The 55,899-nt window shown below is 68.7% G+C and carries 54 protein-coding genes, 3 tRNA genes and 1 pseudogene (1 of these 58 only partly in view); 29 read left to right on the top strand and 29 right to left on the bottom strand.

Annotation, left to right across the window (positions count from 1 at the left end):
- A protein-coding gene (locus tag HC028_RS21640) for a S9 family peptidase (protein ID WP_168079219.1) crosses the window boundary here: on the bottom strand, positions 1-1,597 show its 5' portion. 485 nt of this gene lie to the left of the window's left edge; the window shows 1,597 of its 2,082 coding nt (coding positions 1-1,597); its start codon is at positions 1,595-1,597; the stop codon falls past the left edge of the window.
- Between the two features lie 92 nt (positions 1,598-1,689).
- On the opposite strand from HC028_RS21640, the gene HC028_RS21635 reads away from it, so the two are divergent.
- A complete protein-coding gene (locus HC028_RS21635; RefSeq protein ID WP_168079218.1) occupies positions 1,690-2,133 on the top strand; it encodes a protease inhibitor I42 family protein in 444 nt (147 codons plus the stop codon).
- Positions 2,134-2,139: 6 nt separating this feature from the next.
- Here the strand turns inward: HC028_RS21635 and HC028_RS21630 are convergent, their stop codons facing one another.
- A complete protein-coding gene (locus HC028_RS21630; protein ID WP_168079217.1) occupies positions 2,140-2,376 on the bottom strand; it encodes a GntR family transcriptional regulator in 237 nt (78 codons plus the stop codon).
- Between the two features lie 168 nt (positions 2,377-2,544).
- Here HC028_RS21630 and HC028_RS21625 point away from each other — a divergent pair, with 168 nt between their 5' ends.
- A complete protein-coding gene (locus tag HC028_RS21625) occupies positions 2,545-2,826 on the top strand; it encodes a hypothetical protein (RefSeq protein WP_168079216.1) in 282 nt (93 codons plus the stop codon).
- Positions 2,823-3,068 carry a hypothetical protein gene (locus tag HC028_RS21620; protein ID WP_168079215.1) on the top strand — a complete coding sequence of 82 codons (246 nt, stop codon included), beginning with the start codon at positions 2,823-2,825 and terminating at the stop codon, positions 3,066-3,068. Before HC028_RS21625 ends, HC028_RS21620 begins: the two co-directional genes overlap by 4 nt.
- 345 nt (positions 3,069-3,413) lie before the next feature.
- Here the strand turns inward: HC028_RS21620 and HC028_RS21610 are convergent, their stop codons facing one another.
- The 7 genes from HC028_RS21610 to HC028_RS21580 all read right to left on the bottom strand — a co-directional run bounded on the left by HC028_RS21610 (position 3,414) and on the right by HC028_RS21580 (position 8,802).
- On the bottom strand, positions 3,414-3,860 hold the full coding sequence (locus HC028_RS21610) for a PIN domain-containing protein (RefSeq protein ID WP_275408272.1): 447 nt from the start codon (positions 3,858-3,860) through the stop codon (positions 3,414-3,416).
- 21 nt (positions 3,861-3,881) lie between these two features.
- Positions 3,882-4,208 carry an AbrB/MazE/SpoVT family DNA-binding domain-containing protein gene (locus HC028_RS21605; RefSeq protein WP_168079213.1) on the bottom strand — a complete coding sequence of 109 codons (327 nt, stop codon included), beginning with the start codon at positions 4,206-4,208 and terminating at the stop codon, positions 3,882-3,884.
- A gap of 59 nt (positions 4,209-4,267) precedes the next feature.
- On the bottom strand, positions 4,268-4,675 hold the full coding sequence (locus tag HC028_RS21600) for a hypothetical protein (protein WP_168079212.1): 408 nt from the start codon (positions 4,673-4,675) through the stop codon (positions 4,268-4,270).
- 9 nt (positions 4,676-4,684) lie between these two features.
- Entirely contained in the window at positions 4,685-6,229 is a 1,545-nt protein-coding gene (locus HC028_RS21595; protein WP_168079211.1) for a cysteine peptidase family C39 domain-containing protein, read from the bottom strand.
- Positions 6,230-6,535 carry a hypothetical protein gene (locus HC028_RS21590; protein WP_168079210.1) on the bottom strand — a complete coding sequence of 102 codons (306 nt, stop codon included), beginning with the start codon at positions 6,533-6,535 and terminating at the stop codon, positions 6,230-6,232.
- Between the two features lie 69 nt (positions 6,536-6,604).
- Positions 6,605-7,477, bottom strand: a complete 873-nt coding sequence (locus HC028_RS21585; protein WP_168079209.1) for a MaoC/PaaZ C-terminal domain-containing protein — start codon at positions 7,475-7,477, stop codon at positions 6,605-6,607.
- A gap of 2 nt (positions 7,478-7,479) precedes the next feature.
- Positions 7,480-8,802, bottom strand: coding sequence for a 3-oxoacyl-ACP reductase (locus HC028_RS21580; RefSeq protein ID WP_168079208.1), 1,323 nt, complete (start codon positions 8,800-8,802; stop codon positions 7,480-7,482).
- Between the two features lie 76 nt (positions 8,803-8,878).
- Between HC028_RS21580 and HC028_RS21575 the strand changes: the two genes are divergently transcribed.
- Together HC028_RS21575 and purB are read left to right on the top strand one after the other, a co-directional pair.
- Positions 8,879-10,162, top strand: coding sequence for an acetyl-CoA C-acetyltransferase (locus tag HC028_RS21575; protein ID WP_168079207.1), 1,284 nt, complete (start codon positions 8,879-8,881; stop codon positions 10,160-10,162).
- Between the two features lie 89 nt (positions 10,163-10,251).
- Positions 10,252-11,685, top strand: a complete 1,434-nt coding sequence (gene purB / locus HC028_RS21570) for an adenylosuccinate lyase (protein ID WP_203981477.1) — start codon at positions 10,252-10,254, stop codon at positions 11,683-11,685.
- A gap of 72 nt (positions 11,686-11,757) precedes the next feature.
- Here the strand turns inward: purB and HC028_RS21565 are convergent, their stop codons facing one another.
- On the bottom strand, positions 11,758-12,435 hold the full coding sequence (locus HC028_RS21565; protein ID WP_168079206.1) for a S1 family peptidase: 678 nt from the start codon (positions 12,433-12,435) through the stop codon (positions 11,758-11,760).
- Between the two features lie 371 nt (positions 12,436-12,806).
- Here HC028_RS21565 and purS point away from each other — a divergent pair, with 371 nt between their 5' ends.
- From purS to purL, 3 genes are read left to right on the top strand one after another with little or no spacing between them, the layout of a single operon-like run.
- Entirely contained in the window at positions 12,807-13,061 is a 255-nt protein-coding gene (gene purS, locus HC028_RS21560; protein ID WP_168079205.1) for a phosphoribosylformylglycinamidine synthase subunit PurS, read from the top strand.
- Complete coding sequence (gene purQ, locus HC028_RS21555; protein WP_168079204.1) at positions 13,058-13,738, top strand: phosphoribosylformylglycinamidine synthase subunit PurQ; 681 nt, start codon at positions 13,058-13,060, stop codon at positions 13,736-13,738. Before purS ends, purQ begins: the two co-directional genes overlap by 4 nt.
- Entirely contained in the window at positions 13,735-16,335 is a 2,601-nt protein-coding gene (gene purL / locus HC028_RS21550) for a phosphoribosylformylglycinamidine synthase subunit PurL (RefSeq protein WP_168079203.1), read from the top strand. The genes purQ and purL overlap by 4 nt, the downstream gene beginning before the upstream one ends.
- 348 nt (positions 16,336-16,683) lie before the next feature.
- Here purL and HC028_RS21540 read toward each other — a convergent pair whose 3' ends face one another.
- Positions 16,684-18,708: a carboxypeptidase-like regulatory domain-containing protein gene (locus HC028_RS21540; RefSeq protein WP_240940402.1), complete on the bottom strand. Its 2,025-nt coding sequence runs from the start codon at positions 18,706-18,708 to the stop codon at positions 16,684-16,686.
- Between the two features lie 271 nt (positions 18,709-18,979).
- On the opposite strand from HC028_RS21540, the gene HC028_RS27845 reads away from it, so the two are divergent.
- The 5 genes from HC028_RS27845 (at position 18,980) to amcA (ending at position 23,693) form a co-directional block, all read left to right on the top strand.
- Positions 18,980-19,249, top strand: coding sequence for a sterol carrier family protein (locus HC028_RS27845; protein WP_239075696.1), 270 nt, complete (start codon positions 18,980-18,982; stop codon positions 19,247-19,249).
- Positions 19,250-19,404: 155 nt separating this feature from the next.
- Positions 19,405-21,045, top strand: coding sequence for an amidophosphoribosyltransferase (gene purF / locus HC028_RS21530; protein ID WP_168079201.1), 1,641 nt, complete (start codon positions 19,405-19,407; stop codon positions 21,043-21,045).
- Positions 21,046-21,124: 79 nt separating this feature from the next.
- The gene (purM, locus tag HC028_RS21525) at positions 21,125-22,324 is read left to right on the top strand and encodes a phosphoribosylformylglycinamidine cyclo-ligase (protein ID WP_168079200.1); all 1,200 of its coding nucleotides are present in this window, start codon (positions 21,125-21,127) and stop codon (positions 22,322-22,324) included.
- Between the two features lie 96 nt (positions 22,325-22,420).
- The gene (gene amcB / locus HC028_RS21520) at positions 22,421-23,512 is read left to right on the top strand and encodes a cyclophane-forming radical SAM peptide maturase AmcB (RefSeq protein ID WP_168079261.1); all 1,092 of its coding nucleotides are present in this window, start codon (positions 22,421-22,423) and stop codon (positions 23,510-23,512) included.
- Complete coding sequence (gene amcA / locus HC028_RS21515) at positions 23,496-23,693, top strand: multiple cyclophane-containing RiPP AmcA (RefSeq protein WP_168079199.1); 198 nt, start codon at positions 23,496-23,498, stop codon at positions 23,691-23,693. The genes amcB and amcA overlap by 17 nt, the downstream gene beginning before the upstream one ends.
- A gap of 176 nt (positions 23,694-23,869) precedes the next feature.
- Here amcA and HC028_RS21510 read toward each other — a convergent pair whose 3' ends face one another.
- The gene (locus HC028_RS21510) at positions 23,870-24,091 is read right to left on the bottom strand and encodes a DUF3073 domain-containing protein (protein ID WP_168079198.1); all 222 of its coding nucleotides are present in this window, start codon (positions 24,089-24,091) and stop codon (positions 23,870-23,872) included.
- A 283-nt stretch (positions 24,092-24,374) separates the two neighbouring features.
- The gene (locus HC028_RS21505) at positions 24,375-25,466 is read right to left on the bottom strand and encodes a Glu/Leu/Phe/Val family dehydrogenase (RefSeq protein WP_168079197.1); all 1,092 of its coding nucleotides are present in this window, start codon (positions 25,464-25,466) and stop codon (positions 24,375-24,377) included.
- A gap of 190 nt (positions 25,467-25,656) precedes the next feature.
- Between HC028_RS21505 and HC028_RS21500 the strand changes: the two genes are divergently transcribed.
- The 3 genes from HC028_RS21500 to HC028_RS21490 all read left to right on the top strand — a co-directional run bounded on the left by HC028_RS21500 (position 25,657) and on the right by HC028_RS21490 (position 28,291).
- Positions 25,657-26,496: a DUF8083 family protein gene (locus tag HC028_RS21500; RefSeq protein WP_168079196.1), complete on the top strand. Its 840-nt coding sequence runs from the start codon at positions 25,657-25,659 to the stop codon at positions 26,494-26,496.
- A 317-nt stretch (positions 26,497-26,813) separates the two neighbouring features.
- On the top strand, positions 26,814-27,023 hold the full coding sequence (locus tag HC028_RS21495) for a BldC family transcriptional regulator (protein ID WP_167923941.1): 210 nt from the start codon (positions 26,814-26,816) through the stop codon (positions 27,021-27,023).
- A 296-nt stretch (positions 27,024-27,319) separates the two neighbouring features.
- Positions 27,320-28,291 (top strand): serine hydrolase, encoded by a 972-nt coding sequence (locus HC028_RS21490; RefSeq protein ID WP_168079195.1) that lies wholly within the window; start codon positions 27,320-27,322, stop codon positions 28,289-28,291.
- On the opposite strand, the gene HC028_RS21485 is transcribed toward HC028_RS21490, so the two are convergent.
- The gene (locus HC028_RS21485) at positions 28,260-28,433 is read right to left on the bottom strand and encodes a hypothetical protein (protein WP_168079194.1); all 174 of its coding nucleotides are present in this window, start codon (positions 28,431-28,433) and stop codon (positions 28,260-28,262) included. The genes HC028_RS21490 and HC028_RS21485 overlap by 32 nt on opposite strands.
- A gap of 53 nt (positions 28,434-28,486) precedes the next feature.
- On the opposite strand from HC028_RS21485, the gene soxR reads away from it, so the two are divergent.
- Positions 28,487-28,927: a redox-sensitive transcriptional activator SoxR gene (gene soxR / locus HC028_RS21480; protein ID WP_203981555.1), complete on the top strand. Its 441-nt coding sequence runs from the start codon at positions 28,487-28,489 to the stop codon at positions 28,925-28,927.
- On the opposite strand, the gene HC028_RS21475 is transcribed toward soxR, so the two are convergent.
- On the bottom strand, positions 28,905-29,879 hold the full coding sequence (locus tag HC028_RS21475) for an NAD(P)H-quinone oxidoreductase (protein ID WP_168079192.1): 975 nt from the start codon (positions 29,877-29,879) through the stop codon (positions 28,905-28,907). The two genes, soxR and HC028_RS21475, sit on opposite strands and share 23 nt — an antisense overlap.
- Positions 29,880-30,055: 176 nt before the next feature.
- Between HC028_RS21475 and HC028_RS21470 the strand changes: the two genes are divergently transcribed.
- From HC028_RS21470 to HC028_RS21455, 4 genes are all read left to right on the top strand, one after another.
- The gene (locus HC028_RS21470; protein WP_168079191.1) at positions 30,056-30,556 is read left to right on the top strand and encodes a hypothetical protein; all 501 of its coding nucleotides are present in this window, start codon (positions 30,056-30,058) and stop codon (positions 30,554-30,556) included.
- 439 nt (positions 30,557-30,995) lie between these two features.
- Positions 30,996-31,085, top strand: a tRNA-Ser gene (locus HC028_RS21465).
- Between the two features lie 41 nt (positions 31,086-31,126).
- Entirely contained in the window at positions 31,127-32,227 is a 1,101-nt protein-coding gene (locus HC028_RS21460) for a maleylacetate reductase (RefSeq protein WP_168079190.1), read from the top strand.
- A 141-nt stretch (positions 32,228-32,368) separates the two neighbouring features.
- Positions 32,369-32,968, top strand: coding sequence for a DedA family protein (locus HC028_RS21455; RefSeq protein WP_168079189.1), 600 nt, complete (start codon positions 32,369-32,371; stop codon positions 32,966-32,968).
- Here the strand turns inward: HC028_RS21455 and HC028_RS21450 are convergent.
- Positions 32,965-33,318, bottom strand: a complete 354-nt coding sequence (locus HC028_RS21450) for an STAS domain-containing protein (RefSeq protein WP_168079188.1) — start codon at positions 33,316-33,318, stop codon at positions 32,965-32,967. The genes HC028_RS21455 and HC028_RS21450 overlap by 4 nt on opposite strands.
- A gap of 328 nt (positions 33,319-33,646) precedes the next feature.
- Here HC028_RS21450 and HC028_RS28235 point away from each other — a divergent pair, with 328 nt between their 5' ends.
- A complete protein-coding gene (locus tag HC028_RS28235) occupies positions 33,647-34,030 on the top strand; it encodes an STAS domain-containing protein (RefSeq protein WP_308442095.1) in 384 nt (127 codons plus the stop codon).
- 40 nt (positions 34,031-34,070) lie between these two features.
- Here HC028_RS28235 and HC028_RS27835 read toward each other — a convergent pair whose 3' ends face one another.
- From HC028_RS27835 to HC028_RS21425, 4 genes are all read right to left on the bottom strand, one after another.
- Positions 34,071-35,390, bottom strand: a complete 1,320-nt coding sequence (locus HC028_RS27835) for a magnesium transporter MgtE N-terminal domain-containing protein (protein ID WP_168079186.1) — start codon at positions 35,388-35,390, stop codon at positions 34,071-34,073.
- Between the two features lie 830 nt (positions 35,391-36,220).
- Positions 36,221-36,562, bottom strand: coding sequence for a hypothetical protein (locus HC028_RS21435; RefSeq protein ID WP_168079185.1), 342 nt, complete (start codon positions 36,560-36,562; stop codon positions 36,221-36,223).
- A 146-nt stretch (positions 36,563-36,708) separates the two neighbouring features.
- Positions 36,709-37,266 carry a hypothetical protein gene (locus tag HC028_RS21430; protein WP_168079184.1) on the bottom strand — a complete coding sequence of 186 codons (558 nt, stop codon included), beginning with the start codon at positions 37,264-37,266 and terminating at the stop codon, positions 36,709-36,711.
- Positions 37,267-37,552: 286 nt separating this feature from the next.
- On the bottom strand, positions 37,553-38,290 hold the full coding sequence (locus HC028_RS21425) for a DUF2267 domain-containing protein (RefSeq protein WP_239075692.1): 738 nt from the start codon (positions 38,288-38,290) through the stop codon (positions 37,553-37,555).
- A 369-nt stretch (positions 38,291-38,659) separates the two neighbouring features.
- On the opposite strand from HC028_RS21425, the gene HC028_RS21420 reads away from it, so the two are divergent.
- Positions 38,660-40,501, top strand: a complete 1,842-nt coding sequence (locus HC028_RS21420) for a DUF6311 domain-containing protein (RefSeq protein WP_168079182.1) — start codon at positions 38,660-38,662, stop codon at positions 40,499-40,501.
- Positions 40,502-40,504: 3 nt separating this feature from the next.
- On the opposite strand, the gene HC028_RS21415 is transcribed toward HC028_RS21420, so the two are convergent.
- From HC028_RS21415 to HC028_RS21405, 3 genes are all read right to left on the bottom strand, one after another.
- Complete coding sequence (locus HC028_RS21415) at positions 40,505-41,425, bottom strand: sensor histidine kinase (RefSeq protein ID WP_168079181.1); 921 nt, start codon at positions 41,423-41,425, stop codon at positions 40,505-40,507.
- Positions 41,422-42,321: an MEDS domain-containing protein gene (locus tag HC028_RS21410; protein ID WP_168079180.1), complete on the bottom strand. Its 900-nt coding sequence runs from the start codon at positions 42,319-42,321 to the stop codon at positions 41,422-41,424. Before HC028_RS21410 ends, HC028_RS21415 begins: the two co-directional genes overlap by 4 nt.
- 120 nt (positions 42,322-42,441) lie before the next feature.
- On the bottom strand, positions 42,442-43,161 hold the full coding sequence (locus HC028_RS21405; protein WP_168079260.1) for an IucA/IucC family C-terminal-domain containing protein: 720 nt from the start codon (positions 43,159-43,161) through the stop codon (positions 42,442-42,444).
- A gap of 348 nt (positions 43,162-43,509) precedes the next feature.
- Between HC028_RS21405 and HC028_RS21400 the strand changes: the two genes are divergently transcribed.
- Entirely contained in the window at positions 43,510-45,051 is a 1,542-nt protein-coding gene (locus tag HC028_RS21400) for a peptide deformylase (RefSeq protein WP_168079179.1), read from the top strand.
- A gap of 3 nt (positions 45,052-45,054) precedes the next feature.
- On the opposite strand, the gene HC028_RS21395 is transcribed toward HC028_RS21400, so the two are convergent.
- On the bottom strand, positions 45,055-46,167 hold the full coding sequence (locus HC028_RS21395) for a globin domain-containing protein (protein WP_168079178.1): 1,113 nt from the start codon (positions 46,165-46,167) through the stop codon (positions 45,055-45,057).
- Between the two features lie 310 nt (positions 46,168-46,477).
- On the opposite strand from HC028_RS21395, the gene HC028_RS27830 reads away from it, so the two are divergent.
- Together HC028_RS27830 and HC028_RS21385 are read left to right on the top strand one after the other, a co-directional pair.
- Positions 46,478-47,410, top strand: coding sequence for a pyridoxamine 5'-phosphate oxidase family protein (locus HC028_RS27830; protein WP_239075691.1), 933 nt, complete (start codon positions 46,478-46,480; stop codon positions 47,408-47,410).
- 187 nt (positions 47,411-47,597) lie between these two features.
- On the top strand, positions 47,598-48,362 hold the full coding sequence (locus HC028_RS21385) for a CPBP family intramembrane glutamic endopeptidase (protein ID WP_168079176.1): 765 nt from the start codon (positions 47,598-47,600) through the stop codon (positions 48,360-48,362).
- Here the strand turns inward: HC028_RS21385 and HC028_RS21380 are convergent.
- Positions 48,359-49,480 (bottom strand): EcsC family protein, encoded by a 1,122-nt coding sequence (locus tag HC028_RS21380; RefSeq protein ID WP_168079175.1) that lies wholly within the window; start codon positions 49,478-49,480, stop codon positions 48,359-48,361. The genes HC028_RS21385 and HC028_RS21380 overlap by 4 nt on opposite strands.
- Before the next feature lie 258 nt (positions 49,481-49,738).
- Here HC028_RS21380 and HC028_RS21375 point away from each other — a divergent pair.
- Both HC028_RS21375 and HC028_RS21370 read left to right on the top strand, forming a co-directional pair.
- A tRNA-Ser gene (locus HC028_RS21375) sits at positions 49,739-49,829 on the top strand.
- A 35-nt stretch (positions 49,830-49,864) separates the two neighbouring features.
- Positions 49,865-49,940 (top strand) — tRNA-Arg (locus HC028_RS21370).
- 112 nt (positions 49,941-50,052) lie between these two features.
- On the opposite strand, the gene HC028_RS21365 is transcribed toward HC028_RS21370, so the two are convergent.
- The 4 genes and pseudogenes from HC028_RS21365 to HC028_RS21350 form a co-directional block, all read right to left on the bottom strand.
- Positions 50,053-50,472, bottom strand: coding sequence for a tyrosine-type recombinase/integrase (locus tag HC028_RS21365; RefSeq protein ID WP_168079174.1), 420 nt, complete (start codon positions 50,470-50,472; stop codon positions 50,053-50,055).
- 205 nt (positions 50,473-50,677) lie between these two features.
- On the bottom strand, positions 50,678-51,034 hold the full coding sequence (locus tag HC028_RS21360; RefSeq protein ID WP_168079173.1) for a hypothetical protein: 357 nt from the start codon (positions 51,032-51,034) through the stop codon (positions 50,678-50,680).
- Positions 51,035-52,015: 981 nt separating this feature from the next.
- The gene (locus HC028_RS21355) at positions 52,016-52,738 is read right to left on the bottom strand and encodes a hypothetical protein (protein ID WP_168079172.1); all 723 of its coding nucleotides are present in this window, start codon (positions 52,736-52,738) and stop codon (positions 52,016-52,018) included.
- 456 nt (positions 52,739-53,194) lie between these two features.
- Positions 53,195-53,986 (bottom strand): annotated as a pseudogene (locus tag HC028_RS21350) (site-specific integrase); the annotation flags it as partial.
- Positions 53,987-54,080: 94 nt separating this feature from the next.
- Between HC028_RS21350 and HC028_RS21345 the strand changes: the two are divergent.
- A partial coding sequence (locus tag HC028_RS21345; RefSeq protein ID WP_168079170.1) for a PKD domain-containing protein occupies positions 54,081-55,899 on the top strand: 1,819 nt, incomplete at its 3' end.

Below are 55,899 nucleotides of genomic sequence, written 5' to 3'. Positions count from 1 at the left end.
AGCCGCTCTTCACCAGGTGCTCGGCGCACGCGACGAAGTCGGTGAACGTGTTCTTCTTGGCGAGCATCTTGCCGTTCTCGTACCAGTGGCGGCCCATCTCGCCGCCGCCCCGGATGTGCGCCACGGCGAACACCACACCACGGTCCACAAGCGACAGCCGGGGAATCGAGAACCACGGGTCCATCGAGTGCTCGTACGAGCCGTACCCGTACAGCAGCAGTGGCGCGGAGCCGTTCCGCGGCGTGTCCCGCAGGCACACCAGGGAGATCGGAACCCGGGTGCCGTCCTCGGCGACCGCCCACTCGCGGTGCTGCTCGTACCGCGCCGGGTCGAACCCGCCGAGCACCTCCTTCTGCTTGCGCAGCGTGAGCTGCCCGGTATCCAGGTCGCAGTCGTAGATCGACTCCGGCGTCACGAGCGAGCCGTAGTGCAGCCGGAAGGTGGCCGTCTCGTACTCGGGGTTGGCGTCCGGGCCGACCGAGTAGAGGGGCTCGGGGAACTCGATGTCGTAGGACGGGCCGCCGTCGAACGGCATCACGCGCAGCCCGGTGAGGCCCTGGCGGCGCAGCGAGATGACCATGTGCCGGGCGAACGCGTCGACCTCCAGCAGCCGGGTACCGGGCTCGTGCTCGATCAGCGGCGTCCAGTCGGCGCCCGGGGTGTCGACCGAGGTGTAGGACAGCGCGAAGTCCTCGGCGCCCCGGTTGTGCAGGATCAGGAACCGGTGGCCGTGGTGCTCGACCGAGTACTCGACGCCCTGCTCGCGCGGTGCGATCACGCGGGGCGGCGACAGCGGCTGGTCGGCCGGGATGACGTGCACCTCACTGGTGACCTTGCTGTGCACGTCGATGATGATGAACTTCTCCGACCGGGTCAGGTCGACGCCGACCCAGAACCGCTCATCGGGCTCCTCGTACACGACCTCGTCCTGCGCCGTCGGCGTCCCGCGCACGTGGCGCCAGACCCGGTAGGGCCGCCACGCCTCGTCCACGGTCAGGTAGAACAACGTCGACCCGTCGGCCGACCAGGCCGAGCCGTAGAACGTGTTCGGGACCTCGTCGGGAAGTACCTCGCCGCTGAGCAGGTCCTTGATCCGCAGCGTGAACCGCTCGTCGCCGTCGAAGTCGGTCGAGTAGGCCAGCCAGCGCCCGTCCGGGCTGACGTCGAAGGTGCCGAGCGCGAAGAACTTCTTGCCTTCGGCGAGTTCGTTGCCGTCGATCAGCGCCTCCTCGCCCGGCAGCGGGGCGCCGTCCTCGGTGGACGGGGGCTCGACCTCGCCGATCGCGACCGCTCGGCGGCAGTGGATGCCGTACTGCTTACCCTCAACCGTGCGGGTGTAGTACCAGAAGCCGCCCTTGCGGGCGGGCACCGACAGGTCGGTCTCCCTGGTACGAAGCTTGATCTCGTCGAACATCGTCTCGCGCAGCGCGCTCAGGTGCCGCGTCGACTCCTCGGTGTACGCGTTCTCGGCCTCGAGGTAGGCGATCGTTTCGGGGTCGTCCTTGTTCTGCAGCCACGCGTACTCATCGACGACGGTGTCACCGTGGTGTACGCGCTCGGAAGGCACTCGCTTGGCGATGGGCGGCTGACTCGTCACGTTCGCCCACGTTACCCGGCCTCCGCTCCGGGGGACGGCAGGAGTCGCCCGTACCGCCTACATTGGCTGGCGAAACTGGAGGGGAGGGGGCGGTGGTGCCACGTCGACGGTGGATCTGGGCGCTCGCGGCCGTGGTGCTGGTCGGGGTCGCCGGGGTGGCCGTGGTGACCGGGGTCCAGCGGTCCCGTCACGGCGAGGTCCACAATGGCGGCACCACGACGGTTGCCGTGGAGCGGAGCCACCGGTTCTCCCTCGCGGTGCCGGACCGGGGCGCGTCCGTGGGAGATCACTGGACCGCCGCGGTCGCGCCGGACGGCGTCGTCACGCTCGTGCGTAGCGAGCAGGCCGCTGGCAACCTGCTCGACCGGTTGATCGGCCCGAACATCGGCGGCGGCGCGGGCACGCGGTACTTCGTCTTCGACGCCCGCCGGCCCGGGTCGGCCACGATCACCCTGCACAACTGCTTTCAGGGCTGCGGAGACGACCGTACGCGGAGCGAATCGCGCGACGTCACCTGGACGGTGACGGTCCGTTAGGGCGCTCTACCGTTCGGCGACGTAACTGCCCCGGTGCGGAACGGTGAAGATCAGGCCTTCCTCACGGAGGATCTCGACCACGCGACGCACGGTGTCCCGACCAACGCCGTACTCCTGCTGCAACGTCTTCTCTGACGGAATAAGGCGCCCCGGGGGAAACTCGCCCGACTCGATGCGCTTCTTCATGATCGCGACGAGTTGCTGATACACGGGCACGTAGCTGCCGTGATCGACCTGATCCACGCGAACGACGCTAGGGGTCCACCGACGTCGCCCCACGTCGACCACATCGACCAACGTTGCCCAACAAGACACAACAAGCGTAACGTTGCCGTCACCCGAAATGGCGAGAGCCGATCAGCGACTGGACCGCCGATCGGCTCTCTTGATCGGACACTGGAGGTCCGACCCATGACCAGTATGAAGGCACGTCACTACGCACCCGTGGCTCCGCTGGAGACAGAGCCGCTCGGTTCGTACACCGAGCCCGAGCAGCGCGAAGAAGCGCTCCGGGACGCGTTGCGAGGCGTGGAGCTCGGCACCTACGACCAGCGGATGATCGACTGGGCGGTCAAGCGGTTCGACAACTCTGCGCTGCGCGTGTTCGTCAGTTGGTTGGAGCGCGTGCGCACAGCCGGGGTTGTCAGCGTCGTGGACGCCAACAAGGGCAACCGAGGACGGTTCGGGCGGTGACCGCGCATCAGCCGATGTCCGGGACCTGGTTGTGTGTCGGCTGCTCGTTGCCCTGGCCGTGCCCGAGCCGGCGCCGGCAACTGCTGGCCCAGTACACCGATGCGCCGGTCAGCCTGGCCCTCGTCCTGGGGTCGGCAATGATCGAAGCAGCCGCCGACCTTCGAAGTGTTCCGGCCGGTGACCTGCACGAGCAGTTCGTGGGGTGGCTTCCTCATGATCACCCGGACTTTGTGGGCCCATAGCACCGCAAAGTCCGGGTGATCATGAGAGTGCCCCGTTAGGCACTGACGGGTGCCGTCGAGACGCCGGGAGCAGTAGTTCCTGGAAGTGGACCCGGCAGCCTTCCGGACGGCGGGTGGGCCGGTTTCGCGCTGTCTGGACTGTCACGCGCTGTGGCGGATCAACAAGTCCCGTAGGGTGCTCGGATCCAGCACGTTCGTGTCGTACGAGACGACGAACGCCACGGTCAGACGAGCCCCAGATCCTGGGTGAACGAGCAGTCGATGCGGAGCGGGCGGGGGACGTTCAGCATGTCCGCCGCCTGCTGGGTCGTCAGTTCGGCGCGGGCCGGCACGACGGATACCCCTTCAGTTCGGCACTTTCCATGGATCCAGCAGCGGGAAGCTGAGGGTGGGGAAGTGGGCCCAGGCGCCGTCGAAGCTGACCGCTCGGGCGCCGAGGCGCTGGGCCACGGCGAGTGTCAGCCCGTCGCCCAGCGACAACGATCCCTGGCGCTCACCGCGCGTGGTCTTCCACCGGGCTGGACGTGCTCGCGACTCGGTGATCACGGCACCGGCCCACTCCGCGTCCTCCTCGGTAATCGGCTCGACGCACAGTTCCTGCGCGAGCAGTTCGGCGCGCAGGGCCGCTGGCTCGGCCTGGTTGCCGCGCTCGCGGGCGACGTAGATCGTCTCGGCCAGTACGGAGGCCGCCATGACGCACTCGGCGGGGGAGTCGAACAGCCGCTGGATGCGCCGCCCCTGGTCTTGGGCTTGCAACACCCAGGCCAGCAGCGGGTTAGCGTCGAAGACCAGGACGGGCCAGGTCGCGGGCGCTCACGCGGCGGGAAAAAGCGATGCGAGGACCTTGTCCTCTTCGGCATCGGTCGGGCCGGCGTCGAGCGGGCGATCGTCCCGGTCGGTGCCGCGGTCGTCAGCCTCGCGGGCGGCCCGGATCGCCTCGCCGGCGTCGAGGGCGTCGCCGCCGGTGTTGCGCGCCCACACCGCCTCGGCAAGGGATCGCGCGGTCACCAGTCGGACTCCGTCCTCGTCGAGGAGGAACTGCACGCGGTCGCCGGGTTGTAGGCCCAACCGGTGCCGGATGTCGGCGGGGATGGAGATGCGACCCTCTGCTGACACCTTGCTCTCCAGGATCTTCGACACTTTGCTCCCTGCTAGTTGATGATTTCTCCATCGCGATGTGGGACAGCGACACAACGTCATCAGCGCGGTGGGACGGCGTGCTGACGCACGCCCAGGACCACGGCGATGGCCTCCAGCCAGCGGGCGAACTCCTCGTCAGCTTCCTCGCCGGGCACAGCCTCCGCGCCGGCCACCGGGGTCGCCGCCGTCAGCCACTCCCGGGCCAGGGCGGTGCGCTCGGCGCCGGGCAGCGGCTCGGGTAGCTGGGCGGCGTACCCGATCCCGCCCCGCCGGACCACTTCGGCGAGGAACGCCAGCGACCGGGGCCGCACACCCGCCCGGTCGGCCGCGATGGCGGCTGCGATCCGCCCGTCGCCGAACAGTTCGGTGTTGGCGGGGCCGCCGGCGGCCAACCCGTCGCGGAGCAGCGCGGGCACGTCGAGGTCGGCTAGCTCCCGGTCGGTACGACCGATACCTGGAATCGGCACCGCAGCCTCCTAACGCCGGGGCACGTTGACGGCGTGCACACTCGCGGGAACCCCGTCCCCGACGACGTTCATGTGGTTGTTGACGAAGTCGTCCTCGCTCACCCAGACCGTGTACCCCCAGGGGTTGTACACCTCGAGCATGCCGTCCTGGTGACCCACGATCGCCATTTCGTGGCCGCCGTGGCCGTCCTGCACGGTGAACGTGACCGGCAGCCCCTGGTCGACGGCCTTCTCCACCTCGGGCAGGACGTTCCGGCGATCGCCGGTCGAGTCGACCGTCACCTTGTCGTAACGCGCGCCGGTGTGCGGGGCCACCTGCTCGTTGGCGACGTCGCGCGCCTGTCCCTCGGTCATGCCGTCCGTGCCGAACAGGTCCTGCAACCAGTTGCGGCCTCCGTCGTACACGTCATGCTGCTCGTCGTGCAGCCGGCGGGCGAAGGCGTCGCCGCTGTCGAAGGACGGGTCGTCGGGGTAGCCGCCGGTGGTCAACTGCAACGCGTACAGCGGATCGACCTTGGCCCGGGCCATCACGGTCGACATGGCCACACAGGTGGGGGCCGAGCCCTGGGTCCATTCTCGCCCGCCGAACTCGACCGGGCGGCGGCTGTGGGCCGGGTCGGGTCCGGCGGCCTCGGTGATCGGGGTCAGGTGCTGCTGTAGCCACACCTGGTCATCGCCATGGGCATGGATCTTGTGGTCGAAGGCGTCGATCTCCGCGACGCCGTAACCTGCGGCGAGCGCCTGCAGCAGGTAGGCCTGCTCCTGCGTCGACCGGCACTGGCCGAGCAGCCAGGCGAAGTGCTTCTGGTCGTCGGCGCGCAGGCGGTCGAGGTTGGCGGAGGCGCGGCCGGACGCGTCGGCGGTCAGGATCAGGTTGGCGTCGTGCGCGCCGGGGCCTGAGGTGGCGGCGTCCGCGATGACGAGCTTGTCGAGCGCGGTGATCGCTTTGCTGGTGATCCGTCCGGACCTGGCCCTGCTCGCCAGCTCGGCGAAGGTGCGTGACGCGACGTGGCTGGCGGCTTCGACCGTTCGGGCGCACCGTACGAGGACGGCGATGCCGGCCATCGCCTCGTGGTGCGCCTCCTTCATGACCGCGCCGTCGTAGCCGAACAACTGGTCGATCGTCGAGAGCAGGTGCGCCGCGTGCTCCAGCCGGGCGTGCCCGGTGGGATGCAGCTCGCGGGCGCTCTCGATCGCGTCGGCGTACGCGCGCAGGGCCCGGTCGCCCTCGTCGAACGTGTCCACCATGCGGCGCATCTGGTTGTCGATGGCGGTGGCGGCGACGGTGGCGCTGGTGGCCGCGGTGCCGGTCCAGGCCTGCGGCAGCGGGCCGGTCACGTACGCGCGGAGGCCGTTGCCCTCCTCCTCGCCTAACCGGCTGAGCTCCCGAAGCAGGGCCGCGTGCTGCATGATCTTGTCGGGGTGGCCCTTCGGCGGCGGCTCGCGCAGCGCCCGTTGCACAGCGTCACGTAGCGCGGGGTAGCCGGCGAACCCGTACGCTGATTTGATCTCTTTCTCAAGCGACTCAAGCCGCTCCAGCGTCGTGTGCCCCATTCACCGGCCGCCGAACCGCTGCACCGCGTGGCCGTCGCTGTGCCCGTAGCCGTCGAGCGACTCAGTGATCGCGGCGCTGAACTGGTAGGCGGCCTCCTCGGTCACCTTCACCTCGGCCCGCCACCGCTGCATGAAGTCGCGAAAGGCGCCGAACACGCCATACTCCCCGAAGCTCTGCTCGCTGGCGTACTGAAGCTCGTCGCCCATCGCGCGGTGCGCGCGATGACAGAAGTGGGCGGCGGAGCCGGCGGCGCCGGCGACGTGCTGGAGCACGTCGGGGTCGACGCGGAACGACGGCTGGGTCACGAGTCCTCCCCAGGGCTGGCGTAACGCTCGAAGTCTATGGAGCGAACGCCAATCCCGGGGACCCCGAAATCAAGACCTGTGGATAACTTCCCCGGTCAGGTGCGGCTTGCCGGACTTCGCGCCGTGCAGCCCGAACCGCCAGTGCTCGGAGCCGGCCTGCGTCGCGGTGAACGTCACGGTCGACGGCAGCGGTACCGGCAGCTTGAACGCCACGTCGACGGCGTACGCGGCCGGCAGCCGGCCCTCCAGCGCGGCCAGGCAGCGCGCCTTGCTCCACATGCCGTGCGCGATCGGGGTGGGGAAGCCCAGCAGGCGCGCCCCCACCCGGGAGGTGTGTATCGGGTTGTGGTCGCCGGAGACGTCGGCGTAGTCCGTACCCACCCGCGGGGTGACTCGCCAGAGCGCACCGCCCTCCGGCGGCGGGGTCGGCTCCGGGCGCCGATCGCTGCCGCCCGACTTCCTCTCCCGGCGCAGGTACACCGACCGCCCGGTCCACACCGTCTCGCCGTCGACCAGCGCCTCGGCGACGAGGTCGACCTGCCGGCCACGTTCGTGCTCCCGCAGGTCCTCGGCGTGGACGCGAAGCTCGAAGCGGTCGTCGGCGGTGAGCGGCCGGTGCACCTCGATGCGGTTGGCGACGTGGACCAGGCCGACGAGTGCCAACGGGAAGTCCGGGCGGGCCATCAGCGCCACGGCTAGCGGGAACGCCAGGATGTGCGGGTACGTGGCGGGCAGTTCGTCGGTCAGGCGGAATCCGCACACCCGGTCGTACCGGGCAAGGTGCTCCCGGTCGACGGCGACCTCGCGTACGCGCATCTCCGTGTCGGGCAGGGCGCCGGACGGGCCGCCCCCGCCCAGGGCCTTGCGCCGGACGGCGGTCAGCGCCGCGCTGCGGTAGAGCGGCCCGAGCCGCGGGGGTGCGGCGAGCTCCTCGACGGCCATGCTCACGCCCCCAGCAGGCTCTGGCCGCAGACCCGGACCACGTTGCCGGTCAGGCCGGCCGAGCCGGGGCTGGCGAACCAGGCGATCGTCTCCGCGACGTCGACCGGCAGCCCGCCCTGCGACATGCTGTTCATCCGCCGGCCCGCCTCGCGGATCATGAGCGGCATCGCGGCGGTCATGCGGGTCTCGATGAAGCCGGGCGCGACGGCGTTGATGGTGATGCCCTTGTCGGCGAGGGCCGGCGCGTACGACTGCACCAGGCCGATCACGCCGGCCTTGGAGGCGGCGTAGTTGGTCTGGCCGCGGTTGCCGGCGATGCCGGCCATCGACGACACGGTCACGATCCGGCCGCCGGCCGGCAGCAGGTCGGCCGCGAGCACAGCGTCGTTGACCCGCTCCTGGCTGGACAGGTTGATGTCCAGGACGCTGTTCCAGCGGTCTTCGGACATCCGGGCGAGCGTCTTGTCCCGGGTGATGCCGGCGTTGTGGACCAGGATGTCGAGCCGACCGTGCCGCTCCTTGACGTGGTCGACCAGTCGCTGCGGCGCGTCCGCGGCCGTGAGGTCGAGTTGGAGCGCGCTGCCGTGCACGTCGTTGGCGACCTTCGACAGCGGCTCGCCGGCGGCCGGGACGTCCAGGCAGATGACGTGGGCGCCGTCCCGAGCCAGGACATGGGCGATCGCCTCGCCGATGCCGCGGGCGGCGCCGGTGACCAGGGCGACCTTGCCTTCGAGGGGCAAGGTCGCGTCCTTCGGCTGGCTGGCCGGCGCCCGCCCGACCCGGACGACCTGGCCCGACACGTACGCCGACTTCGCCGACAGCAGGAACCGCAGGGTCGACTCAACGCCGTCCTCGGCGCCGGGCGCGACGTACCCGAGTTGGGCGGTGGTGCCCCGGCCGAACTCCTTGCCGACGGAGCGCACGAACCCTTCGAGGGCCCGCTGCGCGGTGGCTTCCCGCGGGCTGGCGCAGTCTTCCGGAGCGGTGCCGAGCACGATGACCCGCCCGCACGGGCGAAGCGACCGGGCGACCGGGTGGAAGAAGTCGTAGAGGGCGCGCAGCCCGGTCGAGTCGGTGATGCCGGTCGCGTCGAAGACCAGTCCCGCGTACGGGCCTTCGGCGGCGTCAGTATTGACGCCGTTCGCCTGGAGCAGCTTGCGTACGGGCTCGGCGAGCCGGCCCGCGCCGCCGACCAGCACATTGCCCTCGATGTCCGGGTCGCCGGGCCGGTACCTGCGCAGCCGCACCGGCTCGGGCAGGCCGAGTCGCTTGACCACGGCCTTTCCGGCGGGGGTGTTGGCGAAGCTGGTGTAGCGATCGGACATGTCTGCCGCTCCTCCCTGACTTCTTACTCTGCCGTAATCTTACTCACGAGTAAGGTTCGTTGGTAAGGTGGCATTCATGCAGTCAGCTCCTCGCCGTGTGGCGATCCTCGGTGGCAATCGGATCCCCTTTGCCCGCTCCAACGGGCCTTACGCCCGCGCCTCCAACCAGGACATGCTGACCGCCGCGCTGGACGGCCTCGTCGCCCGGTTCGGCCTGGCCGGCGAGCGTCTCGGCGAGGTGGCGGCCGGCGCCGTGCTCAAGCACAGCCGGGACTTCAACCTGACCCGCGAGTGCGTCCTCGGCTCGCGTCTCGACCCGCACACCCCCGCGTACGACGTGCAGCAGGCCTGCGGCACCGGCCTGGAGGCGGTGACCCTGGTCGCCAACAAGATCGCGCTGGGCCAGATCGACGCCGGCATCGCGGGCGGGGTCGACACCACCTCCGACGCTCCGCTCGGCGTCAACGAGGACATGCGCCAGGCGCTGCTGGAACTCAACCGCGCCCGCTCCCTCGGTGACCGGCTCAAGGCCATCGCCAAGCTGCGGCCGACCCAGCTCGTCCCCGACGTCCCGCGCAACGGCGAGCCGCGGACCGGGCTGTCCATGGGCGAGCACGCGGCGATCACCGCGAAGGAGTGGGGGATCGGCCGCGAGGAGCAGGACGAGGTGGCGCTGCTGTCGCACCAGCGCCTGGCGGCCGCGTACGACCGGGGCTTCTTCGACGACCTGCTCACCCCGTACCTGGGGCTGAACCGCGACCAGAACCTCCGGCCGGACACGACCCTGGAGAAGCTCGGCTCGTTGAAGCCGGCCTTCGGTAAGGGTGAGGGTGCGACGATGACGGCGGGTAACTCCACGCCGCTGTCCGACGGCGCCGCCGTGGTGCTGCTGGCGAGCGAGGAGTGGGCCGCCGCGCACCACCTTCCGGTGCTGGCCTACTTCGAGACGGCGGAGACCGCTGCGGTCGACTTCGTACACGGCGGGGAGGGCCTGCTGATGGCCCCGACGTACGCGGTGCCGCGGATGCTCGCGCGGGCCGGGCTGTCCCTGGGCGACTTCGACTTCTACGAGATCCACGAGGCCTTCGCGTCGCAGCTGCTGGCCACGCTCAAGGCGTGGGAGGACCCGGCGTACTGCAAGGGCAAGCTCGGCCTGGACGCGCCGCTCGGCTCGATCGACCGCGCTCGGCTGAACATCGCCGGCTCCTCGCTGGCCGCCGGCCACCCGTTCGCCGCGACCGGCGGCCGGATCGTCGCCACCCTCGCCAAGCTGCTGCACGAGAAGGGGTCGGGTCGCGGACTGATCTCGATCTGCGCAGCCGGCGGCCAGGGCGTCACGGCGATCCTGTCGGCGAAATAGAGCCTGTGGTCGACGACGAGATCCGGATAGCCCAGTGCCGGTATCACTACGGGTAGGGGCCGGCGAACTGCTGCTGGAATAATGTCCGGGTGACGCACAAGCCCCTGGTCCCCGATGTCCTGGCCACCCGCTACGCCTCGCCCGAGCTGGTCGCCCTCTGGTCTCCCGAGGAGAAGATCCGCGCGGAGCGCCGCCTCTGGCTCGCTGTCCTGCGTGCGCAGCGCGACCTCGACGTCGACGTTCCGGACGGCGTGATCGAGGCGTACGAGCGGGTCGTCGACGACGTCGACCTCGCGTCGATCGCCGAGCGCGAGCGGGTCACCCGGCACGACGTGAAGGCGCGCATCGAGGAGTTCTCGGCCCTCGCCGGGCACGAGCACATCCACAAGGGCATGACCTCCCGCGACCTGACCGAGAACGTCGAGCAGATGCAGATCCGGGCGTCGCTCGAGCTCGTACGCGACCGGATGGTCGCCGCCCTCGGCCGTCTCGCGCGCCTCGCCCTTGAACACGAGGACCTCGTCATGGCCGGCCGTTCGCACAACGTGCCCGCCCAGGCCACGACGCTGGGCAAGCGCTTCGCCAGTGCGGCCGAGGAGCTGCTGATCGCGTACGAGCGCGTGGACGAGCTGATCGACCGGTACCCGCTGCGCGGCATCAAGGGCCCGGTCGGCACCGCAGCCGACCAGCTCGACCTCTTCGAGGGCGACGCGAAGAAGCTCAACGAGCTGGAACGGCGGGTGGCCGAGCACCTCGGCTTCCAGCGCGTACTGCACAGCGTCGGCCAGGTCTACCCGCGCTCGCTCGACTTCGACGTCCTGTCGGCGCTCGCCCAGGCGGTGGCCGGCCCCTCCAGCCTGGCCACGACGATCCGGCTGATGGTGGGGCAGGAGCTGGCGACCGAGGGCTTCAAGCCCGGCCAGGTCGGCTCGAGCGCCATGCCGCACAAGATGAACACCCGCTCGTCGGAGCGGATCAACGGGCTGGCCGTGGTCGTGCGGGGCTACCTGCACATGGTCGGCGAGCTGGCCGGCGACCAGTGGAACGAGGGCGACGTCTCCTGCTCGGTCGTCCGCCGGGTCGCCCTGCCGGACGCGTTCTTCGCCGTCGACGGGCTGTTCCAGACGCTGCTGACGGTGCTGGACGAGTTCGGCGCGTACCCGGCTGTGATCAGCCGCGAGCTCGACCGGTACCTGCCGTTCCTCGCGACGACCAAGGTGCTCGTGGCCGCGGTCCGCAAGGGCGTCGGGCGCGAGACGGCCCACGAGGCGATCAAGGAGCACGCCGTCGGGGTCGCCCTCGCGATGCGCGAGAAGGGCCTGGCCGAGAACGACCTGTACGAGCGGCTGGCCGGCGACTCGCGGCTGCGCCTGTCGCGTACGGAGATCGACACCCTGGTCGCCGATCCGACCGCGTTCACCGGAGCGGCCTCCGCGCAGGTCCAGGCCGTCGCCGACCGGGTCGGCGAGGTCGTCGCCCGGCGCCCGGAGGCCGCCGCGTACGCGCCCGCGCCGATCCTCTAACCCCTTTCTGGCAGATCTTGGACACTTGGACCGGTCATAGCCGGTCCAAGTGTCCAAGATCGCAAAAGTGGTCTAGACCCCACTCACCGAGCGGATCCAACTGCGGTTCGCCGCGACGCTGCCGTAGTTCTGGGTGGCCGACCCGTCGGCCGTGGAGGCCACCCCGACCTGCAGGCCGTTGTGGTACTGCGGACCGCCGGAGTCGCCCTTCCACGCGTTGCCGTTGACTCTGGTGCTTCTGATCGCCCGGCCGCCGTACGCGTCGCTGGTGAACCCGGTCACCCGTACCGTCGCGGTCTTCAACTGGGTCGACGGCGAGCAGCCGCTGTAGCAGGTCATGCCCCAGCCGTAGATGCTGTTGTTCGCGCCGACGGGCGGGTCGCTGCTGGCCAGCGGCGAGTACGAGGTGCTGATCGAGGTGCCGAGCGCGAGCAGCGCGAGGTCGTTCTGCGCATAGGTGTTGGTCACCGTGGCGGCGGTACCTGATCCGAGTCGTACGTTGCCGACGCGGACCGACATGCTCGGGGACAGGCAGTGGCGGGCGGTGAGCACCCACCGGGCCGCGATGATCGTGCCGGAGCAGGTGAATCTGCCGTTGGCGTAAACCTGGGCCGACCAGGGGGCGGACGAGACCGTACTGCCGCCGATGATGTACGTCGTGATCTCGCTTGCCTGGGCCGGGGCGGGGGCGGGGGCGATCACGGCGACGGCTGCGGCGCCGAGCGTCGCCAGTGCGAGTCGGGTGCGCATCTCAAGCTCCTTCCGGGGACGGTGCCGGGGTCTTCCGGTCCGCCAGTCCATGTATCGATCAGCAGCTATTTCTGCCGGTCAACGCGGACGTTAGCCCTCGGAGAAGCTGTGTGAAATATTCGTAAACCCAAATGTGGATAGCACTAGGGTATCGATAAGGGTCGATTAAGATCGATTGTTTACGGTGACGGCGGCGTTCGGCGGTGGTGTTCGATGCGCCCGGAATCGAGGCGTGGTGTAAGCCGGATGGCGGCGCGCACACCGCCCCGGAGCCCACGGCTGTCCAGATGCTGGGCCCGATCGGGCGGCGGCCGGAGTTTGCTGTGTAACGGGTACGCTGGGGCGCCTGCGCCGATAGTCAGGAGTGCTTCGTGGCCCGCGTCGTGGTGGACGTCATGCTCAAACCCGAGATCCTCGACCCACAGGGTCAGGCCGTTGCCGGTGCCTTGCCGCAGCTTGGCATCGGGAATGTGCGTTCAGTCCGCATTGGTAAGCACATCGAGATCGAGTTCGACGGCGAGGCTGACCTCGACCGGGCGCGCGAGATCGCGGACAAGTTGCTGGCCAATCCGGTGATCGAGGACTTTACGCTCCGCGTGGAGGAGCTCGAAGAGGCGGATCAGTGAGCATGCGCATCGGCGTTGTCACGTTCCCCGGCTCGCTCGACGACCGCGATGCTCAGCGGGCCGTCCGGCTGGCCGGTGCCGAGCCGGTCGCGCTTTGGCACGCCGACGCCGATCTGCATGGCGTCGATGCGGTGATCCTGCCCGGCGGGTTCTCCTACGGCGACTACCTGCGCTGTGGCGCGATCGCCCGGTTCTCGGCCGTGATGGACTCGGTGATCAAGGCCGCCGGTGACGGGCTGCCCGTGCTCGGCATCTGCAACGGCTTCCAGATCCTGTGCGAGGCGCACCTGCTGCCCGGCGCCCTCACCCGCAACGAGCACCTGCACTTCCGCAACCGTGACCAGTGGCTGCGTGTCGAATCGACCTCCACCGCCTGGACCGCTGGTTTCCAGGCCGGCCAGGAGATCCTCATCCCGGTCAAGAACGGTGAGGGCTGCTACGTCGCCGACCGACGTACCCTTGACGAGCTCGAGGGTTCCGGCCGGATCGTCGCCCGCTACGTGCGGGGAAACCCGAACGGCTCGCAGCGTGACATCGCCGCCGTTCGTAACGAGGCCGGCAACGTTGTCGGCATCATGCCGCACCCCGAGCACGCCGTTGAGGCGCTGACCGGTCCGTCCGTCGACGGCCTGGGCTTTTTCACCTCCGTGCTCGCACACCTCGGAGCGCACGCATGACCGCGACCCCCCGTACCAACGAGACTTCCGCCGCGGCGGAGCGCGTGGACAACGCGCCCGCCGAAGCCGAAGCGCCCGCGACCGTCGAGGCTGGGAGCGCTCCGGCCGACGCCGGCGTCGCGCCGTACTACGGCGAAGGCCCGGACACCGTGGCGCGCGCCGCCTCGACCCCGGACGAGGAGCAGCCTTTCCTCGAACTGGGCCTGCGCGACGACGAGTACGCCCGGATCAGGCAGATCCTGGGCCGCCGGCCCACGCAGGCCGAGCTGGCGATGTACTCGATCATGTGGAGTGAGCACTGCTCGTACAAGTCGAGCAAGGTCCACCTGCGCCAGTTCAGCGAGAAGGCGCCGAAGTCGGACACCATGCTCGCCGGCATCGGTGAGAACGCCGGCGTCGTGCAGATCTCCGAGAAGCTCGCGGTCACGTTCAAGGCCGAGTCGCACAACCACCCGAGCTTCGTCGAGCCGCACCAGGGCGCCGCGACCGGCGTCGGCGGCATCGTCCGCGACATCCTCGCCATGGGCGCCCGCCCGATCGCCGTCATGGACTCGCTCCGCTTCGGCGCCGCCGATCACCCCGACACCAAGCGGGTGCTGCCCGGCGTCGTCTCGGGCGTCGGCGGGTACGGAAACTGCCTGGGCCTGCCCAACGTCGGCGGCGAGGTCGTCTTCGACCCCTGCTACCAGGGCAACCCCCTGGTCAACGCGCTCAGCGTCGGCGTGCTGCCGGTCGACCGGCTGCAGAACAAGGCCGCAGCCGGTAACGGCAACGTCGTCATCCTGCTCGGTGCGAAGACCGGACGTGACGGCATCGGCGGCGTATCCGTGCTGGCCAGCGCGACCTTCGACGCCGGGAGCGAAACCCGCCGGCCGTCGGTCCAGGTCGGCGACCCGTTCATGGAGAAGCTCCTCATCGAGGCGTGCCTCGAGGTCTACGACGCCGGGCTCATCGTCGGCATCCAGGACCTCGGCGGCGCCGGCCTGACCTGCGCGCTCAGCGAGACCGCGGCGGCGGCGGGCAACGGCATGGAGATCAACCTTGATCTCGTACCGCTGCGTGAGCCGTCCATGGAGCCGCACGAGGTCCTCGCCAGCGAGTCGCAGGAGCGGATGCTCCTGATCGTCGAGCCGGCCAAGGTCGACGCCGTGCTGGCCGTCGCGCAGAAGTGGGGCGTCTGGGCGACCGCGCTCGGCACGGTCACCGACTCCGGCCGTCTGGTCATCACCTGGCGCGGCGAGACCGTCGTCGACGTGCCGCCGGGCTCGCTGGCCGACGACGGGCCGGTCTACGCCCGCCCCATGCGCGAGCCGTCCGACCTGATCCTGCTGCAGGCCGACCGGGCGGAGACGCTGCCGCGGCCGAAGACCGGCGACGAACTGCGCGAGACCGTCCTGCGCCTGGCCGCCAGCCCCAACCTGTGCGACAAGACCTGGGTGACCGAGCAGTACGACCGGTACGTGCTCGGCAACACGGTTCTCGCCCAGCCTGAGGACTCCGGCGTCATCCGCATCGACGAGGAGAGCGGGCTCGGGATCGCGCTGTCGCTCGACGGCAACGGCCGGTTCGCCCGGCTCGACCCGTACAACGGCGCCAAGCTCGCCCTCGCCGAGGCGTACCGCAACGTGGCCGTCACCGGTGCGACCCCGGTCGCGGTGACCGACTGCCTCAACTTCGGCTCGCCGGAGGACCCGACGGTCATGTGGCAGTTCGCCGAGGCCGTACGCGGTCTCGCCGACGGCTGCCAGGAGCTGGGTATCCCGGTCACCGGCGGCAACGTCAGCTTCTACAACCAGACCGGTGCCGCCCCGATCAACCCCACCCCGGTCGTCGGGGTCCTCGGGGTGATGTCAGACGTGGCCAAGCGGGTGCCGATGGGCTTCTCGGCCGACGGTGACGTGCTGATCCTGCTCGGCCAGACCCGCGCCGAGCTGTCCGGCTCCGAGTGGGCCTGGGTCACGCACGAGCACCTCGGCGGCACGCCGCCGATGGTCGACCTCGCCGCCGAGCGGCTGCTCGCGTCCGTCCTGGCGACGGCCTCCGAGCAGGGCCACCTCGGCACCGCGCACGACCTGTCCGACGGCGGTCTCGCGCAGGCCCTGGTCGAAGCGTCGCTGCGGCACAACCTCGGCGCGACGATCTCGTTCCCGGACGAGGTCGACCCGTTCGTCCTGCTGTTCTCGGAGTCCGCGGGCCGGGCGCTCGTCGCCGTGCCCCGTGGGCGCGAGGAGGCGTTCCTGGCTCTGTGCACCGAGCGGAACCTGGCCCACGCCCGTATCGGTGTGGTCGACGGTCGCAGCGGGGCCCTTGAGGTCACCGGCCAGTTCCGCATCCCGCTGAACGAGATTCGCGAGGCGTCCTCGTCGACCTTGCCGGCCCTGTTCGGGAACGTCGCGGGCGCTACGGGCACCGCCACAGCGGAAGCGGCGTCGACCGACGAGGCGGCGCAGGAGCCCGAGGGCGACGTGGTGCAGCAGGCCGACCAGGCCGCCCGGGCCGAAGTGGCCGCTGAGGCGCAGGTTGCCGCCGACACAGGCGAGCCGGTGGACGCCGCGGATGCTCCGGAGGGCACCTCCGGCGACGACGCGGCTCGCTGACGCGGTAGGCGTGCCCGAGCCGGTCTGGCCCAGCCAGGCGCCGGTGTCCGGCTCGACTGGGGTAGCACAGGCGCGGCGGAGTTGAGTCGCGCCTGTGCGGTGCTCGGGGTCGTGGACGTGCTGGCGTTCACGTCGTACCTGATCTGGTCCTCGCGTCTCCGAACGGCTCGGCGATCTGCGCGGCGGCGGCGCTCGCCGGCCTATCCGACGTCGCGGCTGGTGCCGGTACTGCGGGGCGGCGCCTTCGTCGCGGCCACCGCTGTATAGCCGGGGGAACGGTTCCCTGCCAAAACGAAACCGGCCACCTTCTGCGATTACAGAAGGTGGCCGGTTTTCGTTACTGACGGATCAGTCGTCGAGCCAGTTCAGTTGCTGGCCGCGGCCCCCCTGCTGGGCACCGCGCCGGCCCGCGCCCGGCTGTGCCGGCGCCGGCGGCTCTTCCTGGTAGTACGGGTCCTGCGGCGGCGGGTACCCGGCGGCGTCGTAACCACCGCCCTGCTCGTAACCGCCGCGCTGGTCGTATCCAGCGTGGGGCTCGGAGCCGCCCTGCTGCTGGCCATAACCCTGCTGCTGGCCGTAACCCTGCTGCTGGCCGTAACCCTGCTGCTGGCCGTACGCCCCCTGCTGCTGGTCGTAGCCGCCCTGCTGCTGGCCGTACGCACCGTGCTGCTGGTCGTAGCCGCCCTGCGGCGAGTGCGCCCCGGTCGCCGGGTATTCCTCGCCGTTCCACTGCTGGGTCGACTGGTTGTATCCGTGGGCCTGGCCACCGGGGGCGCCGTAGGGCTGCTCGCCGCCGTAGCCGGGCTGGCCACCGTAGGGCTGCTCGCCGCCGTAGCCGGGCTGGCCACCGTAGGGCTGCTCGCCGCCGTAACCGGGCTGGCCACCGTAGGGCTGCTCGCCGCCGTAACCGGGTTCGCCACCGTAGCCGGGCTGTCCGCCGTACGCCTGCTCACCGCCGTAGCCGGCCGGAGCGCCGTACCCGTTGCCGTACATGGCCGTCGGCGCCCCGTTGTAGTCCTGCTGCTGCGCGTTCGGGTCGTAACCGCCGGCCTGGTATCCGCCGACCTGGGTCGCGTCGCCACCGTAGCCGCCGGCGCCGTACTGGTTGCCCACCGGCGGGTACCCGGGCATGTTCGTCGGGTACGGGGCGGCGTACGGGTCGGGGAACTCGTCTTCCGGGCGCACCGGCTGGATGATCGCGGTGGCGTCCGAAGCGCGGGGCATGGCCATCGCGTGCGGCCCACCGGCTGCGCCGACCATCGTGGGGTCGCCAGCGCCGTACACGCCGCCACCCGGCGCCGTCAGCCCGTCGCCGGGGCCTGCCGCCGGCGTGCCGTTCTCGCCGCCGTCCTCAGCGTCGCGCTTGCGGCGGTTGATGAACATCATGACGAACACGCCCACACCCGCCAGCACCAGCAGGATGGCCAGGGCGAGGATGATCCACGAGAATGCGCTGAGGCCCGAGTTGGAGGACGCCTTGGCGCCGGGCGCGGCGGCGGCCTGAGTCGTCGCTTCGGCGCTGGGCGCGGACGCCTCCACGCTGGGCAGCGCCTCCGCCGAGGCCGAGGCGCTCGCGGCGGCGACGGGCTTGAGCGCGAACTGAACGCTGACCGACTGGCCGGCCTGCGCGTCGACGGTGCGGACCAGGTTGTCGTACCCGTCTTTGGTCACGCCGATCTGCAGCGTGCCGGGAGCGATCGGCTGCCCCGGCTTGGGCGCGAACTTGAAGTTGCCCTGGTTGTCGGTGCCGGTCTGGCACTTGCCCTGGCCACACCCGCCGCCGCTGTCGACCAGCATCACGATCGCGCTCTTGACGGGCTGGCCGGTGGTGGAGTCCTTGACCGTGCCGCTGACCTGAGCCACGGTCGGCACCTGGGTGGGCTGCGGGCCGTTCACGGTGGCGTTGAACGTGTCCGAGCGGCTGACGCCCGTGGGGGTGGCGCCGAGCAATCCAGTGAACTCGCTCGCCGTGACCTTGGCGTTGTCGGTCTTCGACTGGCCGGGTTCGGCGTTGCTGTTCGCCTTGATGCTGAAGCTGATGTCTCTGGACTGCTTGCCGTTCGAGCTGAAGTTGATCGTGCACGACGAGCCGTTGCCGCTGTTGCATCCAGACGGGGCGCTGGCGGTGAAGTTGCTGAGTCCCGAGATCTCGACCTTCACCTGGGGCGCGCCCGAGATAGTGGAGTCGGGCTCGTAGTTGATCGTGATGTTCAACCGCTGCGTATCGCCGGGGTTGAACGGTGCGAGTTGTCCGTTGACCGTTACCCCGACGGTGCTGGGGGCGGCGTGCGCGGGCCCCGCGACAACTAACGATCCGAGGACGGCCACGGCCGCCACGCCGATCCCTGCGAGTGCTCTCCGGTGTGTCGTCACGCCGTCAGCCCTCCGGTTCATTACCCGGCGGAACCTCATTCGAGCCCTTCCCCGTCGCCTGCGACTGCGTGCATCGGGCGGCGTTTCCGTAGCGTGCTGCACCGCAGCAAACTATGCCTTGTCCATACGCCCGCGCGAAAGGCAGGCTAGTGTTGCCATCTTCCACGTCCGGCCGTATCGTCCCGACGTGTCCGAAGAGCCACCGTATTACCAGGCTGTCTCAACTGTCTTAAATGCGCTGGCGAATGGCCGTACTCCAGACCGGGCGACAATGCGCGACGCCGTGCGGATGACCTTGTCGGTGCTTGCGGCTAACGCGCCCGGTCGTTCGGTGGAGGTCCGGGTTCCGCCGTATGGAGCGATTCAGTGCGTAGGTGGTCCTCGCCACACCAGGGGAACTCCACCCAATGTGGTGGAAATGGACCCGCCCACCTGGCTTGAGTTGGCCACGGGTCGCACCGCCTGGGACGACGCGATCGCCGCTGGTCGCGTCAGGGCCAGCGGTATTCGCGCTGATTTATCGCCATTCCTCCCACTCTAGCGACTGTCCTCGCTAGATCCAGCCCTACAGCTGGCGTCCGAATTGTGGCTGTGGGTTGCGGTATGGAACTCACGTACACTGGGTGCCGCGACGACGACCACCCTGCGCGTGGCGTTAACGTGCCCGACGCCCACGGCGACTTATCAGGAGCGACAGTGCCCCGAGGTGACGGTCGGCTTACTCATGAGCTCGATCCTCAACAACCTGGACCCCAGGACGCATGTGGCGTCTTTGGCGTCTGGGCACCCGGCGAAGAGGTCGCCAAGCTGACCTACTTCGGGCTGTACGCGTTGCAGCACCGAGGGCAGGAGGCGGCCGGTATCGCCGTCTCCGACGGGTCCAGCGTCGTGGTCTACAAGGACCTCGGCCTGGTGGCGCAGGTCTTCGACGAGTCGACGTTGGCGAGCCTGCGCGGCCACATCGCCATCGGCCACGCGCGCTACTCCACGACCGGCGCTTCCAACTGGGAAAACGCCCAGCCGACGCTGCGCGCGACCACGCCGCGCGGCACCTCGGGCGACGACGGCCCGGCGGCTACGACGATCGCGCTCGCCCACAACGGCAACCTGGTCAACACGGCTGAACTTGCCCGACGGGTGGCCGAACTGGGCGTCGGTGACGCCACGACGACCTCGGACACCGCGCTCGTCACGGCGCTGCTCGCCGCCCGTCCGGATCTCTCGGTCGAGGCCGCGGCGCTCGAGGTGCTCCCGACGCTGCGGGGCGCCTTCAGCTTCGTCTTCATGGACGAGGACACGTTGTACGCGGCCCGCGACCCGCAGGGGGTGCGGCCGCTGGTGCTTGGCCGGCTGGAGCGGGGCTGGGTGGTCGCGAGCGAGACCGCCGCCCTCGACATGGTCGGTGCCAGCGTGGTCCGCGAGATCGAGCCGGGCGAGCTGCTGGCGATCGACGAGCACGGGCTGCGCTCCAGCCGGTTCGCCGCGCCCGAGCCCAAGGGCTGCCTGTTCGAGTACGTGTACCTGGCCCGGCCGGACAGCACGATCAGCGGCCGCAACATCTACGCCGGCCGGGTAGCCATCGGGCGGGCGCTGGCGCGCGAGCACCCGGTCGAGGCCGACCTCGTGATTCCGGTACCCGAGTCGGGCACCCCGGCCGCGATCGGCTACGCCGAGGAGTCCGGTATCCCGTACGGGGCTGGTCTGGTCAAGAACGCGTACGTCGGTCGTACCTTCATCCAGCCGTCCCAGACGATCCGCCAGCTGGGCATCCGGCTCAAGCTCAACCCGCTCCGCGACAACGTCCGCGGCAAGCGGATCGTCGTCGTCGACGACTCCATCGTGCGGGGCAACACCCAGCGGGCGATCATCCGCATGCTCCGCGAGGCGGGCGCTGTCGAGGTGCACGTCCGCATTTCGTCCCCGCCGGTCAAGTGGCCGTGCTTCTACGGCATCGACTTCGCCACGAAGGCGGAGTTGCTGGCGAACGGCCTGGACACCGATGGGATCCGGCGCTCGATCGGCGCCGACTCACTGGGGTACGTCTCGTTGCCCGGCTTGATCGCGGCGACCGAGCAGCCCAAGACTCGACTGTGCCGGGCGTGTTTCGACGGGGAGTACCCCATCGACCTGCCCGCTGACAACGTCATCGGCAAGCACGTACTGGAAGGGCTGGCCAAGACGGCGGCGAACACCGGCGGTCACGCCAGCAAGCGGCGTGGGTCGGACTCGTCGCACGCGGGCGAGAACAGCCGGCGCACCGGTACGGGTGAGTCAGCCGGCGGCAACGAGCGCGTGGCCACCAGTCCCGGCGGCGCAGACGCTCTGTTGCGTCCGTGACGCAAGGGTTTTCCGGCGGGTTCGAGCTGATCGATCCGGCGGTCATCGCGGCAGCAGCCGCGACGCATATGGGGAGAAAGTGACGCACGTGACTGAGCGCACGAACAACGCGAACGCCAACGGCGCACCTGGAGCCGCGGACAACGCGCAGACCACCGAACAGACCGAGCAGGGTAAGAAGGCCGACAAGCAGTTGTGGTCGGCAGGTAGCAACGGCCGCCGCCGGCGCACGGTCACCTACGCCGACGCGGGGGTCTCGATCCACGCCGGCGAGCAGGCGGTTGAGCTGCTGAAGGGCAAGGTGCACCGCACCTGGCGGCCCGAGGTGGTCGGCGACATCGGCGGGTTCGCCGGGCTGTTCCGCCTGGACGTGAAGAAGTACCGCAACCCGATCCTCGCCTCCTCCACGGACGGCGTCGGCACCAAGCTGGTCATCGCCCAGCAGATGGACATCCACGACACGGTCGGCATCGACCTCGTCGCGATGGTCGTCGACGATCTCGTCGCGTGCGGCGCGGAGCCGCTGTTCCTGCTCGACTACATCGCCTGCGGCGAGGTCGTGCCCGAGCGGGTCGCCGAGATCGGCGCGGGCATCGCGGACGGCTGCCGGTACGCCGGCTGCTCGCTGCTGGGCGGCGAGACGGCCGAGCACCCCGGCGTGATGCGACCGGACGAGTACGACATCTCCGGCACCGGCGTCGGCGTGGTCGAGGAGGACCAGATCCTGGGCCGCGACCGGGTCGAGGTCGGCGACGTCGTGATCGCGATGCGCTCCTCCGGCCTGCACTCCAACGGCTACTCGCTGGTGCGCCACGTCCTCCTGGGCGCCGGCCGGATGCGCCTGGACAGCGTGGTGGACGAGTTCGGCAAGCAGCGCACGCTCGGCGAGGAGCTGCTGACCCCGACCAGGATCTACGCGCGGGACTGCCTGGACCTGATCACCGAGTGCGACGTGCACGCTCTTGCCCACGTGACCGGTGGCGGCATCCCCGGCAACCTGGCCCGGGTGCTGCCCGACCACGTCGACGCGGTCGTCGACCGCGCCACGTGGCGCCCGCAGCCCATCTTCGAGCTGGTGCGCACCAAGGGGCGCATCGACGACATGGAGATGGAGAGCACGTTCAACATGGGGATCGGCATGCTGGCGGTCGTCGCGCCGGAGGACGCCGACCGCGCCCTCGCCTTCCTTGCCGGCCGCGGGATCGATTCCTGGCAGGTCGGAGAGGTCATCGAGGGTACCGGCACCGTGCAGATGGTCGGCTCGCACACCAGCGGCTGACGTTCGCATCGATTGGAATCTAGAACCCGGCTACAACACCGAATACGCTGAACCTTCCCGCGGCGCCAGCCTGAGGAGGTCAGTTTGTGGACCGGCATGCACGGCATCGCCCCGATCCCCGGGTACGTCGTCATACAGCCGACCACGTTGTGCAATCTCGATTGCACATATTGCTACCTGCCACACCGCGCCCTCGACCGGCGAATGCCGGTCGAGGTGGCGCGGGCCGTCGCGGAGTCGGTCAACCCATGGGCCGCGGCGGATACCCGGTTCTCGGTGGTGTGGCACGGCGGGGAGCCGCTCGTGGCCGGACGGGCGCACCTCGCCGAGCTGATGGCGCCGTTCGTCGGCGTGGAACACCACATACAGACGAACGCGACGCTCGTCGACGACGCCTGGTGCGAGTTCTTCCGTACGCACGACGTACGGGTGAGCATCAGCGTCGACGGGCCGGCGGAGCGGAACGCCGCCCGGGTCACCCGTGGCGGCGCTCCGGCCTACGAGCGGATCCGGCGCGGCGTGGACGCGCTGCGCCGCCACGGCATAGGGTTCTCCGCCCTCTGCGTCGTCTCCGCGCCCCGCGCCGGGCTGGCCAGGGAGCTCTACGGGTACTTTCTCGACCTCGGTTGTGACGTGCTCGGCATCAACATCGAGGAGCAGGAGGGCGTCAACTCCCGGTCCAACGACTTCGGAGCCGATCCTGTCCGGGCCTTCTGGGCGGAGTTGGTGGAGGCGTGGCGGGCCGAGCCCCGCATCCATGTCCGGGAGATCGAGTGGACGCTGCGGTACGTCGAGGCGGTCCTGGCCGCATCGGCTGACGAACTGCTGCCCAGGGCGCTCGATCCGATCCCGACCATCGCCAACGACGGCCGGGTGTTCCTGCTCTCGCCGGAGCTCGCCGGCTTCACCGATCCCCGCTACAGCGACTTCAGCAGCGGGAACGTGCTGACGACGCCGCTTCACGAGATTCTCGGCGCGGCGGCGGAGTCCGCGGTCTGGGTGCCCGAGTACCTCGCCGGGATCGAGGCGTGCCGCGAGAGCTGCCCCTACTTCGGCTTCTGCGGGGGCGCCCACGCCGCCAACCGGTACTTCGAGCACGGCCGCTTCGACGGTACGGAGACCAACCACTGCCGCAACAGCAAGATTCACTTACTGGAGGGAGTGCTCGACCATGCCCGAGCTCACTGACCCGGTCACCGATCGGGTGCGCGCGGCCGCAGACGGGCTTGAGCGCCTGCTGGCCGACGCCTACGCGGCCCGCGTAGCACGCGCGGAACTCCCTGGTGGCGACGCTGAAGGCGCGGTCTGCGCCTGGAACCACTTCGAGAACATTCCGACGTTCTACAACTGGAACAACCGTCCCCGGTGATCCAGGTTGCCGCCTGGAGCCGCATACGCCGGTGATCGGCTATGCGGTCCAGGCGCGCCGGACGGCTCCAGGAACTGCCGCACGCAGGAGGCGGCTCCCGGAGATGATCGGCGTCAAGCGACCCGGACAGAACGTGGCACGCGGATCAAGTCCACGTGCCCGATGTGTTCGAGAGGTCAGTGACGACCTGGAGGCGAGTATCCCGCCTCGTCCTCGTCGTCTTCGCCCTCGTCCTCGTCGTCTTCGACGTACTCGCCGTACTCGTCGAAGTCGTCGTCAGACTTCCGGCTGCTGCCACCCAGTTCCCGCTGCAACGCGGCGAGGTCTGTGTTCGGGGAGTGGTACTTCAACTCCCGGGCCACCCTCGTCTGCTTGGCCTTAGCACGGCCGCGCCCCATGGCTCGACCCCCTCGCACGAAATTACGGGGCAGCCGTTACCGGCGAGCCCCACACGTCAGGCATCTCTCGTGGCTCTTACGGTACATGTCGACAAGCGGTTTCGGCATCTCGCCCTCCCCGACGTGCCGGTGGCTTTGCACACCTGACCGGGGAAATCCGTAAGGCCTGGTCGCGGCCCATGGTCGTCACCGGAGCGGGCTTATCGATACTCTTCTCACGATCACGGAGTGTCAAGGTCGTTACGACGACACCAACGCTCCGTGATCATGGGGTGCCGAGAGGTCAGCGCTCGCGGGGCAGCCGGATCGTGCGCAGCCGGCCGACGTCCGCCATCCGGCGCTCGGCCAGCCGGTCGGCCGCCACCGCCGGCGGCACACCCTCGTGGTTGGCGAGCTCCAGGATCTGCCGGGTGGTGTCGTAGATCTTGCTCGCGCGCGATTTGGCCCGTTCGAAGTTGAAGCCCTCGATCTCGTCGGCCACCTGGATCACCCCGCCGGAGTTGACCACGTAGTCGGGGGCGTAGAGGATGCCGCGCTCGTCGAGCAGCTTCTCGATGCCGGGGTGCGCGAGCTGGTTGTTGGCCGCTCCGGACACGATCGCGGCCCGGAGTACCGGGACGGTGTCGTCGTTGAGGGCACCGCCCAGCGCGCACGGCGCGTACACGTCGATGTCGGACGTGATCAGCTCGGTCACATCGCTGACGAGGTCGACCTGCGGGTACGCGGCTCGCGCCCAGTCGAAGGCGCGCTCGGACACGTCGGTGGCCACCACCTGGGCGCCGTCTTCGAGCAGGTGCCGGGTCAGGTGCTTGCCCACCTTGCCCAGGCCGGCGATACCGACCCGCCTGCCATTCAGGGAAGGCGCGCCCCATCGGTGCTCGGCCGCCGCGCGCATGCCCTGGAACACGCCGTACGCGGTGAGAACAGAGGAGTCACCGGCGCCGCCGTGGGCCTCGGAGCGCCCGGTCACGAACCGGGTCTCCCGCGCGATGACGTCCATGTCCTGTACATAGGTGCCGACGTCGCAGGCGGTGTAGTAGCGCCCGCCGAGCGACTCCACGAACCGCCCGTACGCCCGCAGCAGAGGCTCGGACTTGTCGCGGTCGGGGTCGCCCCAGATCACCGCCTTGCCGCCGCCCAGGTCGAGACCGGCGAGGGCGTTCTTGTACGCCATCCCGCGGGACAGGTCGAGCGCGTCGCGGACGGCGTCGGATTCACTGGCGTACGGGTAGAAGCGGGTGCCACCGAGCGCGGGTCCGATGGCGGTGGAGTAGATCGCGATGATCGCGCGGAGGCCGCTCTGCCGATCTTGGCAGAACACGACCTGTTCGTGGCCGGTCGGCTCGTAGCCTTCCGCGCTGGTGAACACGCCCATGGGAACTCCTTGTGGGGCCGGGGCACTGCACTACCGGCGGGGTGCTGCCGGCAAGGCTGAGCCTAGTGCTCCGAGCCGGGACGCGCGTCGATCGTCGAAGAACCGTCCGCTATGCGGACCGGTCGCCGAATCGATGACTTCTGCCGACAGGAAAGTGCACCGAGAAGCCCAAACGTGGCACGATCGCGACGTGCGTTCACTGTTCGCGTCCTACCTTCGGGTGTATGAGCCACTGACCGCGTTCGACCGCGAACGGCAGGTGTACTGGCGCCGCTACGTCAAGGAGGGGCGCGCGATAGCGCCCGCTGAGGGGCCCGGACGCCAACGGACGACCGTGCTGGAAGCGCTCGGCGCGGGCTGGACCCGGCTGCCGGAGTTGCCCGACGAGGCCTACGTCCTCGAGGCCGACGAGAATCTGCTCATCTGCCCCTGGAATCTGCGGATCCGGGTGGCGGAGGCCGCGCTGACGGCCCGGGACGGCGTGCCCAGCATCCTCGCCGACGCGTTCGTGCCTCCGCTCTTCGCCGGGCTCGCCAAGAGCGTGCTCGAAGACTGGCGCAGCGGTTCTCGGGTGCTCGAACGGGGCCTGCCGCGGGTGCACGAGCAGGTCGCCACGTGGGGTGTACCCCTTCGCTGGTTCGTGTTCGTCGACCTGTCCGAGCGGGAACTGACGCTGCGCCCCGAGCGGCGGGCGCTGCGGTACCGAACGGAGATCTCCAAGGCCCGCCGGCGGGCCCATCGGGCGCACTCGGTGCTGCGCCGCTCGCTCGGGGACGCGCCGATCACGGCCGCCGTGGAGGAGACCGCTCGGTGGCTGGAGGAGTTCCATCCACGCTCCGTGGTCGAGTTGGACTACGGGGGCCTTGTCAATCTGCTATCCGACGAAACCCTCACCGAGGACGACTCGCCGGGCCTCGTGGCGGCGGGTCTCGCGGCCGTCGGGCGGGGCGAGGCAGACTCCGCCACCTCGGCGTATGAGCGACTTGTGGAGCGGTGGCGCGCCGTTCAGCTGTTGGAACGCTGCAATTGATGTCGGGCCGACGGTGGACGCCGCCTGTAGCATATGGACTGTCCGTTTGGGTGCTTTTTATCTAATGAGTGAATTTTGGGGGTCGCCGAACGCGAGCGTTTTTCGCGTTTTGAGGGCTATTTGGGGTAGCTAAACGCCCGATTTATGCCGTAGGATCCCTTCAAAAGGGCAAAAAACAGCTGATTCATCATCCATCCATACAGCGACCTTCAACCGTTCGGCCCATGTCGGACATCGGGGACTAGCCGGACCATGAGAAACGCGCCGGCCGGCGGGGACACCGGTCGTCGTATCTGGGACCTGTGGAGGAGTGACCGATGGCATCGCGTACGCACGAACCCGAGCCGCTGTTGACACCGGCGGAGGTCGCGTCGATGTTCCGCGTCGACCCGAAGACCGTGACCCGGTGGGCGAAGGCGGGCAAACTGAGTGCGATCCGCACTTTGGGTGGCCACCGTCGTTACCGTGAGTCGGAAGTACGTGCTCTGCTGCAGGGGCAGATCCCCTCGCAGCGGGTGGGCGACTGACGCAACACCGACGCACCTGGCCATGATCGAGGTGGCGGGATGGCTGCAGCCGCAGTCGTTTCGCCACCCCGATCATGGTCTGTTCTTGATTCCGGGCGGGACGGTGCGGTTTGGCGGCCGCGGTCCGCTCCGGTTGGCCGCTGGCGGCGGCGGACAACCTTTCTAACTGTTACCTTGATGGCCTAGAGGCGCGCTTCGAATCGATGCGCGTCGCGTCGTGTCGACCGAGAGGCCGGTCGGTGTGGAGACCGAGGTAACGGACAAGCCGCTACGCGGATCCGGAAGACCGCGCTGACATGCGCCGCAATCCACTATTGATCACGGCCGGGGCCCTGGTCCTCACCGTCTCGGCGGTGGTTGCGGTGAAGTACGTGCGCACCTATGAGTCGCCCGCGATCGCGGAGTCGCCGCCGCCCGTTGTTCAACCCTCCGGGGGTGCGGCTGTGGCCAACGGCCCGCCGGACGCCGGCGCGGTCCGGGCCGCCGCCACTCCGGCCCCCGCCGATCTCGTCGCGCAGCAGCGGTTCCGGGCAGCGGGCGAGCTGGTCAAGAAGGCCAACGGTCATCTCGCGGTCATCGTCCGGGATCGCCGGACGGGCGCCGAGTGGCGAGCCGGCGAGCTCGACCGCCCCGCCTGGGCGGCGTCGACCATCAAGCTCGCGATGGCGGTCAACCTGCTCGAACGCGCCCGCAACGGCGAGATCAAGTTGGACAGCGCGGCCCGCAAGAACATCGCCGACATGCTGGAAGGCTCGTCCGACGCGGCCGCCGACGTGCTGTGGGACAAGTTCGGCAACGAGGCCTTCGTGCCGTGGTTCCAGCAGCAGTACGGCATGGCGAAGTTGGAGTTCCCGGCCGGCGCGGTCCGCCGGTGGAACCACCTCAAGTGCGCCCCCGACGACCTGTTGCACCTCATCGGCTTCGTGCTCGACCGTGCCGACCCGACAGACCGCGACTACCTGATGGCCGCGATGCGCCGGGCCGGCACGAGTCAGCGTTGGGGAGCGTGGGCGGCCGGCGACCCCAACCGGCCCGGCGTCACGAACGGCTGGTCGTTGGAGACCGACGACCAGGCCAAGCACTGGGTCACCCACAGCGTGGGCTTCGCCGGTCCCGGCGCCGAGTACGCCGTGGTGATCATGTTTGACCAGCCGCCCGGTGCCACGCTGGATACCGGCGTGCACACGGTCAGCGACATCATCGCGACGGCGTTCGGTGCGAAGACGCCCGCCGACGTCACCGTGCCGGGTCCGGCACCCCGTCGATGAACGCGGCGATCCTCTGCCGGAGCGCCGCCTGATCGAGGCCGTGCCATGTCGAGGTGGAGTACTCGGCGGGTGCGTGCTTCTCGTCCCCGGTGAGTCTCTGCGGCGCCGTCATCAGCGCGGCCGGGCGACGCGTAGTTGTCAAGGTCAGGTACCTAGACTGCTAGTTGAAGTTAACTTCAACTAGCAGGGGCTGTGATGCAGGAACTGCTGACGATCGGCGAACTGTCGGCGCGCAGCGGCGTCGCGCCCTCCGCTCTGCGGTACTACGAGAAGCTCGGTCTCATCTGGGCCACGCGTACGGGCGGAAACCAGCGCCGGTACGAACGGGCCACGCTGCGCCGGGTGGCGTTCATCCGGATCGCGGCGCAGGTCGGCGTGCCGCTGGAGGAGATCGGGGCGGCGCTGGCTGATCTCCCGGCCGGGCGTACCCCCACCAGGGCCGACTGGGCTCGGCTGTCGCGAGCGTGGCGCGGCCGGCTCGACGAGCAGATCGCGCTCATGCAACGACTGCGCGACCAGCTCGACGGCTGCATCGGCTGCGGCTGCCTGTCGCTGAAGACCTGTGGGCTCTACAACCGGAACGACGAGCTGGCGGCGCAGGGGTCGGGGCCGGTCAGGCTGTTGCGTCGGGGTTGACCAGCAGGATCTTGCCGAAGTGCTCGCTCGACTCCAGCAACCGGTGCGCCTCGGCGGCCTGGTTCATCGGCAGCTTCGTGTAGACGATCGGGCGGATCCGGCCCTCTTCGACCAGCGGCCAGACCTCCTCGCGTACGCCCCGGACGATCGCGGCCTTCTCCTTCAGCGGCCGCGCCCGCAGCGTGGTGGCGGCTACCAGGCCCCGCTTCGCGAGCAGTACGCCCAGGTCCAGCTCGCCCTTACGGCCACCCTGAGTGGCGATCACGGTCATCCGTCCGCTGGTAGCCAACGCCCGTACGTTGCCCTGCAGGTAGGGGCCGCCCATGATGTCGAGGATGACGTCGACCTGGTTCTTCAGCAGCTCGGAGAAGTCCTGCGTCGAGTAGTCGATGGTGACGTCGGCGCCGAGCTCCTTGAGCTTGTCGTGCTTGGCGGCACGGGCCGTCGTGGCGACCGTCGCGCCGATCGCCTTCGCGTACTGGACGGCGAAGGTGCCGATGCCGCTACCGCCGCCGTGCACCAGGAACGTCTCGCCGTCACGGAGTCTCGCCAGCTGGGTGACGTTGGACCAGACCGTGCAGGAGACCTCGGGCAGCGAAGCCGCCTCGTCGAGGCTCACGTTACGGGGCTTCGGCAGGACCTGACTGGCCGGGACGGCGACCTTCTGCGCGTACCCTCCACCGCCGAGCAGCGCGCACACCTCGTCGCCCGGCTGCCAGCCTTCGACGCCCTCGGTGATCCGCTCGATGACGCCGGAGCACTCCAGGCCGGGGTACGGCGGTGCCCCTGGCGGTGGCGGGTAGACGCCCTGGCGCTGCATCACGTCCGCACGATTGACCGCGGTGGCGGTCACGTTGATCAGGACCTCGCCCGGCTGCGGCTCGGGATCCGGCACCTCGGTCCACTGCAGGACCTCGGGGCCGCCCGGCTCAGTGATTGTCACCGCGTACACATGTGTTGACGTTAGTCGGTTCTCCGAGGGTCGCACCCCACAGGGGCGTAGATCATGACTCCGCGGTGAGGGTGTCTGCGGAGATCTCCTCCGCGTCGGGACGGTTGCGGACCACCATGCCGATGAGGAGCCCGGCGCCGACGACCGTCAGTGCCCCGACAACCACGGCGATGATCATGACGATGGAGCCACCGGACGGGGGCTTAAGGGCCCCGTTCACGATCATCGGGTTCCCGGCGACGCTCGGCTCCTCGCTCGGCAGCGGCTGGGCGCTCGTCGATGCGGCCGCGCTCGGCCGTGCAGAGGAACTCGTCGCCGACTGGCTGGGGCGCGCGCTGGCCGACGGTGCGCTGGCAACCGCCGCCGGAATGGCGCCCGGCGCGGGCGGCACCGGTGCGGGTGCGGGCGCGGGCGAGCTGTCGCCGGTGACGATGAAGATCGCTGAGGCGCTGCTCTCGCCGCTCGTGCCCCGAACTGTGTACCCGCCCGGGGTGTCCAATCCGGCCGGCGGTGCGAAGGTCAGAGTCGCGACGCAGTACCCGTTCCCGGCCCCGCCGGTGGGGTTGGCCGGTTTCGACTCAAGGCTCCGGCTCTCCCTCGTGCCCTGGCGTTCCCAGCTGAACGCGACCGTCCCGCACCCGCCGGCGTTCTGCTGGTCCTTTGGCTTGGTCAGGTAGTACGTGGCGGTGATGCTTGTCGTCCGCGGCCCGGAGCTGGGCGACAGGGGTGGCATGACGGCCCCCCGGCCGGGGGCGGAAGAAGCCGTGTGCGGATCCACGAGGACCGCTGCCGTCACAGCCACAGCGATTGCAGTCAGTCGAAGAATTCGCATCGGGAAATGATTACGTGATTCCGTGCGATCTGTCACGGGTGGCTCATCCCATAGGAAGCTCACCTCGAAGCCGCTGGTCACGGCAGGTACTAGTCAGAGGCGGACGGACCATCGCTAATCAGTGGTATCCGGATTTCTGCCGGCGGGCAACGGCAGATCATAGGCGTGCGGATCGAGCCGGCCTTGGGCGTCGACCGAGGGGATGGCACACTAGGCACGGCTGCGGACCAGTCACGGGCGGAAACCGAAGAATCGGATCATGGTCCGGATGAAACCGCAGCGCAGGAGGGCTCGCCTAGTGGCCGATGGCGGCGGTCTTGAAAACCGCTAGGGCGGTATCCCCGTCCTCGTGGGTTCGAATCCCACGCCCTCCGCTCTACCGCACCTCAGGCCGCTCGGCCTGCCGGGAGATGCCATGAGACTGCCCGAAGCGGGCTGGCGCGAGGACTTCACCTACGACGCGCCCGTGCTCGAAGACCGCCCGGTGCGGGTGGTCTTCGGGGCCGGCTCACTCCACCAGGTCGGACGGGAAGCGGCGGCGCTCGGCCGGCGGGCGCTGCTGATCGCCGGCCCGCACGAGGATGAGGCGGCCGGCGTCGTGGCGGCGCACCTGGGTGCGGACCTGGCCGGGCGGCTGCGCGACGTTGCCCAGCACGTGCCGACCGACCTGGCGGACGAGGCGACGCGCCGGGCGAGCCGGTCAGGCGCCGACGTGCTCCTCGCCGTGGGTGGCGGCTCGGCGACCGGGCTGGCCAAGGCGATCGCCCTGCGGACCGGGCTGCCGATCCTGGCGGTACCGACGACCTACGCCGGCAGCGAGATGACCCCGATCTGGGGGCTGACCGATTCGCAGGGCAAGACCACCGGCCGGGACCCGCGCGTACTGCCGCGCACGGTGCTCTACGACCCCGCCCTCACCGTCTCGCTGCCGCCACCGCTCTCAGGTGCCAGCGGCCTGAACGCCCTCGCGCACGCTCTCGAGGCGTTGTACGCGCCCGACGCCACTCCGCTGCTGACCACGGTCGCCGAGGAGGCGCTCCGGACCCTCGCCGAGGCGTTGCCGGTGGTCGTGGCGCAGCCCGATGATCGTGATGCGCGATCGCAGGCGCTGTTCGGTGCGTGGCTCGCAGGGTGGGCACTGGGCGGCACCACGATGGGCCTGCACCACAAACTCGCCCACGTGCTCGGCGGCACGTACGGGCTGCCGCACGCCGGTGTGCACAGCGCGCTACTGCCTCAGGTAGCCGCGTTCAACGCCGCCGCCGCGCCGGAGGCGTTCACCCGGGCGGCACGGGCGTTGCGCGTCGACGCCCCTGGTGACGTCGGTCAGGTCCTGTTCGACCTGGCCACCAAGGTGGGCGCGCCGACCTCGCTGGCCGACCTGGGGCTGGCATCGGACGCGATCGACGACGTCGCCGCGGTCGTCGCCGCTTCGACCGTGGCCAACCCGCGCCCGGCTGTTGAAGCCGAACTCGTGCACCTCCTGCGCGCCGCGTTCATCGGTACCCGTCCCTGAGGCCCGGCCGCGGGTGGCAGTACCAACCTGCGGTGATCCTCAGCGCTTCCTACCCCTACTCGGTCTCAGGGTTGACTGGGGGATTCGATCAGGACTTAGTCCCGATGCGCCATATGTGCATACAGGCATAGCGTCTTAGGCATGGCGCACTGGTTAGGGCAACTGCAGGGGTTGCCGACGGCGATGCTCAACGTGGCGCTCGCCCTGGTCATGATGCTCGACGCGATCCCGGTCATTGGTATCGCGGTCCCGGGCGACGTCGCGGTCCTCGCCGCGGTCGGGGTGAGCAAGCCGTTTGCCGCCGCCGGTGCGCTGTTGTGGGTGGTCGGCGGGTGCCTGGCCGGTTGGTCGTTGACCTTCGCCACCGGCCGGCTGTTCGGTGAGCGGATCCGCCGGGGCCGACTGGGTACGTGGATCGGCGAGGCGCGTTGGGAAGCGGCGGAGCGGGCGTTGGACCGTGGCGGCCGGGTTATCGTCGTCGCGCCGTTCCTGCCGGTGCTCAACACGCTGGTACCGCTGGCCGCCGGGGGCCTGCGCATGCCGTACCACCGCTTCGCGCGCTACTCCGCGCTCGGGTCGGCGTTGTGGGCGGGCCTGTACGTGGCCCTCGGTCTGATCTCAAAGCAGCTTGGCGGCCTCCTGCCCGGGCAATCGTTCGCATTTCTCGTCACGATCGCGATCGGGCTCACCTTCGGCTGGCTGACCCTGTTCGTCGCGCGGCGCAGGCTTGCCGCCCGTTAGGCGCAGTGCTGCAGGTCGGACAGGAGTACGTGGTCGAGGCGCAGCACGGTGAACACGCGTAGCACCTGGCCGTGGGGGTTGACTACGCCGAAGCGGGTACCGCGCTCCCGCGCCAGCCGCCGACCCGTGATCAGCGCCGATACGCCGGTGCAGTCGATGTAGTCGACGTTCGCGAAGTCCACCGTCAGGTCGCTGGTACCCGGCTCGGCCAGGGCTCCCTGGATGGCTTCGCGCAGCCGCGGCGCGGCGTAGATGTCGAGTTCGCCGGACACGGTCAGGCGGACAACGCCGTCGCTGTCGCGGCTGACATTCAACGAGAACGTGTCAGCCTGCGGAAGCTTGCTCGCCACTAGCACCCGTTCTGTCCCATCTGCCGCAGTGCACCCGATGTGTCACTGTCAGCAACGGTAGTGAGTGCGCGCAGGCCTGTCCTCGCATCTTCGGGCACGGTCATCGGGCAGATGTCGACCTCGGCCTGGCGTGCGGTTGACCTTCGCTGCCGAGGTGGCTACCTGCGGCCTGACCTGGGGTTGAGGTACAGCTCAGCGGTCGGGACCGGCACGACCTTTGGGCTGACTTTCACCCCCGGCCGGTCATGTCGCTGCCTCCCGGCTGGCCGGTCATCCGGCCGGGACGGTTCGGCCCGGACCCCGGCTTACCGACAAGGATCTGCCCCAAATGGGTAGCCGGACAGCGGACGAAGCGCCATCAACGGCGAAATACGGTCCTCGGCAGCAAAACCGGCCCAGCATTATCACCCCTAGTAGAGGTGCCACTACCTACATGAAGAACGCTCGCACTATGCGCAGCATCGCCGTACGGTTGTCGTCAACCTCACAGGCCGGTGCGAGTGGGAGGCGATGTGGCCGGCGTCCGGCCCGGATCGTCGTGGATCTGATGTACCTGACGTTCATCGACTCCACCGGCATAGGCGCACTCGTTGCGGGCAACAATGCCGTCCGTGCTGTCGGCGTCGCCTTTTCCCTGCGAAACCCGGGCTCGTTCGTTATTGCCCAGCTCAATCAGACGGGCCGCTACAACACGCTTGTCGGCGGGAACTAGTCCCCGGTTCGTTATCCCTGGGCCAGCGACCTCGTCGAGGTTACCGGTGCTTGTGGGCCCGCAACTCGTCTCGAATCAATTCTCTTGCTTCATGCGGCATCTGGCCCAGAACGGCGGCTGCCTGCTCGGTCGACATTACGGCTAGGACGGCCATCGCGCGCTGGGTCGGCAATTCCGCCAAGAGCGTCGCCGCCTGCTCGGTCGGCAGTTCTTTCAGTACGGCCATCGCCCGTGGCGCCGGCAGTTTTGCCAAGACGGCCATGGCCTGCTCGGCGGGCAGGTCCGGTAGGGTGGCGACCGCCTGCGCGGTTGGCAACGCCGCTACGAGAATAGCCGTCTGCTGTGCCGGAAGTTTTGCCAGGACCATAGCTGCCTGCCGGTTTTGCATTACTCCAAGAAGGGCTATTGCCCGCTGCGCCGGCAACTCTGTCAGGGCCGCAGCCGCTTGCTCGGTCGGCATCGCCGTCAACATGGCCACGGCCTGTTCAGCCGGCAGTTCCATGATGGCGGCGGTAGCTTGCTCGGCCGGTATGGCGATCGAGAATGCGGCGGCCTGCTGTGCCGGCAGTTCTGCCAGAACTGTAGCCGCCTGTTCGGCCGGCATCACCGACAGAACGGTACTCGCCCAATCCGACGCCAGATCGTTTGCCTCCGCCATGAGTTCGGCTACGCGTAGTGGGGACATATGACCGAACAGGGTGGCGACGGCTGATGCCTCCAGCGGCCGAAGGCGCTGCAATACCAGCGACTCATCCATTTCGGACAGCATTGCTGCTGCTTTTTCCGGGGGCATGGCCTTCAAGCGGCGAGCGGCGGCGGTGCTGTCCATGGATGCGAGAACCATGGCCGCCTCGAGTACGGGCATTGCGGCCAGTTGATCCGCTGCTGCGCGCACCGGCATGGCAGCCAACCGGTCCGCGATCGAAAATCCTGCTGATGAGTTCGTCGGAATAGCTCGGCTCGGGTCGGAATCACTAACGGCGGAATGGCGTCGTCCAGCGGAAGATGTGGGGGCGAAACCCGTGCTGCTGCCGGTTGTGCTCTGCGTGGCGGCCCGACGCCATGCCATTTTCCATCGTTCTACTTCGGCGAGGTCGGAGACGCCGCACGCTCGGACGAAGGCCTCGACCGATTCGAGTCGCGGCAAATGGCGACCGCGTTCAGCATCCGCGGCTGTGCTGCGGGGGAGCGCGAGAAATGCGGTCTCGTTCTTGCGGATCTTTCTGGCTTCTTCTTCAAGCGCGCGCAACGACGGCCTGCCCATCCACACGCGCAGTCGACGTAATTGTTGCCCGAGGTCACTGACTGTGTTCACTGCCTCGGGGTGTGGTTCCAGGTCTGACGACACCGCTTCCGTCACCGCCATTCTTTCCGCACGCGTCCGGCGCTGTCCGGCGCTGTCCGGCGCTGTCCGAGCCGGTAGTGTTCGTCAGGGTACGCCCTAAATAGCCGATTTGACGGAAACCCGAGGTCAGCCGGGGTGTCGCGGGTATCGGCAGACCCGCCGCGCCTCGGACGGTGTCCGATCATGGCGATCCGGGGGGGAGGTGCGCCGGTGTCCAATGGCCGCGATCCGCGTACCCGCGGCCGGTAGCCCGCCGTTCGCGGACGTCAATGGCGTCGCGCACGGCGTCGTCGTTCAGCGCCGCGTCCGAATGGATTGCCGGAGGTGCCGGTGCAATTCGGTACGCGAATTCCTGTGGTTTGCGGGCACGCCTCCTGTCTGCGCTCTCATTCGTCTCCTGTCGAGGTGGAGGTGCGAACGAGGCGGCGGCCGGACAGGTGTGTTGAGCGGCCTGGAGTGGCGGTCTGGAAAGACATCTGGCGCGGTTGTTTCCGGGGGACCCGTCGACAGGAGTCCAATCGCGTGTGCCTTGGGTCTCAGCCCTTCTTGTGCGCGGCCTTAGCCTGGCGCCACTGCTGCTTCTGCTGCGCGGATCTTGGACCTTCTCGCCTACGTCAGTATCGGCGCCACGCGTTGATTGCGCCGGCGCTGCTGGCTTGGCAGGCGTGGTACACCAGGTGTATACACAGCGCTGCGGCGCGCCGCCCGTGACGGCGCGCCGCTAACGCTGGCAGTCCTGGACCTGGACCATTTCAAACAGTTAATTAACACGAACGGCCAACAGGCGGGTGTCCTTCTACGCAAGGAGGCCGCAGCCCTATGGTTGGCGAATCTTAAGTGCGTCCTCAGCGGTTTCCGGTAGTTACCGGCTGCTTGGGGGCCTGCTCCACCGTGGTGATCTGGCTGAGTGCGGTGATGATTTCGGGTACGAGCGCCTTTGCGAGCGCGGGGGCGAGAGCGTCTGCGAGCGCCGGGGCCAAAGCTCCGACGAGTAATACTCGGTCAAAACCGGACGCCTGCGCCAGCGTACGGGACAGCGACACCGTGGCGGCTTCGGTCAGAGCCGCCGTGATGGCATCCTCGTGCGGCGATGCGCTTTTGAGGCCTGATCCCGTGCTGGTCATTATTTCTTTGATGAGTTCTTCGAGCAGCGGCTCTACCGGGTCCGTATCGGTCTTGCCCGCCATAATGACCTCCAGGTCTGTTTCTAGGACCCCACCGGTTGTCGGGTAACCCGACAACCGGTGGGGCCACTGGCAAGTCGAGAACTGTTCTCCCGGTCGGGAATGCCAGCGGCGTTCGAGTCGGCGCGGAACACGTTCTCCGCCCGGCGTTAGTGGCGTTGGGCCATCATGGCGAAGAGGAGCGGGCTGATGTCCGTGGAGCGTTCTTCCTGGCGGCCGGCCAGCATGGCGAGGACAACCGGGTTAATTCCGTCTCCGCGCTCTTCCTGGCGGCCGGCCAGCATGGTGAGCACCAGTGGGTTTACCACCTCACTGCGCTCGTGGCCTCGGGCCAGGATTGCGAGCACGACAGGGTTGATCTCCTCGCGGTGGCGGGCCAGTGCTGCCCATACCAGCGGGTGGATGTCGTCGCCGGGCTCCTCCTGGGTGCGGCCGAGCATGGCGAGCACCAACGGGTTGACCACCTCGCTCCGTTCTTCACGGTTCCGGGCCAACATCGCGAGCACGACAGGGTTGATCTCTTCGCTGCGTTCCTCGCGGCGGCGGGCCATCATGGCCAGCATCAGCGGGTGGATGTCCGCACCATGCTCCTCGCGGCGGGCCATCAGCGCGGCCAACAGAAGGGGCTGGATAACCCGCTGGCCGTCACCCTGCTTCTGTGGCTCGCGGATGTCACGCGCTTCTTCTTGCTTCGTGGCTGACGTCATGGTTTTCCCTTCCGAATTTCGCCCGTTGATAAGGTTTCAATTCCTGCTGGGATCGTGTGCGCGCAATGACGTACGAGCGCTATGACGCAAAATGCCACTGGTTCGGGGTGCGGGTCGGGACTGGTGAACAATCTCCGTTCCCGCTGTCCGGGCACGCCTCGACGCTCCTCCTTTCCGTTCCGTAGGCCGAATGGGGTGAGGCGTGGCCTGCTATCACTGACCTTCGCGGGCGGCTTTAAACCGGCCGAGCCGGCGTCCTGCGCCCGTGTGACGCAGTGTCCGCTCGTCACTCGGCGGACATGCCGGCCCCGGCCTCCAGGATGGCGTCGTCGACGGCATGCGCGAGTTCGATATCCAGCCGGGTCACGGCGTCGACGCTGGTGGTGCGTACGACCAGCCTGGCGGCGTCCGGGCTCAGCCGGCCGATGTGCGGTGCGCGCCCCACTTCCTGGCGCAGTTGGATCAGCCGGATCAGGACCCGGTCGAGGTTGTCCCGCGGCAGCACGATCGTGCGCATGAGCGCCCGGCGGTCCCCCGACCACTGCGGCAGGCGGGTCAGCGCCTGCCGGAGCTCTTCGTCAGTGAGCGGCGGGACGCCGCCAGGCGGAATGCCGACCACCCCGCCTCCGACCGGCGGCGGGGTCAGCAGCTCATCGAGATAGTCCGGCAGGTCGAGCGACTCGATCAGGGCGCGGTCCTGCTCGCACATCGTGCTCAGGACCGCCTGCGCCTGGTACCGCGCCTGGTCGCGCTCGCGGTGCACGATCGTGCCGACCTGGATGAGGAAGCCGTTCAGATCCAGCGGGGCGTACGGCACGTTGATCGCGTAGTCGTCGTGCAGCTCGTCGGGTACCCCGTCCAGGAAGTCCCGGCGGTCCTTCTCCTTCAGCGCCCGGGCCAGCACGGTGGTGGTCGCCTCGGCGGCCAGGCGGGCGTGGTCGAAGTCGAGGTCCGTGCGCCGGCCCACCTCGTTGACCAGTTCGCGGTACTGGATCCAGCCGGGGCTGTTCGGCTCGATGCCCAACTCCTCCGGGTCCCATCGCGGAAACGCCGGACCCGGCTGCGGTGGTGTAGGTGGCGTCGGGCTGTGTGGCACCGGCTTGTGCGGACCGGCGGGGGGCGGCCCCGTCCGCTCCGAGCGGTCGGCATGCTCCGGCTGCTTGGAAGCGCCCAACGTAACCCCTGCCTCGCTCGGTGTCCATCCTTCCTCACGCGCTCGCCGGGCAAGCGCTCGGCGGCGCTGGTTGTCGCCTTCCATCTGCTTGCCGCCCATTGCGGTGCGCTTCCCTGCGGTGGCCGGCCTAACCCTCTCTACCTCGGACGCTGTAATGCGGCCGGAGCGCTTGTGGCGTGGTTCCATGGGCTCGGCGTTCCGTGACAGACTTGGCGTCCCATGACGACCGACCATGTCAGCCTGCTGCGCGACTCTCCCCGGGCTACCGACGTCCGAGTCCGCGCGCCGTCAGAGTCCGCGCGTGACACGCGTCGCGGTGACTGGCTGGCGGCTATCGGGTACGCACTGGTGGCGTTCGGCGTCACCATCCGGCTCTGGCTACACCCGACCAGCGTGATGCTGGAGGAGAACCGGCAGGACCAGGTCCAGTTCGAGTGGATGCTGACCAACGCCGTCCACACCATCAGGCACCTGTCCGACCCTTTCTTCACCGGACTGATCAACGCCCCGTTCGGGGTCAACCTGATGGCCAACACGTCGACCTGGGGCCTCACGCTGCCGTTGGCGCCGGTGACCGCCCTGTTCGGCGCGCCGGTGGCGTTCCGGGTCATGTTGACGGGGGCGTTCTTCGGTACGGCCCTGGCGTGGTACCACGTGCTGTCGCGGCGCGTCGTCGCATCGCGGATCGCCGCGTTCGTGGGCGGGGCGTTCTGCGCCTTCGCGCCCGGGATGCTCGGTCAGGGCACCGGCCACCCGAACGTCGTCGCCCAGTTCGTGTTGCCGTTCATCGTGCTCGTCGTGCTGGGCCTGCGGAAGCCGGGCCGCCCCGTCCGTACCGGGCTGCTGTTGGCCGGGCTCGTCACGTACCAGATCTTCATCAACGAGGAGGTCCTGCTCCTCGCGGCGCTCGCCCTCGGGGTTTTCGTCCTCGCCTACTGGGCTCAGCGCTGGAACGTGATCAACCCCTTGCTGCCCAACGCCCTGCTGAGCCTGGCGGTGACCACGGTCGCCGTGTCGGTGGTCGTGGCCTACCCGCTCTACCGGCAGTTCTTCGGCCCGCAGAGCTACCACGGCCTGCCGGAGTGGGTGCTCGAGTACAACACCGACCTGGCCTCGTACGTCGCGTACGCGCAACAGTCGCTCGCGGGCAGCAAGGCCGGCGCGGAGCAGTTGGCTCAGGGCGTGTCCGAGCAGAACACGTTCTACGGGTGGGGCCTCGTCGCCCTGCTGGCCATCATCGTCGCGGCGCTGTGGCGCAGTGCCGCCGTGCGGGCCCTCGCCGTGACGGGGACGGTGTTCGCGCTGCTGTCCCTCGGCCAGTACGTGGTGGTCGGCGGCGAGAAGACCGAGACCGCGGGGCCGTGGCAGATGTTGGTCGATCTACCGCTGTTCGACAGCGTCGTGCCGACCCGGCTTTCGCTGGTCGTCATTCCGGTCGTGGGCGTGCTGCTGGCGCTCTTCGTCGACTCGATGGTGATCAACGGTGGTCCGCGGGACGACGTCGCCGGCGGCGACCTTCTCACCAGGGCCCGCCGGTTCTGGAACCCCGTCCGGGTCCTGGGCGTCGGCGCGCTCGTCGTGGCGCTCCTGCCGATCGCGCCGACCCCGCTCACGGTCTCGCCGCGCCAGCCGGCGCCCCGGTTCTTCACCTCCGGGGCCTGGCGTGATCATGTTCCGGACGGCGGCACCGTCGGCGTGCTGCCGTTCGGCTGGCACAGCGACGTGAACAGCCTGCAGTGGCAGGCCGAGCAGGGCCTGCGGTTCAAGGTCCTCAGCGGGTACTTCCTGGGCCCCGACCCGGCTCGCCCCGACAAACGGGCCGTCTTCGGGCCGGGCTCGTACTACGTACGCCAGGTGCTCTCCGCCCGCCGCGACCCGGCCCAGGTGAACGACCAGGAGCGGGAGTACTGCCTCGGCCAGTTGCGCAGCTGGCGCACGGATCTACTGCTGCTGACCGACGACGCGCCGAACGCGGACACCGTGCGGGCGAACGCCGAGCAGATTCTCGGGCCCGGCCGGCGCGTCGAGGACGTGTGGATCTGGCACGTGCCCAGCGCCTGACGATCAGGAGTAGCGGGTGTACAGGCGGATCGTCGTCCCGTTGGGGAGCGAGCGGATCTCGACCAGGTCGCACAGCTGACGGGTGATCCACATTCCGTGGCCGCCCTCGCTGTCGGGCCGGGGCGGCACCATGTTGAACAGCCCCTCAGTGGCCTGGCCGGCGTCGAACACCTCGCAGATCAGGTACCGCTCGTCGCGCCACACCTGTACCCGGCCGCTGCCGGCGCCGTGCCGGATCGCGTTCGTCGCCACCTCGTTGACCGCGAGGATCAGGTCGTCGAGGCACCCGATCGGCAGTCCGAGCCGCGCCGCCTCCGCGACGACGAACCGGCGGACCGGTGCCGGGTCGCCGTCGAAGTTCAGCGCCGCGTACGACCCCTCGGGCGCGGGCTCCAGCGGCGTCTGGAGTTCTGAGCAGAACCCCGCCGGGTTGCTGTACTCGGCGGACTTCCCGCCGCCGCTGAGCTCCGGGTGGGTGCGCCGCGCGTCGGCGATCACCCCTGGCGCCACCACGCGCTCGTCGTACGAGCAGAGCAGCCAGGCCGGGGCGGCGGCCAGGGCGATGTTGAGGCTCGCCTCGAACCGTTTCCACCCGGCTGTCTCGAGCGGGTCCAGCCCGGCCCAGGTCGGCTCACCGACGACGCGTACCTGGTTGTGGCCGTTGCGTCGCTCGTGCACGTACCGGTGGCAGGTGGCCAGCGCGCGGCCGGGGGAGTCGTACCACCGCGTCGGCTCGACAAACTGCACGTCCGCGGCGTACTTGCCCAACTCGTCGCGCAGCAGTCCGCAGTTGGCTTCGGTGGCGACGGCGAGCACGGGCTCGCCGCGGCCCAGGCCTTCGGTGATGAAGGGGAGCACCGCGGCCAGGAACTGCTGGGCGTCGCGGTAGATGAGCGCCTGGTGAACCAGGAAGGGGCCGGTCACGAACCCACCTCCTCAGGCCCCTCGGCGAAGCGCAGTCCGGGCGTGCGGTCCCAGCCGATGACTTCGAACACTTTGCGTAGTCCCAGGGCGAGTTGCTCGACGATGAGGGACCGCCCCGGTTCGAGACCCGCGGCGATCCGCACGATCGCTCGTACCCCGGCGACGTCGATAAATTCGAGTTCACTCAGATTCAGGTGAATGTTTTGGTCCGGCCAGCGCGTTGCGAGGCGCAGCGTGGTGGTCAGGGCACCGACGGTCATCACGTCGACCGTACCGACGATCCGTAAGCCACGCGGCGCGTAGGTCGGGACGATGCGCAGCCGGCGGTCATCGTGCAGCGGGTCGATCTGCACCACCTGCGGGTGGCAGGAGATCATGCCGGTGACCGCGGCCTCGTTGAACAGCCGCTGGTCGTACTGGCAGATCGCGGCCAGTTCGCGGGAGTGGAAGACCCGCGACAGCCGGTGCTCGAACTCCAGAAGGGATCGCTCGTCCGCGACCGGCCGCAGTTCCGAGGTCATCTCGCCGCTGATGCGCAGCCCCGGGTACCCGGCGTCGCGCGCCTGCCGTACCTCCACCCACAGCGTCGTGATCACGACGTCAGGTTCGAACCGGCCGCCGAAGAGGTAACCGTCGTCGACCGAGCGGATCTCCAGGTGGCCCTCGTCGACCACCCGGTTGACCTCGATCCCGCTGTCGGCTAGCCAGGAGCCGATCACGTCCGGGCCGGTCTGGTCGGCGTAGTAGATGACGCGCTCACCCCGGGCCAGGCCGTCGACGATGTAGGTGGTCAGCACCTCACGTTGCTCGTCGTCGCTGGAGAACGGCAGGCAGAGGTGATCACCTAGTTGCACCTTCCGGACCTGCCTGGTCTTGCCGGAGTTGAGCACGTTCACCCCCCGCGGACGGGCGCTAAGGTCAACTTACTGGTGGGACCGACGCTCGCGAATCCCTGGTCGAGGATGTGGCTACCCGGCCGGGCAGCGCGGATAAACACCGCGCCGTGAGGGTACCCGTCAAGATTTGTTGATCACGCAGCCGCGGCAGATCTGGGGCTCCGGCAGGGCGAAGGCGAGACAGCACGTGCGCCGGCGCACCTCGAGACGGCCCGACTCGGCCGGCGTCAGATCCACCAGATCGGTCAGGCCGAGGGTGTCCAGGAGCGTGTTGGCCGCGTCCAGGGCCGACCCGGGCAGCACGTCCGCAGCGCGGGAGATGCCGTGGGCCACGCCGGAGGCGAGTGAACCCCAGAGGGTGCGGGCGCCGAGGTGCAACCGGGTGTGCATCCGGTCCACGACCGGCCCGAGGTGGGCGTCGACCAGGGAGGAGCGCAGCGTTTGGAGTAGCGCCGTCTCGTCGGCGACCACCTGTACGCCGGGCAGGTCGGCTGCTGCGAGCGGGTCGCCGGGCAGGATGGCGATCTTCGGGTCGGTCAGGCCGGCGCGCAGAAAGGGTTTGCGGTCGTCGTACCGGACCAGGACCTTGTCGGGCTCCAGCAACGGCACCCGGCGGGCCGTCGCGTAGCCGAGCAGGGCGGGCAGCGAGGTCCAGTACGAGTAGCACTTCCACGCCAGGGCGGCGGCGACGTGCGGGGAGGTGTTCCAGCGCCGGCCGGCGGCTTCGAGCATGTCGTCGAACGCGTCGCCGTGGATGATCTCGGTCGCTGGTGTCCAGCCGGCCCGGTCGGCCACGTAGAGGCCGGGGACCAGGCCGTGTACCGGGTAGTGCCCGTCCATCGCGGTCAGGGCGTCAAGGACCGACGTCAGCGGCGCGAGAGTCGCGGTCCTGCAGGCAGCCGTCACCGGGCGCCACCGACCAGGTGGCGGGTGATCCCGCAGTTGCCTGCCACTGTGCTCCTTTACCCCCCGTTGCCTAAGTCAAGCGCCACGATAGCGCAAGTTAGGCAAGCCTAACCGTAATGTGGCGGAGGGGACAGGGTCAAGCGGGCAGACCGTTCAGAATACATCGATGGATGGTGATGGGTCAAGCGCTCTGTCGGTATTGCGTCGCCTCACCGGGGTGACCTCCGCTGGCGGTGAGACTGGTGCCACGTACGTACTCGATACCGCGGGGGCTGGAAGCGGATGAGCGCCGGCGACTCGCCCGCACAGCGGGCCTCCGACGCGTTCGCGGCTGAGCTGGGACGCTGGCGGATCGAGCGGGGGATGTCCAAGAAGCACCTCGCGATAGCCATGGGCTTCGACCCGTCCTACGTCAGCCACGTGGAGGCGCGCCGGCACCGCCCGACCGAGGACTTCGCCCGCCGGGCCGAGGCCGTCCTGCACGCCGACGGCGCGATCTGGCAGCGGTTCTGCGAGTACGACCAGGTACGTGCCGGCGCCCGGCCGCGGGCCAGGGCGATGCGTCAGGACCCGCGCGTACACGAGCAGTGGCTGCCGCCCGGCGTCGGCCTGATCGTCGAGCGGGAGACCGCCGAGCTGGCCTATCTCGGCGGCGAGTACCTGTGCCGCGTGCGCAGGGCGCTCTACAACGCCGGTAGGGAGCCGGTCACCCGCTACCTGATCCGCATCGCCGTCGACCGGTTCCCGCAGCAGCCCGACGTCTCCAACCGCCACTACCGCGACCACCCGCTCAACTGGGACGAGCTTCGGCTGCGGGCGTCGGCCGATGGCGAGGAGATGGAGTGGCGGCCGAAGACCGACCGGGACGCGATCAAGGAAGTCTGGCTGCTGTTCGAGAACGCCGACGGCCGGTTCCCGCTCTACCCCGGGCAGCGGGCGCAGATCGAGTACGCCTACCGGGTCGGTGTCGACAAGTGGGGCCAGTGGTTCCAGCGCGCGGTCCGGCTGCCAACCCGCCAGCTGGACGTACGGCTGTCGTTCCCGATCGCGCTCCGGCCCGTCGTCTGGGGCGTCGAGACGTCGTTGTCGGCTGAGGCCGTGCCGCTACGTACGCCGATCGAGCAGGAGGTCGTCGGGGAGCGGGTGTACTTCTCCTGGAGCACCGACGCCCCGCTGCTGCATGCCCGGTACCGGCTGGAGTGGCGGTACCGGGTGCCGGTCCGGTCCGAGGCCGAGGGCCCGGCCATCGCTGGCCCACCGCGCCGGGGTCCGCGGGCCAGCGACCGCATGCGGGTGGTCGGCATCGTGCAGCGGGGCGCCGAGATACTGCGGACTCCCGCCCGGCCGTTCGACCTGCCCCGCCAGGAGCCAGTCGCGCGCGGCGTGGTGGCCCGGCTGTTCGCCGTGCTCGACCGGGTCGGCGTGCTGCACTCGTTCAGTAAGGGAATGGGGCTGGCCGCGCCGCAGCTCAACCTCGGCTGGGCCGCCGCCGTGGTGCGCCCGTCCGACCCCGAGGCACAGCCGATCATCCTGCTCAACCCACGGGTGATCGAGGATTCGCTGGACTTTGACGAACAGTACGAAGGCTGCCTGTCGTTCTTCGATGTCCGGGGCATGGTCGAGCGGCCGCTCTGGGTCGAGGTGGAGAGTGCCCTGCCCAACGGCAAGCCGATGATCAACCGGTACGAGCGCGGCCTCGCCCGGCTGGTACTGCACGAGATCGATCACCTGGACGGGCGGCTCTACGTCGACCGGATGCCGGCCGGAGCCCCGCTCGTACCGGTGGAGAAGTACCAGGAGACCGGCCAGCCGTGGCGGTACTGAGCGCTACAGGTCGCCGAACGCGTCGTACTTGATGCGTACGGATGGGACGTGCAGGCCCGCGAGCGTACGCATCGTCGCCTTGACCATCGTGGGCGAGCCCGAGACGAAGAAGTCGTGGTTGTCCCACGGGCCGTGGCGGGTGATGACGTCGGAGACGTCGCCCTGCTCTCCGTCGAAGCCCGGGTCGTCGCTGCACGCCGGGATGATCTGGAGCCAGGGGTAGCGGGAGGCGAGCTCCTGCAGCGCCGGCAGGTCGTACAGGTCGTCACGGTCCTTCGCACCGAAGAAGAGGTGCACCCACCGGTTGCGGTTGAACTTGGTCAACTCCTCCAGCAGGGCCTTGATCGGGGCCAGGCCGGTGCCCCCGGCGACGAAGACGATGTCACGGGTGGACTGGCGATCCAGCGTCATGGAGCCCATCGGCGCGGCCAGCCGGAGCAGATCACCGGTCTGGACCTTGCGGACGAGGGCGCTGGAGACCCAGCCGGCGCCGATCGCGCGGACGTGGAAGTCGATCGTGTTGTCGGGGCGCTGCGCGTTGGCGGACGAGTACATGCGCCACAGCCTGGGCTGGTACCGCGTTTCGACGCTGAGGTACTGGCCCGGCTCGTACTCGATGGGCTGCAGCGGTTGGCACGTGAGGACGGCGATGTCGCGGCTGCGCCGTTCGTGCTTGACCACTTCCGCGTACCAGAACGGCGGGTTGTCGGCGTCCTCGGCGGCGCCCTGGATCATCGCCCGGGAGATCCGGTCGTACGCGTCGCGCCAGACCTGGTCGTACTCGGGTGACCACCGCTCGCCGCCGTACGTGCGCAGCGCCTCGAGCAGCGCGAGCCCGACGGTCTCGTAGTGCTCGGGCTCGGTGTGGAACTTGCGGTGGTCGCGGCCGAGCGAGCGTAGGTACTCGTTGAACTGCTCGGGGTCGTCGACGGTCTGCACGGCGTTGACGATCGCGCCGAGCAGGCGCGACCGCTGTACGTCCATCTGCACCGGGAACAGGTCGCGAAGCTGAGGATTGGACAGGAACATCCGCGCGTAGAAGTAGCCGGCGACCTTGTCCTGCTGCTCCTCGACCAGCGCCCAGCTCTCCTTCAGCAGCCGCGACATACTGTACATCGACGTCCTTTGATCTATTGGCCCTCCCGGCGCGGGGGTGGCGCGTTGGTCGGGTCTGGTGGAGCTGATTCGGTGCGTCGGGCTCCGTCTCTCGGTCTGGACGTGGCGCGTACGCGATCCGCGAGGTGTGGTCATGCGTCCGTGTGCGTGCCGTAACCAAGACTGCGCACGATCGTTACAAATGCGTCGCACTACGTGTGCGACAGACGCATGTGGATCATGCAATTTCCATTTTCGTATGCGATGGTGTGCACGTGGTCATGCAGGACGTGCGGCCGGAGAAGACATGTACTCCGACCAGAGGAGCGTCGTGGACCACACGAACACTTGGCCCGGCTCTGCCAGCGAACATGAGCTCCAGGAGCGATATGGCACCGCTGACCGGGCCCAACGCTTCTACTCCCAGCAGGTGCTCGACCGCCTGAACGAGCAGATGCGCGAGTTCGTGGCCGAACAGGAGATGATGTTCGTCGCGACCTCCGATGCGAACGGTGAATGCGACAACACTTTCCGTGCTGGCCCGCCCGGCTTCGTGCGCGTACTCGACGACGAGCGACTGGCCTGGCCCGAGTACCGCGGTAACGGAGTGATGGCGAGCCTCGGCAACATCACCGAGAACCCCCACGTCGGATTGCTGTTCGTCGACTTCGTACGCAGCGTCATCGGCCTGCACGTCAACGGTCGCGCGGCGATCGTCGAGGACGACGTGATGCGGGCGGAGCACGCGGACCTGGACTTCGATGACGTCCCCGGCCGCCACCCGGAGCGCTGGGTCGTGGTGGAGGTCGAGGAGGCGTACATCCACTGCGCCAAGCACATCCCCCGCCTGGAGAAGGTGCCGCGGGAGCGCGCCTGGGGCACCGACGATGTTCGGCGCAAGGGCGGTGACTTCTTCTCGGCCTCCAAGGAGTCGCGGCCATGGGGGGCCGCAGGCAAGTTGCCTATGCAGCGTCCGCACGTATCCAACGTGGCCGAGGCGGCCCGGATGGCGGACGCGGCTGAGGCGGCGCGAGTGGCTGAGGCGGACTGGGCGGCGGAGGTTGCCCGGGTAGCGCGGACGGCCGAGGCAGCGCGGGTCGCGGAGACGGCCGAGGCGCCCGTCGCGGAGACGGCCGAGGCGCCCGTCGCGGAGACGGCCGAGGCGCCCGTCGCGGAGCCCGAAAAAGGGGTGCGCGGGCCTGGGCGCCACCGGCGCCCGACGTGGGTGCTGAGCAACCTGCCGAAGTTCGGTGAGGATCGCTAACCTCCTGAGCGGGCTGAAGGAGGGGCGCCGCCGATCCGGACGTGAAGCGCTTCTTCGCCGGCGCGTACTACGGCGACAAGAAGGACGCTCGGGTCGAGGACTACCGCTAGGCCCTCTTGGATCTTTGGGGGGTTTGACATTGAACGCGATGCCAACCCCCCCAAGATTCGGTGACTAAGGTGGGCGCGTGGAACGCGATCAACGGCGGGTCCTGCGCGCCGAGGTACTGCTGGTGCTCGGCGTCTCGCTGGGCGCCTCGGCGGTGTACGCAGCCGTATCGTTGATCGCCAAACTGACCGCGAGTAAGCCGCTCAGTCAGCAGCACGCGACCCTCAACCCGTCGCAGGCGCCCGGCCGGCCGTGGCTCGACCTCACATACCAACTGCTCGGGATCTTCTTCGCGCTCATACCCGCGCTGCTGGCCGTGCATCTGCTCAGCCGTGACGCGGCCGCCGGCAGCGTGTGGGCGAGGCTCGGCATCGACCGGCGGAAGCCGTTATTCGACCTGGGCTCGGGTGCCGCGCTCGCGGCCGTCATCGGGATTCCGGGACTCGGGCTCTACCTGCTCGCGCGGGCGATCGGAGTCAACGCGACGGTGGTCCCCGCCGCACTGCCGCACGCGTGGTGGGCGATCCCCGTACTCGTGTTGTCGGCGATCCAGAACGCCGTGCTCGAAGAGGTCGTCGTCGTCGGGTACCTGCTCACCCGGCTGCGCCAACTCGGCTGGTCGACCGTCACCGTCGTCGCCACGAGCGCGCTGCTGCGCGGCTCCTACCACCTGTACCAGGGGTTCGGGGCCTTCGTCGGCAACGCCGTGATGGGCGTCGTGTTCGCGCTGTTCTTCCTGCGGACGCGGCGGGTGGCGCCGCTCATCGTGGCGCACACGATCCTCGACATCGTGTCCTTCGTCGGGTACGCGCTCTTCGCCAACCGGCTGCCGTTCCTGCACTAGGTCCGGTAGAACTTGGTGGCGCGCACCGCCAGTTGCTCGGTGGCGCGGCCGTCCAGTAGCCCGGTGAGCACAGCGCCGGCGCCGGGCACGAGCCGGGCCGCCCGGCGCGCGAGGGCCATCCGCCCCAACGCGCGCCCGGCCAGTCGTACCAGGGCGAAGATGATCTGCCGGTCACTGGCGCCGGCCCCGTTGACGGCGACCTTGCGGGCCGCTGCCAGCGCCTCGCGGGCCGAGGTCAGATCCGGGTGTACGCCCTGGAGCGTGAGCAGTTCGGCAGCGCGTTCCGGATCGGCCGGGTCCCGCCCGTACACCGCCGCGAGGTCGAGGACGAGCCGCGCCTGCGTCCAGAGCAGCGCCCCCGTTTCGGCGAGAACGGCTACCGGACCCAGCAACCCGGCCACCGCGCCCTGCGTACGGGCCTGCCGCACCGAGCGGGACGTCGCGATCCGCACCAGGCCCTGGGTGGTCGCGGTCGGGTACGTGTCGCGAAGCCACGCCAGGTCGGCTTGGGCCAGCGGGCCCAGGTGCGAGACGGCGGCGAGCGCGAGCAGTTCGGTCGCGTACCCGGGGTTCGTCTTGATCGTCGACCACAGCGAGGAGGCTTCTGGCTGCGGGGCGGGCGGCGCAGGCGTGGCCGGTGCCGGCGTTGTGGCCGCGGGTTCGACGATTGCCGGCGGCTCAGCGATCTTTTGTGGCGGTGCTGCCTTCGCGGGCGGGGCCGCGGTGGTCTTCTTCGCGGCGGCGGCCCTCGGCGCGGCAGCCTTCTTCGAGGCCTTCTTGGCCGGTGTCTTGGCGGCTCGCTGAGCCGGGGCGGCGGGGAGCTCGCCTTCTGCCGCTGGCTGGTCCTGGCTGGATGCCGTCTTCTTCGGTGCCCTTTTGGCGATCTTGCTGGGGGACTGCCTGGGGAATGGGGGGTCGGCGGTCGGCTGGCCCGGATCGGGTTGATCGCTCGGGGCGGTCGGCGGGACGAAGGTGGCCGGTGGGATCTTGTGTGGCCGGGGTGCCCTGCTGGCTCCGGTGGTCGTCGAGTCGCTCGCCGCGGACGGGTTCGACGTGTCGGTCGGCTTCGCCTTGGCGGCGCGCTTACGGGGACTCGCCGGCGTTTTGTCGTCCTCCATGGCCAGAGATTAGTGCTGTACATCCGCCTGTGACTATGAAATGCCATCGGGTTTCGGCGATGCCCGGGCCTTCTCCCGCGCGCGTGCTGGAGGCGTCCAGCGAGGCCCCGGACAAACTATGGCGAAGGCCACATCGGCTGCGTCGGTGTCCCGCTGGTTGGTCGTTGATCACGCCCGACGCGCCAGCTGGATACCCGCTTTGCTGGTCTCGGTACTTTCCCTGTATTCTCGTTCGGCGGTGGCCCTCGTGGTCATCGTGGAGGCTTCGCCTAGTCTGGTCTATGGCGCCGCACTGCTAATGCGGTTTGGGCCTAAAAGCCCATCCCGGGTTCGAATCCCGGAGCCTCCGCTTCGGCGAGTGTGTGTATGCTTGCCGAGCAGCAAGCGCCCGTAGCTCAACGGATAGAGCATCTGACTACGGATCAGAAGGTTAGGGGTTCGAGTCCCTTCGGGCGCACCAGTCAGGGGAAAGCCCCCGACCAGCCACAACGGCAAGGTCGGGGGCTTTTCCATTAGCGCCGAAATCGGGGCGGGGCCGGGTTTGGGAGCCACGCTGGGAGCCACCGGGCCTCTCATCCGCCGAACAGGACGCGGCTCATGGCCTCCGCCGCCGAGCGCCGGTCGCCCTCCATCAGATGCCCGTACACGTCCTTGGTGATCGCGATTGAGGTATGCCCCAGCACCTTCGAGACGACGTGCAACGGGGTGCCCTGGGCGAGCATCAGCGACGCCCCGGAGTGACGCAGCTCGTGCGGGTGCCAGTGTCCGAGCCCGGCGCGCCGGCACACCGCGGACAGCCGGTGAGAGAAGTTGTCCGGATCCAGTGGTGTGCCTACCTCGCTCGGGAAGATCAGCCCGTGGTCCTGCCACGCCTCACCGGCCGCGAGCCGTTCCTCGGCCTGCCGGGCGCGGTGCCGGCGCAGCAGCTCTACGAGCTGGGGCGTGAGGTAGAGCGTGCGCCGGGAGCGGCGCGTCTTCAGCTCGCTGACCACCAGTGCGGTACGCCGTCCGGTCGCTTCCGGGTCGCGCTCCTTGATCCGTCAAGCGCACCGCGCAAGCGCGGCGCGACCGTGCCGGCGCGGCACGTCGCGCTCTGGACCTCCGGCCCGCCGCGCACGCGCCGGCCGGCCGCACCAGTTCCGTGACGAGTGATCCTCACGTGTATTCGGCGGGCGCTCCTGCTCTGGGATGGCCCGGCTATGAAGTCGGCTTCTCCGCAGCGGCCCCGCGGTAGACGGTCTCCCCAAGGTCTGTCAGGTAGAGCGCCACATCGTGCGAGCCACCTTGGTCGTAGACCCACCGCCGCTGGTCGTTCATGACGGATACCACCTCTACATCCGTCAGATCCGGGTTCCCGGCGCTGAGGCGGTACATCCGGACGAGACCAAGCTGTACGAGCTGCGCTACCGAGCTACGTGTCCGCTCGATCTCCGCAGTGCCCCTGTGTCCGGGCTCGGGTACCCATGACGCGCACGCTTCCCAGATCACGCCCTCTTCCGAAGCGATAATCATGACGTTCTGCGCGACGTCGTCCAGGTCTGGCCATGTCACCACGCCGTGAGTATCGCAGCCAGTGCCGCAGACGCCGAGAGGCCAAGACCTTGGGGCTCCGCCCCAAACCCCGGCCCTCCTCGGAGATCGGCGAAGGCGGTACCGGGCGGGATCTCCTCGCTCGTGCACCGGGACGGCTGCCCGAGAACCCCCGGCCGCGCCAAGGCCGAGCCGCTTCGCGGTCGCCTCCGGCGAGCCTTGGCCCGGCCGGAGAACCTCGGGCAGGGACAAGCCTGCCCGACCGAGGAGATCTCGCCAGCCGAGCGGTGTGGGATGGCATCCCAAGATCGGACGTGCCATCGGCGTGCCAGTAATCATGTCCGCCCACCGTCATGAACGGGCACGAGCGGTCAGGTCAGCCGGTCCAGCGAGCAGGCCTTCCGGGCATCTCGGGTCAGGGAGCAGCCTTCTTCCAAACTGGCGGTACTCGGCGCGTTCATCGAAGTCCTCGGCATGGCCTGTCACGATCAAGTAGTGGAGGTCTACTTGTTCACCGTGCCGGTCCCGGCCGATGCGTGTGATCCCTCAGATGTACTGATCGCTGCGGAACGCGCATCCCATGCTGCCCGGAAGCTCCGGGATGCCGGCGTAGGCCGGGTTCGCTGGCAGAGCGCTCGACCATGCCGTAACGCGAATGATCGGGCCGTTGCTCTGGCTGAGCCTGGTGCGATCTTTTGGCGTCCATGGGGCGAGGAGCAAGGCGCTTGGCGTCGCGTTCCACCCGGGGCAACCTCTGTGCTGTGACTGGGCCGTCTGGGCCGTGACGGGGCCGTCAAACGCCACCCAATGACGACCAACGTCGACCAGCGACAGACGGCTATCAAGGCAGCTCAGCAGCACCGGGATCGGCGCCGGGCAGGGGCGCGACGGACGAGTCGACCTGTACGCCGGGTTCTGTCGTTCATCACGAATCAGCCCGTGTCCCGGCCGCCAGACTGGCTTAGCGCCCATAGGAGCACCGGGACGGCGGAGGAGGGATGGCTGTTAGTCCCCACCACGCGCAACAAGATATGTAGAGCAGATTCGACCGAACTCAGTCAGTTGCCACCGCGGGGTGTAGCTCCACGTGCCTACACCGTTGTCCTTGACCATGCCGGCTCCGGTGAGCTTCGCCACCAGCGCTACGAGTACGTTTCGCAAGCCCGGATCTCGTTGCAGCATCTCCGATGCGGTCCACGACTGGGCTTGCTGGATGCGTGCCTCGCCCTCTAGGTCTGCGTTGGCAGGTGTCTGGCTGAGGATGGCGAGTAGACGTAGGTGGGGAGCCTGAAGCTCGGACAAGCAGTCCACCACTATTGCTGCTTCGTCTATCACAGCTGGATCGTTTGAAAGTGCACCACTAGCAAACGCCCGGGCGAGCGTATCTATCTTCTGGTTTTCTACTGACTGGGCCGCGGCTTGCACAGCATGGAAGAACAGTTCACGCTTCTTCCCGTCGTCGTAGACGGCCAGCATGAGAGTCTCGGCGGGGGTATCGGCATAAGCGGTGGCGGCTTGCACCAGACGTTCTGAACGGCGACGGCGGTCCCGCAGTAGTTGCGCCATGAAGTCGACGCCTTCCTCGGTTGCGGCACCAACCACAGCCCCGACCGTTGCAGCCGTCTCCGGCCCGGCATGCGCGGTGAGTGCGGCAGTGATCGCTGTGCTCACGATGTTGCCGCTCGCCGTTCCAAAACCGCTCGACAGACGGCTTGCCAGTTCGCTCATGGGCTGACAGTGACACAACGATGCCAATGGCCGTCATCGGTTCTAGAGCCGATCACCACGGTCCGGAAGACGACCTCCGATTGACCCAGTAGGGCGCGCGTCCGCTACTGCGAGAAACGAAGGTTGGACCAGCGACGAGGCGAGCGGGGACGGACAGAGCTTGGACGCTCCTACGGATCAGCGGGTTGAGCTCCGAGTGCCCGTGGTCTGGGAGCCAAGAGTGGGAGCCACCGAGTCGGACCGGACCGAACTTCCCCGAACGAAGTCGGCTCATGGACCAAGGCTGAGCAGCGCGGACGAACCGCAACGGACGGCAGCGAAGTGCTCTTGGGAATCTACGGATCAGAAGGTTAGGGGTTCGAGTCCCTTCGGGCGCACATCAGGTCAGCGGGCCTCTCGGCAAGATCGAGAAGGCCTCTTCTGATCTTGTACAGCAGCGAAGTACAGCAGTGGCGGTCATTCGCCGGCGTCCTCGTCCTCGGCCTGTCCTTCCAGTAGTTCGCCCATCCGTCTGGGCGCCTCGTGGGTCTTCTTGTCGCTGACGCGGCTGTAGATCTCCATCGTGATCGAGAAGTCCGCGTGTCGGAGGATCTGCATGGCGACCCGAGGATGCACGTCCAGGTCGACCAGGAGCGAGCCGCATGTACGTCGGGCGTCATGGACAGTGATCCGTCGGACCTGGGCGCGGTTGACCCGAGCGTCCCAGGCCCGGTTGAAGTTGCGCGGTTCGATCGGCGTGCCGTATCGGGTGGTGAACACAAGGTTGGCATGGTTCTGCCAGGTTTCGGCCGCCCTCATCTCAGCGGCTTGGACAGCCCGACGGTGCCGGAGCGCAGCAACGCAGATCGGTGGAAGGGGTAGCGGGGCGTCGGACTCTTCGGTCTTGGTCTCGCGCCGCAGGAGATCGCCGCTGACGCGTTGGAGTTGCCAGCTGATGCGGAGTTCGCCGGCTTCGAGGTCGATGCCATCCCATGACAGTCCGAGAAGCTCGCCCTTGCGTAGGCCGAGGACCAGGACGAGGACCCAGGCTGCATAGAGCACGTCGCCTTCGGCTCGCATGGCTTCGAGGAACTGCCGTGCTTCCTCGCTCTCCCAGGCGTCGCCCTTCTTCTTTCGGCTGGACTTGACGCGTGTCAGCGACACAACATTCTTGGCGACCAGGTCTTCCGTCATGGCCTGAGTCATGGCGGCCCGGAAGGTGGCCCGCAGTCCCTTGATCGTGTTCGGTGACGGGTACGCCCGGCAGCACGCCCTCGCCCGAACCCGGCTGCTCATTCGATACGAGTCTTGTGGGATTGATTAGCGGAAGTTAACAATGTGCATGCATAACGCTTGATCAGCGATGCGCAAGCTCGCCGGCCCGGCCGGCTCGACCGGACTGGTAGGGAACAGGGTGCGCAAACATCCCCTTGCGGGTGCCGCGGTGGTCGTGTTGATGGCGGGTGCGGTCCTGGTTGCCGGCGCTGGTCCGGCTGCTGCGGACGCGTCAACTCCGCTCTACGTCAACAACGCCAGCGGGTCCAACTGCTCAGACAGCGGCGCCGGTACCCAGGCGCAACCGTACTGCAAGATCTCCGTCGCGGTGGCGGCGGTGCAGTCAGGGCAGACGATCAATGTCGCCAGTGGTACGTACGACGAGCACGTGACGATCAACAAGTCGGGTACGACCGGAAACCCGATCACGCTGCAACGTCAGGGAACGACGGGTGCGGTCACGCTGTCCGGCTCGGACGCCGGCATCACGATCGATGGGCAGCACGACATATCCGTCATCGGGTTCATTGTCAGCGGTGTTACGAGCGGCTCGGGGATTGCGCTTAGTAATTCAACCGGGATCACGCTTCAGAACGACGCCGTGCACGCCGCCTCCACCGCCGCGATCGTGGGCGTTCAACTGACGGCGGTCACCGACTCGGTACTAGAACATGTCATTTCCAGCGCGCCGCAGATGAGCACCGCCATTGCCCTGGACGGGGCGACCGCGCGTGTGACGGTCCGGAACGCTTCCGCCGTGAACAACACTGTGGGTGGTCCGGCCGGCAAGGGAATCGACATCGCTGGCTCGAACAACACGGTCGTCGACAGCTTCATCAAGAATGCGAACCTGGCCGGAATCATGATCGAGTCGGGAGCGACCAACAACATCGTCGCCAACAACTATGTCTTGGGCGCCAACGGTAGCGGGATCTACAACAACGGCGCCATTGGCACAGCGATCACCAACAACACCGTACGGAACAGCTGCGCGACCGGGATCCGGGTGGACGGCGCGTCATCTGGGGTCTCGGTGCAGAACAACGTCGTCTCGATGGACCCAAGGTCGAGTCCGGCATGTGCCAGCCCGTCCGCCACTGCGGTCGATATCGGGGCCTACGACTCGGCCGTCCACGACACGATCGTCGACTACAACACCGTCTACCAGGGGTACACCGGGACCCCGTACGCGTGGAACACCGTCATGGGCCTAGCGGCGTTCCGCAAGGCCTCAGGGCAGGCCGCACATGACATCGAATCCAGCTACACAAACGTGAACATCGACTCGGCGAACTCCGGCGCGCCCGGATTCCAGGATACCGACTACTACGGCCACTCCCGACAGGATGATCTGCCCGTCCCGAACACCGGCGTCGGCCCGATCAGCTATGCCGATCGCGGCTACACCGAAACCCTGGTCGCACCGACGGCCCAACTCAATGTCACGGTTGACAAGAGCACCAATTCGGTTACCGCCAACGCGTCACACTCGACGCCGGGTGGGGCGCCGATCGCGTCGTACACCTTTGATTTCGGAGATGGCAGCAAGGTCACACAGTCGACGCCGGTCGCCACCCACCAGTACGCGCACACAGGCACGTACACCATCAGCGTCACCGTCACCGACACCGCCGGGCTAACCGCCAGTGCATCGCAGGGGTCGGCGTGCGTGCGTGGCACGGCTCCTGTCAGTCCCGGTGGGACGCAACTTCGGGCCGACTTCAACGGCGACCACGTGGACGACGTCGCGCTGTTCTACGACTACGGCGGCGGACACGTGGCGCTGTTCACGATGACCGCGCAGGGCTGCGGCGAGTTCGACCCGCCCGTGCTGCGCTGGCAGGCCCCGTACTGGGGCGGCGGCACCAGGTTCGTCACAAGCGGCGACTTCAACGGCGACGGGAAGG

The sequence above is a fragment of the Planosporangium flavigriseum genome (genome assembly GCF_011947225.1).
Classification (GTDB): Bacteria; Actinomycetota; Actinomycetes; order Mycobacteriales; family Micromonosporaceae; genus Planosporangium; species Planosporangium flavigriseum.
The sequence above is the reverse complement of the archived record's forward strand: the minus strand, read 5'-3'. Positions and strand labels throughout refer to the sequence as shown.

What these genes read in the sequence shown, in the direction of transcription:
- HC028_RS21625 (WP_168079216.1), top strand. Translation starts at nt 2,545, where the DNA reads ATGACCAGTATGAAGGCACGTCACTACGCACCCGTGGCTCCGCTGGAG.
- HC028_RS21595 (WP_168079211.1), bottom strand. Translation starts at nt 6,229, where the DNA reads ATGGGGCACACGACGCTGGAGCGGCTTGAGTCGCTTGAGAAAGAGATC.
- HC028_RS21585 (WP_168079209.1), bottom strand. Translation starts at nt 7,477, where the DNA reads ATGGCCGTCGAGGAGCTCGCCGCACCCCCGCGGCTCGGGCCGCTCTAC.
- HC028_RS21580 (WP_168079208.1), bottom strand. Translation starts at nt 8,802, where the DNA reads ATGTCCGATCGCTACACCAGCTTCGCCAACACCCCCGCCGGAAAGGCC.
- HC028_RS21575 (WP_168079207.1), top strand. Translation starts at nt 8,879, where the DNA reads ATGCAGTCAGCTCCTCGCCGTGTGGCGATCCTCGGTGGCAATCGGATC.
- HC028_RS21565 (WP_168079206.1), bottom strand. Translation starts at nt 12,435, where the DNA reads ATGCGCACCCGACTCGCACTGGCGACGCTCGGCGCCGCAGCCGTCGCC.
- purL (WP_168079203.1), top strand. Translation starts at nt 13,735, where the DNA reads ATGACCGCGACCCCCCGTACCAACGAGACTTCCGCCGCGGCGGAGCGC.
- HC028_RS27845 (WP_239075696.1), top strand. Translation starts at nt 18,980, where the DNA reads ATGCGCGACGCCGTGCGGATGACCTTGTCGGTGCTTGCGGCTAACGCG.
- amcB (WP_168079261.1), top strand. Translation starts at nt 22,421, where the DNA reads ATGCACGGCATCGCCCCGATCCCCGGGTACGTCGTCATACAGCCGACC.
- amcA (WP_168079199.1), top strand. Translation starts at nt 23,496, where the DNA reads ATGCCCGAGCTCACTGACCCGGTCACCGATCGGGTGCGCGCGGCCGCA.
- HC028_RS21510 (WP_168079198.1), bottom strand. Translation starts at nt 24,091, where the DNA reads ATGGGGCGCGGCCGTGCTAAGGCCAAGCAGACGAGGGTGGCCCGGGAG.
- HC028_RS21505 (WP_168079197.1), bottom strand. Translation starts at nt 25,466, where the DNA reads ATGGGCGTGTTCACCAGCGCGGAAGGCTACGAGCCGACCGGCCACGAA.
- HC028_RS21495 (WP_167923941.1), top strand. Translation starts at nt 26,814, where the DNA reads ATGGCATCGCGTACGCACGAACCCGAGCCGCTGTTGACACCGGCGGAG.
- HC028_RS21490 (WP_168079195.1), top strand. Translation starts at nt 27,320, where the DNA reads ATGCGCCGCAATCCACTATTGATCACGGCCGGGGCCCTGGTCCTCACC.
- soxR (WP_203981555.1), top strand. Translation starts at nt 28,487, where the DNA reads ATGCAGGAACTGCTGACGATCGGCGAACTGTCGGCGCGCAGCGGCGTC.
- HC028_RS21470 (WP_168079191.1), top strand. Translation starts at nt 30,056, where the DNA reads ATGACGATGGAGCCACCGGACGGGGGCTTAAGGGCCCCGTTCACGATC.
- HC028_RS21460 (WP_168079190.1), top strand. Translation starts at nt 31,127, where the DNA reads ATGAGACTGCCCGAAGCGGGCTGGCGCGAGGACTTCACCTACGACGCG.
- HC028_RS21455 (WP_168079189.1), top strand. Translation starts at nt 32,369, where the DNA reads ATGGCGCACTGGTTAGGGCAACTGCAGGGGTTGCCGACGGCGATGCTC.
- HC028_RS28235 (WP_308442095.1), top strand. Translation starts at nt 33,647, where the DNA reads ATGGGTAGCCGGACAGCGGACGAAGCGCCATCAACGGCGAAATACGGT.
- HC028_RS21435 (WP_168079185.1), bottom strand. Translation starts at nt 36,562, where the DNA reads ATGGCGGGCAAGACCGATACGGACCCGGTAGAGCCGCTGCTCGAAGAA.
- HC028_RS21430 (WP_168079184.1), bottom strand. Translation starts at nt 37,266, where the DNA reads ATGACGTCAGCCACGAAGCAAGAAGAAGCGCGTGACATCCGCGAGCCA.
- HC028_RS21420 (WP_168079182.1), top strand. Translation starts at nt 38,660, where the DNA reads ATGACGACCGACCATGTCAGCCTGCTGCGCGACTCTCCCCGGGCTACC.
- HC028_RS21405 (WP_168079260.1), bottom strand. Translation starts at nt 43,161, where the DNA reads ATGGACGGGCACTACCCGGTACACGGCCTGGTCCCCGGCCTCTACGTG.
- HC028_RS21400 (WP_168079179.1), top strand. Translation starts at nt 43,510, where the DNA reads ATGAGCGCCGGCGACTCGCCCGCACAGCGGGCCTCCGACGCGTTCGCG.
- HC028_RS21395 (WP_168079178.1), bottom strand. Translation starts at nt 46,167, where the DNA reads ATGTACAGTATGTCGCGGCTGCTGAAGGAGAGCTGGGCGCTGGTCGAG.
- HC028_RS21380 (WP_168079175.1), bottom strand. Translation starts at nt 49,480, where the DNA reads ATGGAGGACGACAAAACGCCGGCGAGTCCCCGTAAGCGCGCCGCCAAG.
- HC028_RS21355 (WP_168079172.1), bottom strand. Translation starts at nt 52,738, where the DNA reads ATGAGCGAACTGGCAAGCCGTCTGTCGAGCGGTTTTGGAACGGCGAGC.